The sequence below is a fragment of the Pseudomonas sp. BF-R-19 genome (assembly GCF_019956445.1).
Lineage (GTDB): Bacteria > Pseudomonadota > Gammaproteobacteria > Pseudomonadales > Pseudomonadaceae > Aquipseudomonas > Aquipseudomonas fluorescens_BH.
Genome location: NZ_JAHBDN010000057.1, coordinates 1 through 54858 on the forward strand (window position 1 = coordinate 1; position 54858 = coordinate 54858).

Sequence of the window (54858 nt, forward strand, 5' to 3'; positions counted from 1 at the left end):
TGGGCATCGATTCTCATCGAGGCGCGGGGCGACAACCCCAACTCAGACGCCGGATAGATGAAAGCAAGCCAAACACGACATCAACAACAGTATTGCAGAAAAGGGGGTAACCATAGATGTGGGAGCGAGCTTGCTCGCGATGGCGTCCGACCATTCAACATAGATGTTGGCTGTCAGATTGCTATCGCGAGCAAGCTCGCTCCTACAGGTTTTGTGGCGTTTTGGAGACCCAATCAGACCAGAATCGAAGTCCCGGTCATTTCCGCCGGTTGCTCAAGGCCCAGCAGCTTCAGCATGGTCGGCGCCACGTCCGCCAGCACGCCGCCTTCGCGGACCTTCAGGTCGCGCTTGCCGACATAGATGAACGGTACCGGCTCGGTGGTGTGCGCAGTGTGCGCCTGGCCAGTGGTTTCATCGGACATTTGCTCGACGTTGCCATGGTCAGCGGTGATCAAGGCTTCGCCGCCGACTTTTTCCAGGGCATCGACGATGCGACCCACGCACAGGTCCAGGCATTCAACGGCCTTGACCGCCGCTTCGAACACGCCGCTGTGGCCGACCATGTCGCCGTTGGCGTAGTTGACCACGATCACGTCGTAACGCTGGTTTTCGATGGCGTCGACGATGCGGTCGGTGACTTCCGGTGCGCTCATTTCCGGCTGCAAGTCATAGGTGGCGACTTTCGGCGACGGAATCAGGATGCGCTCTTCGCCCGGGAACGGTTCTTCGCGGCCGCCGGAGAAGAAGAAGGTCACGTGGGCATATTTTTCGGTTTCGGCGATGCGCAGCTGGGTCTTGCCGTTTTTCGCCAGGTAGTCGCCCAGCACGTTTTCCAGGCTGCCGGCAGCGAAAGCCGACGGCGCAGGGATGCTGGCGGCGTATTGGGTCAGCATGACGAAGCCGGCCAGTTTCGGCTGGCGGGCACGCTCGAACTCACTGAAGTTGTCTTCGACGAACACGCGGGTCAGCTCGCGGGCACGGTCGGCGCGGAAGTTCATGAATACCACGGCATCGCCGTCTTCGACTTTTACCGGCTCACCAATGGAGGTGGCCTTGACGAATTCGTCGCTCTCGCCACGCTCGTAGGCCGCTTGCAGGCCTTCCTGGGCGGTGGCGGCGTTGAATTCGCCCTGGCCATCGACAATCAGGTTGTAGGCCTGGGACACGCGGTCCCAACGGTTGTCGCGGTCCATGGCGTAGTAGCGGCCGATGATGCTGGCGATCCGGCCTTTGCCCAGGGCCTGGAAGGTCGCGTCGAGCAGTTCGATCGACGACTGCGCGCTTTTCGGCGGCGTGTCGCGGCCGTCGAGGAACGCGTGCAGGTAGATGTTTTGTGCGCCGCGCTTGAAGGCCAGTTCGGCCATGGCGACCAGGTGATCCTGGTGGCTATGCACGCCGCCATCGGACAGCAGGCCCATGAAATGCACGGCTTTGCCGGCGGCGACGGCTTTGTCTACGGCAGCGCAGATGGTCGGGTTCTCGAAGAACTCGCCGTCGCGGATCGATTTGGTCACGCGAGTGAAGTCCTGGTACACCACACGACCGGCGCCCAGGTTCATGTGGCCGACTTCGGAGTTGCCCATCTGGCCATCCGGCAGGCCGACGTCCATGCCGCTGCCCGAGATCAGGCCGTTCGGCACGGTGGCCCACAAACGGTCGAGTACCGGCTTCCTGGCCGCATAGATGGCATTGGATTCGGGGCTGTCACTGTGACCGAAGCCGTCGAGAATCATCAGGACCAAAGGTTTAGGCGTGGTAGTCATGGAATCCACTCGTGGCTGAGGTAAAAGGGGTAATGGAAAAGGGAGTCGCAGTTTAAAGCGAAGTTCCGGCCGCGTCACCGCCGGACGGGGTTTGGCCCACCATAGTGGCTGTGTATACTGGCCGACATTTTAACGCCCTGGAACCTCCTTCGATGGTTGCTCACCTGATTGAATTCGCCACTAACCACTACATTCTCGTCGGTATCTTCGTCGTTCTGCTGGCGTTGCTGATTGCCTATCAAATGCAGGGCGGCGGCCGCAGCCTGAGCACCGGCGAACTGACCGGCCTGGTCAACAAGGACGCAGGCGTAGTGATCGACATTCGTCCGACCAAGGATTTCGCCGCCGGTCACATTGTCGGCGCGCTGAACATTCCTCAGGACAAACTGACCGCCCGCGTTGGCGAGCTGGAAAAGCACAAGGCCAAGACCATCATCCTGGTCGATGCCATGGGCCAGACCGCTGGCACCCACGCCCGCGAATTGATGAAATCCGGCTTCACCGCCGCCAAGCTGTCCGGCGGTATCTCCAGCTGGAAAGCCGACAATCTGCCGTTGGTGAAGTGATATGAGTAGCGTCGTCGTCTATTCCAGCGATTACTGCCCTTACTGCTCGCGAGCCAAGTACCTGCTCGAGAACAAAGGCGTGGCCTTCGAAGAGATCAAGGTCGATGGCAAGCCGCAGGTGCGCGCTGCGATGGCCCAGAAGGCCGGACGTACGTCCGTGCCGCAAATCTGGATCGGCAGCACTCATGTGGGCGGTTGTGATGATTTGTTCGCCCTGGACCGCGCCGGCAAGCTCGACGCGCTGCTCAGGGCCTGACGGCAATACCCCAAACAAGCAAACCTAAATGAACACTGGATCAAGAAGGATCTGCGATGACTGACCAACAGAACACTGCTGCGAACGAAGAAGAAACTGCACCGCAATTCTCCTTGCAGCGCATTTATGTGCGTGACCTGTCCTTCGAAGCTCCAAAAAGCCCGGCGATCTTCCGCCAGCAGTGGGAGCCGAGCGTCGCTCTGGATCTGAACACCCGTCAGAAGACGCTGGAAGCTGACTTCCACGAAGTCGTGCTGACCCTGTCGGTTACCGTGAAAAACGGTGACGAAGTGGCGTTCATCGCTGAAGTGCAACAGGCCGGTATCTTCCTGATCAAGAACCTGGATGACGCTTCGATGAGCCACACCCTGGGTGCGTTCTGCCCGAACATCCTGTTCCCGTACGCTCGCGAAACCCTGGACAGCCTGGTGACCCGCGGTTCGTTCCCGGCACTGATGCTGGCTCCGGTGAACTTCGATGCGCTGTACGCGCAAGAGCTGCAACGCATGCAGGCTGCTGGCGAGACTCCGACCGTTCAGTAAGCATTTCTGAGCGTCGAAGCAAGTCCAATGTGGGAGCGGGCTTGCTCGCGAAAGCGGTTTTTCAGTCAACATTCATGTTGAAGCTGATGACCCCTTCGCGAGCAAGCCCGCTCCCACATTTATTATGCGGTGTTATTTGAAGTCGTTCTGACGCCAGGCTTCGTAAACGGCCACCGCCACGGTATTCGACAGATTCAGGCTGCGGCAGCCCTCGCGCATCGGCAGGCGCAGGCGTTGCTCGCCGGGCAGGGCGTCCAGCACTTCGGCGGGCAAGCCCCGGCTTTCCGGACCGAACAGGAACGCGTCGCCCGGAACGAAGCTGGCATCGTGGAACGGCCGCGAGCCCTTGGTGGTGAAGGCGAACAGTCGTGGATGGCCGAGGCTCTCCAGGCAGCTGGCGAGGTCCGCGTGGCGTTGCAGGGTGGCATACTCGTGGTAATCGAGGCCGGCCCGGCGCAGACGCTTGTCGTCCATCTCGAAGCCCAGCGGTTCGATCAAATGTAGGTGGCAGCCACTGTTGGCGCACAGCCTGATAACGTTGCCGGTATTCGGCGGAATTTCTGGTTGGAAAAGGATGACGTGAAACATGCACGGCTCCGAAGGTAAAGATGACGCGCATTCTACGCCGCAAGCCGGCGTGCGTTCGAAACTATTCCTGCGGGTAATGGGCTCGCTGGCGATTGTCGGGGTGATGGTCGGGATGATGATCGGTCGCCTGACCACGCCAGACCCCAGTCAGTTGCAGCAGGTGGAAGTGACGAACGACGGGCTGGTGGTGTGGTTCAACAACGAACCCAAGACCCACGGCGAGATGGTTGATGGCAGTGTCGCGCTGCTGTTTGGCGCCGAGGGCAAGGCGCACAAAGGTCAGCTCAAGCTCGGCGGCAAGGACGTGAACTGGCGGGTACGTTTGAGCGATGGGGGGTTGTTGCTGACACTGGTAGCGGCCCGGCCCCTGCAGGGTGAGTGGGCCGGTAGCGAGGTCGATGACCGCTGGCGGCTGGAGATCCATCTCCGAGAGCAATAAAAGAGGGAATCCCCGGCCTGCCTGTACCAAGGTTCCCGAAACGGGAGGCTCGTCGCGAGTGCGGTGTGAGCCTGGTGTAAAGAAGGAACCCCTGACCTGCCTGTATCAAGGGCCCCAAAACGGCTGGGCTCGTCGCGGGTGCGGTGTGAGCCCGATGTAAAGAGGGGAATCCCCGGCCTGCCTGTACCAAGGTCCCCGAAACCGGGTGGGTGAACTGATTCACTTGAAAGGGTTATTGCAGGGGGCGTGCCAGGTTTTAACAATGCGAAACAAAAAATTCCTTAAAACGCTGAAAGCCCCGTAGAACGGGGCTTTCGTGTTTTTGGGTGGCAGGTTGTGTCGAGTTTTGCGGCGAGGTTTCAGGACGGTTACCGTGCGCGATTGCGGTTCACGGTGCATTCAGTCGGTGCACGCAGCTCTGAATGTGGGAGCGGGCTTGCTCGCGAAGAGGCCATCAGATTCAACATCGATGTTGAATGACACACCGCTTTCGCGAGCAAGCCCGCTCCCACATTGTTTGGTGTGAACCACAAAGAGGTCCGTCACCAGCGATTGTTGAAGGGCTTAGCCCAACTTAACCCTCATCCCCCTCATCATCATCCCCGCCATCAACCTTCATCCCCAATTCCTTGATCTTGCGCGTCAGGGTGTTGCGGCCCCAACCCAGCAAGACGGCGGCATCGCGGCGGCGACCGGCGGTGTGTTTGAGGGCGGTCTCGATCATGATCCGCTCGAAGGCCGGCACGGCGCTGTCGAGCAGGCTCGACTGACCACGGGCCAGCGCCTGGTCAGCCCACTGGCGCAGGGCCTGTTCCCAGTTGGTCACGGGCGCCGAGTCCTGAGGCAGGCTCAGCAGCTCCGGCGGCAGATCGCCGATATGAACTTCGCGGCCCGAAGCCATCACCGTGATCCAGCGGCAGGTGTTCTCCAGCTGACGCACGTTGCCGGGCCACGGCAGGTTCTTCAGGTATTCCTCGGTTTCGCTTTTCAGCAGCTTCGGCTCGACTGCCAGCTCCTGGGCGGCGCGGCCGAGGAAGTGCTTGGCCAGGGTCGGGATGTCTTCGCGACGGTCCGACAGGCGCGGGATATGGATACGGATCACGTTGAGGCGATGGAACAAGTCCTCACGGAATTTCCCGGCATGCACCAGGGTTTCCAGATTTTGGTGAGTCGCAGCGATGATGCGCACATCGACCTTCACCGGCACATGACCGCCGACGCGGTAGAACTCGCCATCGGCCAGTACCCGCAGCAAGCGGGTCTGGGTGTCGGCGGGCATGTCACCGATTTCGTCGAGGAACAGCGTACCGCCATCGGCTTGTTCGAAACGCCCGCGACGCAGGTTGGCCGCGCCCGTGAATGCGCCTTTCTCGTGGCCGAACAGTTCGGATTCCATCAGGTCTTTGGGGATCGCCGCCATGTTCAGCGCGATGAACGGCGAAGCCGCCCGCGGACTGTGACGGTGCAGCGCATGGGCCACCAGTTCTTTACCGGTACCCGATTCACCATTGATCAGCACGGTGATGTTGGAGTGGCTCAAGCGTCCGATGGCGCGAAACACTTCCTGCATCGCCGGCGCTTCGCCGATGATTTCCGGGGTGCGGGTCAGGGTCGGGGCAACTTCCAGGCCTTGTTGCTCCTGAGCGTGCTGGTTTGCGCGCTTGACCAGGGAAACCGCCTCGTCGACATCGAACGGCTTGGGCAGGTACTCGAAAGCGCCGCCCTGATAGGACGCGACAGCGCTGTCCAGATCGGAGTGCGCGGTCATGATGATCACTGGTAGCCGTGGGTGCTGTTCGCGAATCCGCGCCAGAAGCTCCAGGCCGCTGGCACCGGGCATGCGGATGTCGGAGATGATCACGTCCGGCTGCTGGCGCGCCAGGCGGCTCATCACGCCATCGGCGCTGTCGAAGCTTTGCGTGGTCATGCCTTCCTGTTGCAAGGCTTTTTCCAGGACCCAACGGATAGAACGGTCGTCATCGACGATCCACACGGTTTCACTACGGCTCATGTCGATGTGGCTCCTTGTTCCAGTGGCAGAAAGATCGAGAAGGTGGTGTGGCCGGGGTGGCTGTCACATTCGATCAGGCCCTGGTGCTGGCTGATGATGTTCTGGGTAATGGCCAGGCCCAGCCCGGTACCGTCCGGACGACCGCTGACCATGGGGAAGAAAATGGTTTCCTGAAGTTCTGCAGGGATGCCCGGACCGTTGTCGATGATCTCGATCTTCGTCACCAGGCGATGGCGCACGTGGCCGATGGTGAACTGGCGCATGGCGCGGGTGCGCAGGCTTATGCGGCCCAGGCGCAGTTCGTTCTGGCTGCTGATGGCCTGCATGGCGTTGCGCACGATGTTCAGGACTGCCTGAATCATTTGTTCGCGATCGATCAGGACGTCGGGGATGCTTGGATCGTAGTCGCGCACCAAGGTGATGCAGCCCTGGCTTTCAGCCTCCACCAGATGGCAGACACGCTCAAGCACTTCGTGGACATTGCACATGGCCAGCGACGGCAGCTTGTTGGAGCCGAGCATGCGATCGACCAGGTTACGCAGGCGGTCGGCTTCTTCAATGATGACGTTGGTGTAGTCGCGCAGGCTTTCTTCCGGCAGTTCCCGGGCGAGCAATTGTGCCGCGCCGCGAATCCCGCCCAAGGGGTTCTTGATTTCATGGGCAAGGCCGCGCACCAGCATCTTGCTGGTTTCCTGTTTCGACAGCTGTGCTTCTTCCTTGGTGATCCGCAGCAGGCGGTCTCGGGGGTGGACTTCGAGCAGCAGCAGCGTGTCGCCGTTGCTCAGGATCGGCGTTACCGCGTAGTCGACGGTCAGGGTCTGGCCGGTGAGGGCGGTGAGCATGGCTTCGCGCTTGGTGAACGGGTGCGCCTGTTCGACGGCCTGGCGCAACGAGTTCAGCGCCTCGGTCGATTCGGTAAACAACTCACTGATGAACTGTCCATGGCTGCGCTGGCCGCTGATGGCCAGCAGCATCTCCGCCGCCGGGTTCATGTACTCGAGGCGCAGTTCGGCGTCGAGCAGGATGGTGGCAGTGGTGAGGTTGTCGAGTAGCAAACGGTGGAGTGCGTCGCTAATGGTCATCGGGACCTCTTTTAGGGCAGAGCATGCGCAAAAAAAAACGCTGGTACGGGCAAAATGCAAAAACCAAACCAAGGCTCCGAAAAGAAGCGTTCAGCGCCTGAAACGGACGTTTGACGCTCGTTTGCGTGGCGGTCTGCCAGCTTCTGCGGGTACTTTCGAACCAAAATGGGTTGGAATGTGAGTACGGTGCAAGCAATTGCACCAATATAGTGCGCAAAGCTGAACGAGGTTAGAAAAGTCGCAGGAAAGGATTTTTTTCTTCGCCGGGCTTGTCGCTGAGCGGGCATTCCGGCCGCTGGCCGTAGTCTTCGAGAGTGCAGGGTTTGATCCTGCGCTTCTGGGCGAGAGACGTGCGCTGCATGTGGAAAGGTTGGTTGGCGGTGCGTTCGAGGATGCGCCCCTGTTCGTCGAGGATTTCCACAGACAGGGTATGGCTGCCGCGATCGATGTTGCTCAAAGCGAACACCGGGCTCAGGTCGGGTTCGGCGGAGGGCTGACCGTCGAGCAGCAATCGGTAGCGGTGACCGGGTTGCAGGGCGGGTTCGTTGGTGGCGCTGACGATGACTTCGCCGGTGTTGCTGCGGATGGTTGCGTCGGGTTCCGGGATCAGGATGCGCAGCACCTCATAGTGGAACAGCGCTTGTACTTCAGGACTGCTCTGGGCAAGCAGCGACGCTGCACTGGTGGGGTTGGCCGCTATTCGATTGCTCGTTGTCAGCGGTACGCGCTTGGCGTTGCCGGGTTTGGGCTGGTCGGTGAAAACCCGATTGCCCTGGGCGTCGACATACATGAAGACCTCTGCCGACGCGGGCAGGGCGATCAGGCAGGCGATCAGTGCCCAGGCCTTCAAGGCTTGTGCACCCGCTGTACGGTGAATGTCACCGCAGGGCTTTGCTGCACAACGTTTTCGCCATCGATCACTTGCACGGCGAGGCGGTGTTCGCCGCGATCGATGTTCACCAGTTGCAGGGTCGGCACGTTGCCTGGCTGGCCGTAGGGCTGGCCGTCCAGCAGCAGGCGCAGCAGGTGGGGACCTTGCAGGCGCGGCTTGATCAGCACACTTACCGTGAAAGTACCGTTGTTTGCGCGCAGGGCTTCGGTGGTGGGCAGGCCGGTGAGTTCCAGTTTTTCGTAGGCACCGTGGATTGGCTCGGCGCCATTACCGGCCTGAGGTTGTGCAGGATCGCTGGGCGGTTGGCGTTCGATGCTGTTGAGCGGCGGCAAATCAACCGCCCGGGCGTCAGCACCAGCGGGCGGTTGATTGCTGTAGGCGGTATTACCGGCGGCATCGGTGTATTTGTAGATTTGGGCCATCACGGGAAAATTGAAGGACAGCAGTAGAAGTAATAACAGTGGCCGCATTCGGACTCCCTGTGTGAAGCAAAGACTACTCCGCCAATGGAATGCCTTCGCTGCCAGCATAGAACACAACAAGTTCTACCGGTTCATCGCCGGTGACGCCGCGATGAGTGATATTGACCATTTCGGCCAGCGCTTCGCCTTGTTTGATGCGCCGGGTCTGGCCGCTGTTCCTGTCTTCGACTGTCAGCTCGCCTGAGAGGATGTAAGCCGCGTTGGGAGTCGGATGGGTGTGCCAGGGGAGTTTGCTATTGGCAGGGATCGTGAGTTTGAGCACTGTCAGCTCGGGCGCGGCATCCGGGTAGCGAATGTAAGGTGTGCTATCCCACGACTTGCTGCTTTGAAGCAGGATTTCCCGTTTGATTTCTGTCGATGGGGGTTTTGTCGTGCAGCCTAGAAGGGCGAGGGCGGTGAGAGCGGCCAGTAGCGTCTTGAGTGGGAAGGTTTTCATCATTCCATCCGTTGATTGCAGGTAGTGAGCAGGCTACGAGTCATTCAAGCTGGTTGATGCCGGACGATGCTGTGTGTGCCCGAGGAGATGTCGGGTTTCATTGTCGGAAGTTGCCCACAAAAAAGGCCTCCCGAAGGAGGCCTCTTTTTGTCACGCCGCGTGTTGCGGCGCTACCGGATCAGCAGCTGTAGTACAGCTCGTATTCCAGTGGGTGTACGAAGGTACGTACCTTGATTTCTTCTTCGCTTTTCAGGGCGATGTAAGCGTCGATGAAGTCGTCGCTGAAAACGCCGCCTTTGGTCAGGAACGCACGACCTTTGTCCAGCTCTTCCAGGGCTTCTTTCAGGCTGCCGCAAACTTGTGGGATCTCTTTGGCCTCTTCAGGCGGCAGGTCATACAGGTTTTTGTCAGCGGCGTCGCCAGGGTGGATCTTGTTCTGGATGCCGTCCAGGCCAGCCATCAGCAGTGCGGCGAAGCACAGGTATGGGTTGGCAGCCGGATCCGGGAAGCGTGCTTCGATACGACGGGCTTTCGGGCTCGACACGTAAGGAATGCGGATCGAAGCGGAGCGGTTGCGAGCCGAGTAGGCCAGCATCACTGGAGCTTCGAAGCCTGGAACCAGACGCTTGTAGGAGTTGGTCGCCGGGTTGGTGAAGCCGTTCAGGGCCTTACCGTGCTTGATGATGCCGCCGATGAAGTACAGAGCGGTATCGGACAGACCGGCATAGCCTTCGCCTGCGAAGGTGTTCTTGCCATCTTTCCAGATGGACATGTGTACGTGCATACCCGAGCCGTTGTCGCCGTACAGAGGCTTAGGCATGAAGGTCGCGGTGCGGCCGTAGGCATCGGCTACGTTGTGTACGACATACTTCAGGGTTTGGGTTTCGTCGGCTTTCTTCACCAGGGTGTTGAACTTGACGCCGATTTCGTTCTGGCCGGCAGTCGCCACTTCGTGGTGGTGAACTTCAACGGTCAGGCCCATTTCTTCCAGTGCGTTGCACATGGAGGTACGGATTTCGTGATCGTGGTCGAACGGTGGAACCGGGAAGTAGCCGCCTTTGACGCCAGGACGGTGGCCTTTGTTGCCGCCTTCGATGTCCTGGTCGGACATCCACGAACCTTGTTCAGAGTAGATCTTGAACATGGAGCCGGAAATGTCGGACTTGAACTTCACCTGGTCGAAGATGAAGAACTCTGGCTCTGGACCGGCGTATACGGTGTCACCGATAGCGGTGGCTTTCAGGTGCTCTTCGGCGCGCTTGGCGATCGCACGTGGGTCGCGGTCGTAGCCTTGCATGCTCGAAGGTTCGATGATGTCGCAGACCAGGATCAGGGTCGGTTCTTCGGTGAACGGGTCCAGAACAGCGGTGGAGTCGTCCGGCATCAGGATCATGTCGGAGGCTTCGATGCCTTTCCAGCCAGCGATGGAGGAACCGTCGAACATTTTGCCGACTTCGAAGAAGTCGTCATCCAGCGCATCGCGAGCCGGCATGGTCACGTGGTGCTGAGTGCCTTTGGTGTCCGTGAAGCGCAGATCAATCCACTTGACGTCATGATCTTTGATGAGTTGAACCGACTTCGACATAGTGTCCTCCGGGTGGCTTCGGGCTAGTAATGGATGCCCTTAAATGTGGGTGATGCCGGCGCGAATACTCTGCCAAGGCAACCTGCCTCACAAGGGAGCAAATTGCATGCCAGTGCCCCACCATGGGTTTTTTGCCCCAATTTCACGCCTGTCAGGCGGAAAAGTACCTTAAAGCGGAAAATCCCGCCCTACAATGTGGCGTTCATTTCAATAAATGACCTGTTTTGGTGCGCGCAAAACCTTCTGCACATTAACTGGTTAAACCTTGAGCAATTTCCGCTATAATCCGCGCCCCCCTTTTTCGGCAGGCCATGCGCGCGCTGTTTCCATGAAATTAATCGTAAAAGTCTTCCCCGAGATCACCATCAAGAGCCGCCCGGTACGGATGCGTTTCATCCGTCAATTGGCCAAGAACATCCGTGCCGTGCTCCGCGATCTGGACCCGGCCGTGGTGGTGAACGGCGTGTGGGACAACCTCGAGCTGGAAACCCGTGTCAGCGACCCCAAGGCCTTGAAGGAGATGGGCGAGCGCCTGAGCTGCATGCCGGGCATCGCGCATTTCCTGCAGATCGATGAATACCCGCTGGGCGATTTCGACGACATCGTTGAAAAGTGCAAGCAGCACTACGGTGATGCACTGTCCGGCAAGATTTTCTCGGTGCGTTGCAAGCGTGCCGGCAAGCACCCATTTAGCTCCATCGATATCGAAAAATATGTCGGCAGCCAGTTGCGCCGTCAGTGTGGTGCCGCCGGGATCGACCTGAAAAAGCCGGAAATCGAAGTCCGGATCGAAGTTCGCGACCAACGGTTGTTCGTGATCCACAGCCAGCACAACGGCATCGGCGGATATCCGCTAGGCGCGCTGGAGCAGACCCTGGTGCTGATGTCCGGCGGCTTCGATTCCACCGTAGCGGCCTACCAGATCATGCGCCGCGGCCTGATGGCGCATTTCTGCTTCTTCAATCTGGGCGGACGTGCCCACGAACTGGGCGTCATGGAAGTCGCGCATTTCATCTGGAAGAAGTACGGCAGCTCCCAACGCGTGCTATTTGTCAGTGTGCCGTTCGAAGAAGTGCTGGGCGAAATTCTCGGCAAAGTCGATAACAGTCATATGGGCGTAGTATTGAAGCGTATGATGTTGCGCGCTTCCTCCCAAATTGCCGATCGACTGCACATCGAGGCGCTGGTCACTGGTGAGGCGATCTCCCAGGTATCGAGCCAGACGCTGCCGAACCTGTCAGTGATCGATTGCGTGACCGACAAGCTGGTGTTGCGTCCGCTGATCGCCAGCCACAAGCAGGACATCATCGACCTGGCCAACGAAATCGGTACCGCCGATTTCGCCCGGCACATGCCGGAATACTGCGGCGTCATCTCGGTCAATCCGAAGACCGCGGCCAAGCGCTATCGCGTCGAGCATGAAGAGAAAGAATTCGATATGGCGGTACTCGAGCGTGCGCTCGAAAACGCCAAACTGGTGCCGATCGATCGTGTGATCGATGAATTGGGCCAGGACTTGCAGATTGAAGAAGTCAGCGAAGCGCTGGCCGGTCAGATCGTCATCGACATCCGTCACCCGGATGCCGCTGAAGACGACCCGCTGGAACTCGCTGGCATCGAGGTACAAACGATGCCGTTTTATGCAGTGAACGCTCGTTTCAAGGAACTGGACCCTACTCGCCAGTACCTGCTGTATTGCGACAAAGGCGTGATGAGTCGCCTGCATGCCCACCATTTGCTCAGTGAGGGGCATGCCAATGTGCGCGTTTATCGACCGAGCTAAGTGCCCGGGGCTGTTTGCCTGTGGCCTGCGTCACCGGCCCCCCGATGCCACCGTCAAGCTGTAACGGCTTTCACGGACGCTACTGTTAATCGCTGCCAAGACTTGTCAGCACACCGAATCCTCTGATCGAGATACACAAGTGATCGAAAATCTACGCAACATCGCCATCATTGCCCACGTTGACCATGGTAAGACCACCCTGGTAGACAAACTCCTGCGTCAATCCGGCACCCTGGAGCGCAACGAGCTCAACGACGAGCGCGTGATGGACTCCAACGACCAGGAAAAAGAGCGCGGTATTACCATTCTGGCGAAAAACACCGCCATCAACTGGAACGGCTACCACATCAACATCGTGGACACCCCGGGCCACGCCGACTTCGGCGGCGAAGTTGAACGCGTAATGTCGATGGTCGACTCCGTTCTGCTGCTGGTTGACGCTCAAGACGGCCCTATGCCGCAAACCCGTTTCGTGACCAAGAAGGCTTTCGAAGCTGGCCTGCGTCCAATCGTGGTCATCAACAAGGTTGACCGTCCAGGCGCGCGTCCGGACTGGGTTCTGGACCAGATCTTCGACCTGTTCGACAACCTGGGTGCTACCGAAGAACAGCTGGACTTCAAAGTCGTCTACGCCTCGGCCCTGAACGGTATTGCCGGTCTGGACCACACTGAAATGGCTGAAGACATGACCCCGCTGTACCAGTCGATCGTCGACAACGTACCAGCGCCGAAAGTCGACCGTGACGGTCCGTTCCAGATGCAGATCTCCGCACTGGACTACAACAGCTTCCTGGGTGTGATCGGCGTTGGCCGTATCGCTCGCGGTCGCGTCAAGCCGAACACTCCGGTCGTCGCTATCGACGCTGACGGCAAGAAGCGCAACGGTCGTATCCTGAAGCTGATGGGTCACCACGGCCTGCACCGCATTGACGTTGAAGAAGCTTTGGCTGGCGACATCGTCTGCATCAGTGGCTTCGACCAGCTGTTCATCTCCGACACCCTGTGCGACCCACTGAACGTCGAAGCGATGAAGCCGCTGACCGTTGACGAACCAACCGTTTCCATGACCTTCCAGGTAAACGACTCGCCTTTCTGCGGTAAAGAAGGCAAGTTCGTGACCAGCCGTAACATCAAGGAACGTCTGGACAAGGAGCTGCTGTTCAACGTTGCTCTGCGCGTTGAAGAAGGCGACACCGCCGACAAGTTCAAAGTCTCCGGCCGTGGTGAGCTGCACCTCTCGGTACTGATCGAAACCATGCGTCGCGAAGGCTTCGAAATGGGTGTTGGTCGTCCGGAAGTGATCATCCGTATGGTTGATGGCGTCAAGCACGAACCGTACGAAAACGTGACCATCGACCTGCCGGAAGAATCCCAGGGCGCGATCATGGAACAGATCGGTATCCGTAAAGGCGACCTGACCAACATGGTTCCGGATGGCAAGGGCCGTGTGCGCCTTGAGTACAACATCCCGGCCCGTGGTCTGATCGGTTTCCGTAACGAGTTCCTGACCCTGACCTCCGGTGCAGGCATCCTGACCTCGATCTTCGACCGTTACGACACCATGAAGTCCGGTGACATGTCCGGCCGTCAGAACGGCGTGCTGGTATCGGTTGCTACCGGTAAGGCACTGACCTACTCGCTGGAAACCCTGCAGTCGCGTGGCAAGCTGTTCATCGAACACGGCCAGGACATCTATGAAGGTCAAATCGTTGGTCTGAACAGCCGCGACAACGACCTGGGTGTTAACCCAACCAAAGGCAAGAAGCTCGACAACATGCGTGCTTCGGGTAAAGACGAAACCATCGCTCTGGTTCCGCCTGTACGCTTCACTCTGGAGCAAGCTCTGGAATTCGTACAAGAAGACGAGTTGTGTGAAGTCACGCCTAAGTCCATCCGTCTTCGCAAGAAGATCCTGGGCGAAAGCGAGCGTACCCGCGCTGCCAAGAAGTCCGGTAACTAAGTCATTTAGTTAGCTGACAAAAAAACGCCCCCGACCGCAAGGCCGGGGGCGTTTTTGTTTGTCTGGGGTTTGTGTGGCGCTTGTACTGGCCTCATCGCGAGCAAGCTCGCTCCCACAGTGTTCGAGGTGAACCACAAATTGTGTGAACACCACAGAACCCCTGTGGGAGCGAGCTTGCTCGCGATGGCGGCCGATCAGCCGCCACTGGTTTCAGGAAATATCAGAACCGCTCGATACTCCGCGAACTCCGCTCGCGCTCCACTTCTTTCGGCTTGTACGCGCAATACCCCGGCCGCGGGCCGATTTTCGGGTGATTGCGGCAGGTATCCGGGCGCTTTTCATAAATAGTGCACAGACGGCTCTTACGATCCAGATACAGGCAATCGTTGTTGCTCATGCGCTGGAGGGTAAAGATTCCTGACTTCTGGTTGAAGCGCTCGACCAGACCTTCCTTTTGCAGGCGCTTGGCGATGTTCTTCGGCGGATCGCCCAGCTCGAACTCATCGACCACGCCGATGCGAATCAGATCCTTGATCTTGACCTCGACCGGCAGGGTGCAGCAGCTGGACATGCACGAGCCGCACATCGGGGCAGAGTACTTGGCCCAGGTATCGAGGCGGTCGATCTCCGCGGCGGCGATCAGGTTCGGCTTCATCATCGGTTGTTACCAGCGTGTGCATCAGGGCGCGCGATCATACCGGGACTGGTGGATTTTTGAACAACCTTTCGCCAGTTTTTTTCACAGACGGCGCAAACAACCGGAAAATAGGCACGAGCCCTGCATTGATTCAGGCACAAGACAACGCAATGTCGATCCAGCTCGCATTCAAAGGAAAAACTGCCGAACCAGAGCCTCTACCGCCTGTCAGACCGTCTAGGCTCAGACAATTCCAAGCTCGCTCGAGGTCCTATCGATGACTCAAGAACCACTTGTTCGCGAAGCAGAGGTGGCCGCATTCCGCGACGCCGTCTTGACCAAACTCACTTATGCAGTGGGTAAAGACCCGGATCACGCCTTCGACCACGACTGGTTCGAAGCCATTGCCCTGGCCGCGCGGGATCACATGGTCGAGCACTGGATGGACCACACGCGGCAGATCTACCGCAAAGGCCAGAAGCGCGTTTATTACCTCTCCCTGGAATTTCTCATCGGCCGGTTGCTCTTCGACAGCCTGAGCAACCTCGGCCTGCTCGACGTGGCCCGCGAAGCCCTGACCGAACTCGGCGTCGACCTTGAGCGCATTCGCTTGCTGGAGCCCGATGCGGCCCTGGGCAACGGCGGCCTCGGGCGTCTGGCAGCGTGTTTCCTGGAAAGCATGTCGACCCTCGGCATCGCCGGTCATGGCTACGGTATTCGTTACGAACATGGCTTGTTTCGCCAGGCCATCGTCGACGGCTGGCAACAGGAGCAGACCGAACACTGGCTGGATTTCGGCAACCCGTGGGAGTTCGAGCGCCCGGAGGTGGTTTACCCGATCGGTTTCGGTGGCAGTGTCGAGACCGTGACCGATGAAAACGGCAAGTCCAGGCAGGTCTGGCACCCGGTGGAAACCGTCCGGGCCATTGCGTATGACACGCCTGTGGTCGGTTGGCGCGGGGCAAGCGTCAACACGCTGCGTTTGTGGCGCGCACGGGCCATGGAAGATCTGCATCTGGAGCGTTTCAACGCCGGCGACCACCTGGGCGCCGTGGCCGAAGTGGCCCGGGCCGAAAGCATCTCTCGGGTACTGTACCCGGCGGACAGCACCGAGGCCGGCCAGGAATTGCGCCTGCGCCAGGAGTATTTCTTCGTCGCCGCCTCATTGCAGGATCTGCTGCGCCGCCATCGCAACATGCACACCTCGGTGCTGACCCTGGGCGATCACGCCTCTATCCAGCTCAACGACACCCATCCCTCGATTGCCGTGGCTGAACTGATGCGGCAACTGGTCGACGTCTATGACGTGGCGTGGGATGCGGCGTGGCAGGTCACCGTCGATACGCTGTCCTACACCAACCACACATTGCTCCCCGAAGCGCTGGAAACCTGGCCGGTCGGCTTGATGGAACGCATGCTGCCACGGCACATGCAGATCATTTACCTGATCAACGCCCAGCACATCGACTCCCTGCGGGCCAAAGGCATCCACGACTTCGACGTGCTGCGCGCGGTGTCGCTGATCGAGGAAGACAACGGACGCCGTGTGCGCATGGGCAACCTGGCGTTTCTCGGTTCCCACAGCATCAACGGTGTGTCCGGGCTGCACACGCAGCTGATGCGCCAAACGGTGTTCTCCGAACTGCACAAGCTCTACCCGGAGCGGATCAACAACAAAACCAACGGCATCACCTTCCGTCGCTGGCTGTATCAGGCCAACCCCGAGCTGACCTCGATGCTGGTCGATGCTCTCGGGCCCGAAGTGCTGGATAACCCGGAAAAGCGTTTGCTCGCCCTCGAACCGTTCGCCGAGAAAAGTGCATTCCGCAAGGCGTTTGCCGAGCAACGCCTGCACAGCAAGAAAGCCCTGGCGTACCTGATTCATGAGCGGCTGGGTGTGGCGGTCAACCCGGCGGCGATGTTCGACGTGCAGGTCAAGCGAATCCACGAATACAAACGCCAGTTGCTCAACCTGATGCACACCGTGGCCTTGTACCAGGCGATTCGCGCGGAACCTGAAATCGACTGGGTGCCACGGGTGAAGATCTTCGCTGGCAAGGCCGCCGCGAGTTATCACCAGGCCAAACTGATCATCAAGCTGACCAACGACATCGCCCGGGTGGTGAATAACGACCCGACCGTGCGCGGCTTGCTCAAAGTGGTGTTCCTGCCCAACTACAACGTCAGCCTGGCGGAGAGCATCATTCCGGCGGCGGATTTGTCCGAGCAGATCTCCACCGCCGGTTTCGAAGCGTCCGGCACCAGCAACATGAAATTCGGCCTGAACGGCGCGCTGACCATCGGCACCCTGGACGGGGCCAACGTGGAAATGTGCGACCGCATTGGCGCCGAGCACATGTTCATCTTCGGCCTCAGCGCGCAGCAGGTGGAGGCGCGCAAGCAGAACCATGAGTTCAACGCCACACCGGACATCGCTGCGTCCCATCGTCTGAACGATGTGCTGCAAGCGATTCGTGGCGGGGTGTTCTCGCCGGATGATCCGTCCCGTTATGCCGGGTTGATCGATTCGCTGGTGGACTACGACCGCTTCCTGGTCTGCGCCGACTTCGATTCCTACTGGCACGCCCAGATGCGCGTCGAAACCCATTGGCACGACTCGAAGGAGTGGTGGCGCTCAGCGGTGTTGAGCACGGCACGGATGGGCTGGTTCTCGTCGGACCGGACCATTCGCGAGTACGCCACGGAAATCTGGAAGGCGCTGGAGTAGTTTTCAGCCAGAACTGCGAGCAAGGCCCGGTTGTTGCCGGGCTGGATCGATATACTAGGCGACGGATTACCGAGCGGCAGGGTTCATCAGATTCCGAACACTCCACAATCCCTTGTGGGAGCGAGCCTGCTCGCGATAGCGCACTGACATTCAACATCAATGCTGAATGTCATGGCCTCATCGCGAGCAAGCTCGCTCCCACAGGGGTTGTGGTGTTTTCACACTAGACTGATCAGACACTGTACCGCTTGGACTTGCCCCACGATGGGGCCGCTTAGGGATATCGACCATGCAATGGATGTTCATGCTGATAGGGCTGGTGCTCGGCTGGATACTCGACGAGTCATTCAGCGATGCGCTGCTGGGCGCGTTACTCGGATTGGGTATCGGCCAGGCCCTTCGCATGGCTCGTATGGATTCGCAGTCAGTCGAGCAGCAGCGTTTGCTGGAGCAGGCGCAGGTAGCGCTGCACGCGGTCGAGCAACGGCTGGCGCTGCTCGAAGCATCGGGCGTCAAGGCGCCGGAAACCCGCGAACCGCTTGCCTCACCTGAAACCGTCCTCAATGAAGCACCTGCCGCAGCCCCGGAGTTGCTCTGGGAACTGCCGCCCGAGCTCGAGCCGATTGCCGTCGCGGCCTCCGAAACCGCTCGTGCACAGCCCGCCGATGCCTGGAAGTCCGAGACGATCGCTCGCCAGGCACAACCACCGGTCCCCCCGCGTGCCCCGAACCTCATCGATCGCGCCATCGGCCGCGCCCGCGCCTGGTTGTTCGGCGGCAATACAGTGCTGCGGGTCGGCGTGGTGCTGCTGTTCCTCGGCCTGGCCTTTCTGCTGCGCTATGCCACCGAAGGCGTGGTGGTGCCGGTTGAATTGCGTTACGCAGGCGTTGCAGCGGCAGCCTTGGGGTTGCTCGGGCTGGGTTGGTGGTTGCGAGCGCGCAACAGCAGTTACGCGTTGATCCTGCAAGGCGCCGGGATCGCCGTGTTGTACCTGACGGTGTTTGCCGCGATGCGCCTGCATCCGCTGCTCGATTCCTCGGCGGGGTTTGGCCTGCTGGTGGCGGTGACGGTCTGTTCAGCAATTCTCGCCATTACCCAGGACTCCCTGGGGCTGGCCGCCGCTGCCGCACTGGGTGGATTCGCCGCGCCGCTGCTGGCCTCCACCGGCGCCGGCAGCCACGTCGCGCTGTTCGGCTACTTTGCCCTGCTCAATGCCGGCATCTTCGCCATCGCCTGGTTCAAGGCCTGGCGGCTGTTGAATGTCATCGGGTTCAGCGGCACCTTCGGCATCGGTTTCGCCTGGGGCCTGCGCTCCTACTCGCCGGAGCAGTTGTGGAGTACCGAGCCGTTTCTGATTTTGTTTTTCCTGATGTACCTGGCCATTGGTTTGCTGTTCGCCCGGCGCAGGCTGCTGGAGATGGGCGATGCACCGGCAGAGGGCAGTCGCGAATCGCTGCTGCAGTGGTCGGTGCGCAAGGGCGACTATGTCGACGGCACGCTGCTGTTCGGTCCGCCGCTGGTGGGTTTCGGCTTGCAGTTCGCCTTGGTGCAGCATCTGGAGTTCGCAGCGGCGTTCAGTGCCTTGGCGCTGGGCATGATTTACATGGGGCTTGCCCGTTGGCTGATGGCCGGGCGCACGCTGTTGCTGGGGGAAACCTGCCTGGCCCTGGGCGTGATCTTCGCCAGCCTGGCGATTCCGCTTGGGCTCGATGCACGCTGGACGACAGCGGCATGGGCGGTGGAAGGCGCGGGGATTTACTGGCTCGGTCTGCGCCAGCAAAGGCCTTTGGGTCGGGCGTTTGCCTTGCTCTTGCAATTGGGTTCGGCGCTGGCGTTTCTCAGTGAGTTACATAACAGCGAGAGCAGCTTGCTCGGCGGCGAGCCGCTAGGTGCGCTGTTACTGGGCGTCGCGTTGCTGTTCAGCTTCTACCTGTTGCGTAAAGCCTTGCCGGAACAGATCAGGCCTTGGGAACTGAAAGGCCTGCCAGTCCTGGCGTGCCTCGGGCTGGCGTTTGTCTATTTGCTGGCGCCGTTGTTTTTCTTCGGCCACGGCACGGTGATCAGTTGGGCTCTGGCCGGGGCGCTGACGTTGTTGGTTGGCGTGCGCCTGCCATCGCGCACCTTCGTGTTCACCGCGCTCGCTGTGCAACTGTTGGGTGGCGCGCTGTTCCTGGCGACGGGGCCGCTGTTCAGTGAAGGGCTGAATCCCTTGGCTCATGCTGGATTCTGGGCGCCGTTGGTGCTGGGGCTGGCGGCGATGGTCGGGGCCTGGCGTATGCAGATTGGTCATGTGCGTGGAGCGTTGGAAGGGCTGAGTCTGTTGCGATTGTCCCAGGCGTTGCTGGTGTGGGGTGCAGGCTGGTGGGCATTGGCCTGGGTCATCGAAGTGCTGCATTTTGCGCCGCTGCCGACGCAGGCGACTTTGTTGTTGGGCATCGCTGCCGTGAGTGTGGCGCTGTGGACGGTGTTGGCGCTGCGCCTGAAATGGCCGTCACTGTGTGTGCTCTGCACGGCGTTGATTCCCGCTGCAGCGTTGGTGCTGCTGGCGGCCTGGCACTCGCGTTATCACCCGGCGGCCAACGTCGGCTGGCTGGCGTGGGCCGCCGTGTTCGTCGTGCATTTCATGTCCCTGCGACGCCTGGCACCCATGCTGCCGGCACGCGTGACGAGCGTCGCCCATGTGCTCGGCTGTTGGCTATTGATGGGTGTACTGGCTCTGGAGCTGCGTTACGCCTTGCTGGTGTTGTCCGAGCAATACAACGCCTGGCGCTGGTTGGGCTGGGCGATTCTGCCAGGTCTGTATCTGGTGTTGATGGCGGCACCTCGCGCGTGGCCGTGGCCAGTGTCGGAGTATCCGCGCGAATACCGTGTATACGCCGCCGCGCCGCTGGCGTTGTTGATGCTCGGCTGGTTCTGGCTGGCGAATATCGCCAGTGACGGCAACGCCGAGCCACTGCCCTACGTGCCATTGATCAACCCGCTGGAGCTGGGCCTGCTGTTTGCGTTGTTCGGCGTCTATGTCTGGTCCCGCAGCGCCATGACACAATTGGCGGTCCGCGAGGATTACGCCGTCATCGCCACGCAAGGGGGCGCGGGTGCCTCGCTGTTCGTGTTCTTTACGGCATTGGTGATGCGTACGGCGCACCATTGGAGCGGGGTGCCGTTCGAGCTGGACCTGTTGCTGGCGTCGATGCGGGTGCAGGCCGGCCTGTCCATCGTCTGGACCTTGATGGCCCTGAGCCTGATGATCGGCGGCCATTTGCGTCGCCGCCGCGAAGTCTGGCTGATCGGCGCCGCCTTGATTGGCGTGGTCGTGGCCAAGCTGATCTTTGTTGAATTGAGTAATCGCGGCGGGCTGGCGCGGATCGTGTCGTTTATCGGTGTCGGTGTGTTGCTGCTGGTGGTGGGCTATTTCGCCCCGTTGCCGCCCAAGCGCGCCGAAGCTGTGCCGGATATCGAGAAACCGGTCCCGGAATCCGAAGGAGTGTCGTCTTGAGTCAGAAGCTGAACCTGGGTTGGCTGGGCGCTGTTGCCATGGGCGTGGTGTTGTCGGCGGTTGCCCAGGAAAAACCGGCGGACTTCACCACCCAAGTACCCCTGTCGGTGACGGGAGAAGGCCCTTGGTATCGCCTTGAACTGCCCCTGAACGTACAACTGAATGCACGGCAGGCTGACCTGAGCGACGTGCGTGTGTTCAACGCCGTGGGCGAAGTTCAGGCTTACGCCTTGGCCCGGGAGTCGGCGCGGAACAATGAAACGCGGACGTTGACCGAGGTGAAATGGTTTCCGCTGTACAACTCGGTGGACGCCACTGAAACCGCGCCGAGCGTGCGGGTGCAATCGAACACCAACGGCACATTGGTCCAGGTGCAGCCCTCCAGTCAGCTGGAGGCGGGTGAGGAGGAGCTGCGCGGCTGGTTGCTCGACGCTTCCGCCATCAAGGCGCCGTTGCAGCAATTGATTCTCGACTGGACCAGCGAGCGCGACGGCTTCCAGCGTTTCACCGTCGAAGCCAGCGATGATTTGCAGCATTGGCAGTCCTGGGGCGAAGGGCAGGTGGCGCGCCTGACCTTTTCCGACGAGCGGGTCGAACAGCATGAAGTCAACCTGCCGGGCCAGTCGGCGCGCTACCTGCGGTTGCTGTGGATCACCCCGCATTCGGCACCGACACTGACTTCGGCGCAACTGCAAAGCTCCAATACCCGCAGCCTGCCGCTGCCGTTGGTCTGGTCCCAGGCATTGGCCGGCAGCAGCGTGAAGGCGGGTGAGTACACCTGGCAGTTGCCGATGGGGCTGAATGTCGAGCGGGTGCAGGTCGAGTTGAGCCAGCCCAACAGCCTGGCGCCAGTGAGCCTGGCCGGCCGGCGCGACAGCAGCCTGCCGTGGCAGTCGTTGGGCAGCGGTTTGCTCTATCGCCTGACCCAGAATGGTCAGGACGTGGTGCAAAACCAATTGCAGCTGTCAGGGCAAATCGTCCAGCAATTGAAACTGACCGTGGACGAGCGCGGCGGCGGCCTGGGTGATCAGGTGCCGACGCTGAAGTTTGCCGTGCGCGCCACGCAACTGGTGTTCCTGGCGCGCGGGCCGGGGCCTTACACGCTGGTCGTGGGCAATACGACGGCGAAGGCGGCGAACTTGCCGCTGTCGACGCTGATTCCGAATTACAGCCCGGCGAAGCTCGCGACTTTGGGCCGGGCCATGGTGGATGTCGGGGCGGTGGTCTCGAATGCATCGACAGAGAAAACGCTGGCGACGACGGACACCCAGTGGAAGAAGTTCGGCCTGTGGGCGGTGTTGTTGCTCAGTGTCTTGTTCCTGGCGGCGATGGCGTTCAGCTTGTTGCGCAAACCACCAGCCAAGTCCTGAAGAAAGCCGGCGCTGCGCGCCGTTCGCGGGCAAGCCCGCTCCCACAGGTATTGCGCTGTCCTTGTGGGAGCGGGCTTGCTCGCGAAAGCGTTCGCCCAGTCACTGAAAATGCCGAAATGACCGCAGTTCCCAAGCTCACATCCAGCCCATTTCCTACTACGCTCATCCCCGCGCATGAACTCTCTTCAGCCGATCACGTCTGATAGGAGGAAATGCGCCCCGACTCGCGTTAAACTGCGCGGGTTTTTAGCCCCCCCATTCCACCGGAGCCTTCCATGTCCCGCGTTACCTTGAGTCGCTATTTGATTGAGCAGACCCGCAGCAACAACACTCCTGCCGATCTGCGCTTCCTGATCGAAGTGGTGGCGCGTGCCTGCAAGGAGATCAGCCACGCCGTATCCAAAGGCGCCCTGGGTGGCGTTCTGGGCAGCATGGGCACTGAAAACGTCCAGGGCGAAGTGCAGAAGAAGCTCGACGTTATCTCCAACGAAATCCTGCTCGAAGCCAACGAATGGGGCGGTCACCTGGCCGGCATGGCGTCCGAAGAAATGGACAATGCCTACCAGATTCCTGGTAAATACCCGAAAGGCGCCTACCTGCTGGTATTCGACCCGCTGGACGGTTCGTCGAACATCGACATCAACGCCCCGGTCGGAACCATCTTCTCGGTACTGCGTTGCCCGAACGAATACCTGAGCCAGAACGAACCTTTGAATGAAAAGGCCTTCCTGCAGCCAGGCACTCAGCAAGTGGCCGCCGGTTACGCGATCTACGGTCCACAGACCATGCTGATCCTGACCCTGGGCGACGGCGTGAAAGGCTTCACCCTGGACCGTGAAATGGGCAGCTTCGTCCTGACCCACGAAGACATCACCATTCCTGAAAGCACCCAGGAATTCGCCATCAACGCGTCCAACCAGCGTCACTGGGAAGCCCCGGTACAGCGCTACGTCGACGAGTTGCTGGCAGGTGAGACCGGCCCGTTGAAAAAGAACTACAACATGCGCTGGGTCGCCGCGATGGTGGCCGACGTGCACCGCATCCTGACCCGCGGCGGTCTGTTCATGTACCCACGCGACAGCCGCGAGCCGTCGAAGCCGGGCAAACTGCGCCTGATGTACGAAGCCAACCCGATGTCGTTCCTGGTGGAACAAGCGGGCGGTGCGTCCACCGACGGCCACCAGCGCATCCTCGACATCCAGCCCGAAGGCCTGCACCAGCGTGTTGCGGTGTTCCTCGGTTCGAAAGAAGAAGTTGCCCGCGTCACGGCTTACCACAAGGAATAAACCATGACCGCGCCCTGGCAGCCGTTGCTTGATTGGTGGTTCGGAAGTTCCGGGTCAGCGAGCGAAGTGGCGGCGCAGAAGGGCAAGTTATGGTTTGGCAAGCGCGACAGCCAGGACCTCGAAGCGCGTGAGCGTTTCGGGGATCAGGTCGAGCAGGCACTGGCCGGCGGATTGACCGAGTGGATGCAACGTCCCGAAGGTTGGCTGGCCCTGGTGCTGTTGCTCGATCAAATCCCGCGAATGATCTTTCGCGATACTCCCAAAGCCTTTGCAGGCGATCTCCGGGCGCAAAAGCTGGTAGCCCAAGGCATTGCCGCGGATTTCGATCGGCAGTTGCAGCCGATTCAGCGGGTGTTCATCTATCTGGTATTCGAGCACAGCGAGAACCTCGCGGTGCAGAACGAAGGCGTCTCGCGCTATATCGAATTGGTGGCGCAGCAGCCTGAAGGTGACCGGGCGTTGTTCGCCGATTACCTGGACTATGCCGAGCGGCATCAGCGGGTGATTGCGCAGTTTGGGCGCTTTCCGCATCGCAATGCGGTGTTGGGAAGGGAGTCTACGGCTGAGGAGTTGGCGTTTCTCTCCAAGCCGGGGTCGAGGTTCTAGATCTTCATTGCTGCTGATGCCGTCTTCGCGAGCAAGCCCGCTCCCACAGGGATCTTTGTCGCACTGGAGATCCACTGTGGGAGCGGGCTTGCTCGCGAAGAGGCCCGCTAGTGCACCTCAGATCCTGAAGCTACCCACCAACTGCTTCAACCGCGCCGCCTGCCGTTCAAGATCGGCACACGCACGCAAGGTCGACTGCAGGTTCTCTACACCTTCCTGGTTCAGCGTGTTGATCTCGGTGATGTCGACGTTGATCGACTCCACCACCGCCGTTTGCTCTTCAGTGGCGGTGGCGACCGACTGGTTCATGCCATCGATCTCGCCGATGCGCTGGGTCACGCTGCCCAGGCGTTCGCCCGCCTGGTTGGCGATACCGACGCTGCTTTCGCTCTGGCGCTGGCTGTCGGTCATGATGCCCACCGCTGCCCGGGCGCCGACTTGCAGCTCTTCGATCATCGTCTGCACTTGCTGCGCCGAGTCCTGGGTGCGGTGAGCGAGGTTGCGCACCTCATCGGCCACCACGGCAAAACCACGGCCGGCCTCGCCGGCGCGGGCCGCTTCGATGGCGGCGTTCAATGCCAGCAAGTTGGTCTGCTGGGAGATGCTGGTGATCACTTCCAGAATCTGCCCGATGTTGACCGTGTTGCTGTTGAGGGTTTCGATGTTGCCGCATGAATCGCTGATCTTGGCCGACAGCTGTTGCATCGCCGCGATGGTTTTATCCACCACCTGTTGACCGTCTTCGGCCAGGCTGCGGGCATCGCTGGAATGTTGCGAGGCGAGGGCGGCGTTCTGGGCGATTTCCTGGGCGGCGGCACCGAGCTGGTTGATCGCCGCGGCCACGCTGCTGGTGCGCGAGGCTTGCTGGTCTGAGTTGAACATCGACGAGTTCGAGGCGGCGACTACCCGTAGCGCCACTTCGTTGACCTGGCCGGTGGCCGAAGACACTTCGATGATCGAGGTGTGAATGCGCTCGACGAAGCGGTTGAACGACAGTCCCAGCGCGCCGAATTCGTCGTGGCCGTGAATGGTCAGGCGTTTGGTCAGGTCCCCTTCGCCTTCGGCGATGTCGTGCATGGCGCGGCCCATGGTCAGCAGCGGCTGCATCAACAGGCTGATCAGCATGCCCAGCAGCACAATGATGATCACCACGGCAATCACCATGGCAATGATCGCCGAGGTGCGGAATTCGCTGAGCATCGAGAACGCGGTGTCCTGGTCGAGCACCAGCGCCACGTACCAGTCCGCCGATGGCACGCCGTTGACGTGGGTGAAGGAGATGAACTGGCGCTTGCCGTCGATCTCGACTTCCTTCATGCCCGGGCTGACTTTCGGCGCACCGTTGGGGTAGGCCTCGGTCAGGTTCTTGAGTACCAGCTTGCTGTCCGGGTGAATCAGGATCTTGCCGTCGGCACCGACGATGAACGCATGGCCGTGACCGCCGAAGTTCAGCGAATTGATGATCGCACTGACGCTGGACAGGTCGATGTCGGCACCGGCGACACCGATCATCTGGCCTTGGTGCTGCACCGGGGTGGCGACGGTGATCACCAGTTTGCCGGAGGAGGCGGCGATGTAGGGTTCGGTGACGATGGTCTGTTGCGCGCTATTGGCCGCCTTGTACCAGCCACGGGCGCGCGGATCGTAGTCCGCCGCGCGGTTGCCCGCCGGGACCGAGAACATCACGCCGTCGGCGCCACCGAAGTAACTCAGCTGGAAGTTGCCGGTGTAGGCGGGCAGGTCGATGATCCGTTTCAGGCTGGCGGGAACATTGCCATCGGCAGTGACCTGTTGGGCCATCGACTGCAGCAATTGCATACGGCTTTCCAGCCAGGTCTGGATGTTGCTGGTGGTCAGGCTGCCGAGCTCCTGCATCGAGGCTTCGGTACTGTTGCGCAAGGCTTCGCGCTGGCGATAGTCGTTGAACAGGATGAAACAAGCGAATGCGACGGCCACCACGAGGGCGGCAGCCAGCAATATCTTGTGGCTGAACTTCATGTTTCTGGTCATGGATGAGCTACCGCAGAGGGGCTGTTCTACAAAATGGGGAGCAAATGCCACCGACGTGGCTTTGCGTTGCATTTATGTCGACTGAACGGCGCCAAAGATTAGGCGGAATCTCTGAAAAACGACGAAATGCTCGGTAAACAAGCAAAGTGGCTGATTTTCGGCAAAAGGTAGACGAGTGGCCCGATAAATAGCCTGCCGGGCAGGGAACCTGACAGGGGTTTTCTCTTCTAAGCTTCAGCTTGGCAGCCATGCCAATCCCCTACGCCCCCGGAGTTTCACCATGTCGTTGCGTTCCATCGCCCTGCTTTCGTTCTGCGTATTGCTCGTTGCCTGCAGCAAGGTCAATCAGGAAAACTACTCGAAGCTCTCTGCCGGCATGGCCAAGGCCGAGGTGGAGACCCTGTTGGGCAAACCCGCCGATTGTTCAGGCGCGCTCGGCATGTCCAGTTGCACCTGGGGCGACAAGAACAGCTTTATCAGCGTGCAGTTCGCCGGTGACAAAGTGCTGATGTTTTCCGGCCAAGGCCTGAAGTAAACCGGGGCGATTGCCCACGGGAGAAAAATAATGAAGCGGTTATTGATCATCCTTTTTGCCGGCCTGGTGTTGGCCGGCTGTGCCACGTCTGGCCAGGACCCATTGGCCCCCAAGACTGTCAATAGCGTCAACCTCAAGCGCTACCAGGGCACCTGGTACGAGCTGGCTCGTATGCCGATGTACTTCCAGCGCGACTGCGCGCAGTCCGAAGCCCATTACACGCTCAAGCCTGACGGCAATGTCGCGGTGTTGAACCGCTGCCTGACGACGCAGTGGCAATGGGAAGAGGTCAAGGGCACGGCTTATCCACAGGCGCCCGGCAAGAACGACAAGCTGTGGGTCGAGTTCGATACCTGGTTCTCCAGGCTGATCCCGGGTTCGGCGAAGGGCGAATACTGGGTGCTGTACGTCAGCGATGACTACAAGACCGCCATTGTCGGTGATCCGAGCCGGAAGTATTTGTGGCTGTTGTCGCGCACGCCGACCGTGAACGGTGTGGTGCGTGAGGAGCTGCTGAGCAGGGCGCGCCAGCAGGGTTACGACACCACGCGGCTGATCTGGCGAGCGTCGGAACAGCAGATGGCCGAGACGTCCAACTGATACATGTAACCCTGTGGGAGCGAGCTTGCTCGCGATGAGGCCATCAAACTCAACAGAAATGTTGACTGACAGGCCGCCATCGCGAGCAAGCTCGCTCCCACAGGTTTTTGTATTAGCCTAAAAGTTCGCGCAGTACCTGGGTGAAGGCGCGATTGCTTTCTTCCTCGTCAGCATGCCGCCCGTCACGCACCACCCACTGACCATTCACCAGCACATCCCGCACCTGGCGATCGCCACCGGCAAACAACCAGCGGTTGAGAATCCCGTCGCCGCTGGCCGTTGCCAGATACGGATCGTTGCCGTCGAGCACCAGCCAGTCGGCGCGCTTGCCGACTTCCAGAGCGCCAATCGGCTGGCCCAGCGCCTGGGCACCGCCATCCAGCGCGGCATCAAACAGCGTGCGACCGACCATTGGCTGGTCCGCGCCATACAAACGATTTCGCCGCTGGTCGCGCAGACGCTGGCCGTATTCCAGCCAGCGCAATTCTTCCACCACGCTCAACGACACATGGCTATCGGAACCGATACCCATGCGCCCGCCCTGGGCGAGGAAATCCACCGCCGGGAAAATCCCGTCGCCCAGGTTGGCTTCGGTGGTCAGGCACAGGCCGGCAATGGCGCGACTCTTGGCCATCGACGTGACTTCTTCCGGGTTGGCGTGGGTCGCGTGGACCAGGCACCAGCGCTGATCGACGTCGATGTTTTCGTACAGCCATTGCAGCGGGCGACGACCGCTCCAGGTCAGGCAGTCGTCGACTTCTTTCTGCTGCTCGGCGATGTGGATGTGCACCGGGCATTGCTTGTCGCTGGCTGCCAGCACTTCGCTGATCTGCTGCGGCGTGACCGCGCGCAGCGAGTGGAAACACAGGCCCAGGGCTTGCGCCGGCTGCTGCGCCAGCACCGGTTGCAGGCGCGATTGCAGCTTGAGGTAGTTTTCTGTGCTGTTGATGAAGCGGCGCTGACCTTCGTTCGGAGCCTGGCCGCCGAAACCGGAGTGGCTGTAGAGCACCGGCAGCAGGGTCAGGCCGATACCGGCGGAGCCTGCGGCCTGGCTGATACGCAGGGCCAGTTCGGCCGGGTCCGCATAAGGCTGGCCATTGATGTCATGGTGTACGTAATGAAATTCCGCCACCGAGGTGTAACCGGCCTTGAGCATTTCGATGTACAGCTGACGAGCGATGACGCCGAGTTGTTCCGGGCTGATTTTTCCGACGAGGCGATACATCAGGTCGCGCCAGGTCCAGAAACTGTCGTTCGGATTGCCCGCCACTTCCGCCAGCCCGGCCATGGCCCGCTGGAAGGCGTGGGAGTGCAGGTTCGGCATGCCAGGCAGCAGCGGACCGCTTAACCGTTCGGCGCCATCTGCGTTGGAGTCGGCCTGGATATGGGTCAATACGCCGTCGGCGTTGACCTCAAGACGTACATTGTTGGCCCATCCACTAGGCAGCAGCGCGCGTTCGGCAAAGAAGGCGGACATGGTTCAGCACCCCATCGTGTGTTATTTGTATATACATATACAGACGTTTGCCTGCCCGGTAAACTCCGGCAAGCTAGCGACATTTACTAAACGACCAAGGATTAACCGTGCCGACTCCGCCTCCAGTCTCTCCGTTGGCCGCGAACATGGGCGACAGTCCGGCGCCCTTGTACGCCCGCGTCAAACAAATGATCACCCAGCAAATCGACAGTGGAAACTGGCCGCCGCACTACCGCGTTCCGTCGGAAAGCGAACTGGTCAGCCAGCTGGGCTTCAGCCGCATGACCATCAACCGCGCCCTGCGCGAGATGACTGCCGATGGCCTGCTGGTGCGCATGCAAGGCGTCGGCACGTTCGTCGCCGAGCCGAAAAGCCAGTCCGCCCTGTTCGAAGTGCACAACATCGCCGATGAAATCGCCTCTCGCGGCCATCGCCACACCTGCAAGGTCATCACTCTTGAAGAAGAGGCCGCCGGCTCCGAGCGCGCCCTGGCCCTGGACATGAGGGAAGGGCAGAAGGTGTTCCACTCGCTGATCGTGCATTTCGAAAACGACATTCCGGTGCAAATCGAAGACCGTTTCGTCAATGCGCTGGTGGCGCCGGACTACCTCAAACAGGACTTCACCCTGCAAACGCCCTATGCCTACCTGAACCAGGTCGCGCCGCTAACCGAAGGCGAGCACGTGGTCGAGGCGATCCTGGCCGAGTCGTCCGAATGCAAATTGCTACAGATTGAAAAGGGCGAGCCGTGCCTGCTGATTCGTCGCCGCACTTGGTCCGGTCGTCAGCCAGTGACGGCTGCTCGCTTGATCCACCCCGGTTCCCGTCATCGTCTGGAAGGTCGGTTTCATAAATAGAGAGCCATAAATGAGCAGTCTGAAAGTTTTACGTGCGGTCGATTACCCACGCATGCCGTGGAAAAACGGCGGCGGCAGCACCGAAGAAATCACCCGCGATGCCGGCACCGGCCTGGATGGCTTTGGCTGGCGCCTGTCGATTGCCGACATTGGCGAATCGGGTGGTTTTTCCACCTTCGCCGGTTACGAGCGAGTGATCACCGTTTTGCAGGGCGACGGTATGAGCCTGACGGTGGATGGCCAGGCCACTCGGCCACTGTTACCACTGGACCCGTTTGCCTTCAGCGGTGAAAGCAAGGTTTCCTGCACATTGCTCGGCGGTCCGATTCGCGATTTCAACCTGATTTACGCGCCGCAGCGTTACACTGCGCGATTGCAGTGGTTGTCGGGCGAGCAGCGGTTCTTCAGCTCGGCGGGTACGGTGTTGGTGTTCAGCATCAGCGAAGCACTGGAAGTGAAGGTCGGTAACAACGCTTCGCAACTGGCTCGGCATGATTGCCTGCAACTCGACGGTAACGCTGGTCTGCTGGAAATCTCCGTCAATAGCCCGTGCTGTGTGATCGAATTGACCGCACGCTGATTCCCAGGCCAATGAGCTTCTCTGTGGCGAGGGGGCTTGCCCCCGCTGGAGGCCGAAGGACTCCCAATTCCGGCGGATTTCGGTTTTGGGCCGCTTCGCAGCCCAGCGGGAGCAAGCTCCCTCGCCACAAAAGCATTCACACTTCTTGTTTCCAAATCCGCGCCAACTTGTTACCTAACGCCCCAGCATGGCGCAAAACCGCGCTCAAGTAACAAAACCCCCTCACCACAAAAATCCCCCAAAAAATATTTCATCTTCGCCATAACCCTTGTTCCAGGCGCTCTCCAGCCGTTTCAGAATTTTTCTTGAATGCCCATCCAAAAAGTTGGCCGCTTGATTGCATATGCTTGTATGTACAAGTAAAGACGTATGCGTATGAGTCACGAGGACTCAACCATCGTCCACTGATTCGCCGGTGTGCACTGATGCCCATTGGCTTGCTCGCCCACTGCCTGGGTTGGTTTGGATTGATTGCTGAGGAGTCTTTTTCGTGACTGACATTAAACCTACTAAGTTTCGTGACGTTGAAATCCGTGCCGCACGCGGTAACAAGCTGACCGCCAAGAGCTGGCTGACCGAAGCGCCGCTGCGCATGCTGATGAACAACCTCGACCCGGAAGTCGCCGAGAACCCTAAAGAACTGGTGGTTTACGGTGGTATCGGTCGCGCTGCACGTAACTGGGAATGCTACGACAAGATCGTCGAAAGCCTGACCAACCTGAACGACGACGAGACCCTGCTGGTGCAATCCGGCAAGCCAGTCGGCGTGTTCAAGACCCACAGCAATGCCCCGCGTGTACTGATTGCCAACTCCAACCTGGTTCCACACTGGGCGAGCTGGGAACACTTCAACGAACTGGACGCCAAAGGCCTGGCCATGTACGGCCAGATGACCGCCGGCAGCTGGATCTACATCGGCAGCCAGGGCATCGTCCAGGGCACCTACGAAACCTTCGTCGAAGCCGGTCGCCAACACTACAACGATGACCTGAAAGGTCGTTGGGTCCTGACTGCAGGCCTCGGTGGCATGGGCGGCGCCCAGCCTCTGGCTGCAACCCTGGCCGGCGCTTGCTCGCTGAACATCGAATGCCAGCAGGTCAGCATCGACTTCCGTTTGAAAAGCCGTTATGTCGACGAGCAGGCTACTGACCTCGACGACGCTCTGGCTCGCATCGCCAAATACACCAAGGAAGGCAAGGCGATTTCCATCGCGCTGCTGGGCAACGCGGCTGAAATCCTGCCGGAACTGGTCAAGCGTGGCGTGCGCCCGGACATGGTCACCGACCAGACCAGCGCCCACGACCCGCTCAACGGCTACCTGCCGGCCGGCTGGACCTGGGACCAGTACCGCGCTCGCGCCAAGACTGAACCTGCCGCTGTGATCAAGGCCGCCAAGCAATCGATGGCCGTGCACGTCAAAGCGATGTTGGACTTCCAGAAAATGGGCGTACCAACCTTCGACTACGGCAACAACATCCGTCAGATGGCGCAGGAAGAAGGCGTGGAAAACGCATTCGACTTCCCGGGCTTCGTACCGGCCTACATCCGTCCGCTGTTCTGCCGTGGCATCGGCCCGTTCCGTTGGGCTGCACTGTCGGGCAACGCTGAAGACATCTACAAGACCGACGCCAAGGTCAAGGAACTGATCCCGGACGACGCCCACCTGCACAACTGGCTGGACATGGCCCGCGAGCGCATCAGCTTCCAGGGTCTGCCGGCACGTATCTGCTGGGTTGGCCTGGGCCTGCGCGCCAAGCTGGGTCTGGCGTTCAACGAAATGGTCCGTAGCGGCGAGTTGTCCGCGCCAATCGTGATCGGCCGCGACCACCTGGACTCCGGTTCGGTATCGAGCCCGAACCGCGAAACTGAATCGATGCAGGACGGTTCCGACGCTGTTTCCGACTGGCCACTGCTCAACGCCTTGCTCAACACCGCGAGCGGCGCGACCTGGGTTTCCCTGCACCACGGCGGCGGCGTCGGCATGGGCTTCTCCCAGCACTCCGGCATGGTGATTGTCTGCGACGGCACTGACGAAGCGGCCGAGCGTATCGCTCGCGTGCTGCACAACGACCCGGCCACCGGCGTCATGCGTCACGCCGATGCGGGTTACCAGATCGCCATTGACTGCGCCAAGGAACAAGGGCTGAACCTGCCGATGATTACCGGCAAGTAACGCAGATTGCATTACCTGTGGGAGCGGGCTTGCTCGCGAAGAGGCCGGCACATTCAACATCTGTGCTGGCTGATCCACCGCTTTCGCGAGCAAGCCCGCTCCCACAAAAAAGCAGTTCCACAATGGCTTCCCATAACAATCCACAGAGGTTGAATCATGGCTGTTAACAGCGAACGTGCAGGCAGTAAACCGTTGATCGAGACGCGCTCGATCGACTACATCCCGGAAGCGGAAAGACACGGTCGTCTGTTAAGCCAGTTCACCCTGTGGATGGGTGCCAACCTGCAAATCACCGCGATTGTCACCGGTGCCTTGGCAGTGGTGCTTGGCGGTGATGTGTTCTGGTCATTGATCGGTCTGTTGATCGGTCAATTACTGGGTGGCGGCGTGATGGCGCTGCATGCCGCGCAAGGCCCCAAGCTGGGTCTGCCGCAGATGATCTCCAGTCGCGTGCAGTTCGGCGTTTATGGTGCGGCTATCCCGATCGTGCTGGTGTGCCTGATGTACCTGGGCTTCACCGCGACGGGCACCGTGCTGTCCGGTCAGGCGCTGGGTCAGTTGTTTGGCGTCAGCGACACCGTCGGTATCCTCCTTTTCGCCAGTGTCATCGTGCTGGTCACGGTGCTCGGTTACCGGGTGATCCATTGGATCGGCCGTGTTGCCAGTGTCATTGGCGTGATTGCCTTTGTTTATCTGTTCAGCCGCCTGATGAGCCAGGTTGACGTTGGCGCCCTGTTGGAAATCCGCCACTTCAGCTGGAGCAGTTTCCTGCTCGCGGTGTCGCTCGCGGCGTCCTGGCAGATCGCCTTCGGCCCGTATGTGGCTGACTATTCCCGTTACCTGCCGAGCAAGATTTCCTCGGTGAAGACCTTTTTTGCCGCAGGCGCAGGTTCGGTCATCGGTGCTCAAGTGGCGATGGTCCTTGGCGTGTTTGCTGCAGCTTCTGCCAATGGGCAATTCGCCGGGCACGAAGTGGCCTACATCGTTGGTTTGGGCGGTACCGGTGCCACCGCGGCATTGCTGTACTTCAGCATCGCGTTCGGCAAGGTCACCATCTCCACGCTGAACTCCTACGGCAGCTTCATGTGCATCGCGACCATCATCAGCGGTTTCCGTGGTGAGCTGAAGGTAACGCGCTTGCAGCGTCTGGTGTTCGTGCTGGTCATCGTCGGCGCTGCGACCCTGATGGCGTTGCTCGGCCAGCACTCGTTCCTCGGTGCATTCAAGTCCTTCATCCTGTTCTTGCTGGCGTTCTTCACACCATGGAGTGCGATCAACCTGGTGGATTACTACTGCATCACCCGCGAACGCTATGACGTGCCGGCGCTGGCCGATCCGAACGGTCGCTACGGCCGCTGGAACACTCTCGGGATCAGCGTCTATGTGTTCGGTGTGTTGGTGCAGCTGCCGTTCATCTCCTCCAAGTTCTATACCGGTCCGCTGGTGGATGCCCTGGGTGGTGTGGATATTTCCTGGATCATCGGCCTGGTGCTTCCTGCAGCCCTGTATTACCTGTGTGCGAAACGATGGCACGGCAGCGTGCCCGATCAATTGATTCTGCCGGTCGAGCAGGACAGCGTTGTACAACCTAAAACAAGCGAGGCTGGTCGCGCTGCGGCGCAGGCCTGAGTGGACGTGGACAGGGCTGGATGCCTCTTGACTGCCGTAAGCCAATTCATGATTAGGAGCGTCATTACAATGAAATCGAACAAGACCCTGCTGACCACTTTGCTTTCCATGGGCCTGCTGGCCAGTGCCGGCGCCACTCAGGCGGCGGGTTGGTGCGAATCGGGGAAACCTGTGAAATTCGCCGGCCTGAACTGGGAAAGCGCCATGCTCCTGACCGACGTGATGCAAGTCGTGTTGGAGAAAGGCTACGACTGCAAGACTGACAGCCTGCCGGGCAACTCCATCACCATGGAAAACGCCCTGAGCAGCAACGATATTCAAGTGTTTGCCGAAGAATGGGTCGGCCGTAGCGAAGTCTGGAACAAGGCCGAGAAAGCCGGCAAGGTCGTCGGTGTCGGCGCGCCGGTTGTTGGCGCAATTGAAGGCTGGTACGTGCCGCGCTACGTGATTGAAGGCGACGCCAAGCGCAAGCTGGAAGCCAAGGCCCCAGACCTGAAAAACATTGCTGACCTGGGCAAATACTCCGCGGTGTTCAAGGACGCCGAAGAGCCTTCCAAGGGCCGTTTCTACAACTGCCCGGCCGGTTGGACCTGTGAGCTCGACAACAGCGAAATGCTCAAAAGCTACGGTCTGGAAAGCACCTACACCAACTTCCGCCCAGGCACCGGCCCGGCGCTGGATGCCGCCGTGCTGTCGAGCTACAAGCGTGGCGAGCCGATCCTGTTCTACTACTGGTCGCCAACGCCGCTGATGGGCCAGATCGACGCGGTGAAACTCGAAGAGAAACCAGGCGTGAACAAGACCGTGACCATCAAGGTCGGCCTGTCCAAGACTTTCCACGACGAAGCGCCTGAACTGGTGGCCGTGCTGGAAAAGGTCAACGTGCCAATCGACCTGCTGAACCAGAACCTTGGGCGCATGAGCAAAGAGCGGATCGAATCACCAAAACTGGCCAAGATCTTCCTGAAGGAACATCCTGAAGTCTGGCACGCGTGGGTGAGCGAAGACGCAGCCAAGAAAATCGACGCGGCCTTGTAGGTTGAGCTTCTCCGGCTGTCGGCAACGGCAGTCGGATGCTTGATCGCAACCCCTTGATTGAGAGTCTCTTATGTTTCCCGAAAGCTTTACCTTTTCCATCGCCGACTGGGTCAACGGTTGGGTTGATTCGCTGGTCACCAACTACGGCGACGTGTTCCGCAGCATCTCCGACACCCTGTTGTGGGCCATCGTCAATCTCGAAGGCCTGCTGCGCGCTGCACCCTGGTGGCTGATGCTGGCGATCGTGGCCGGTGTGGCCTGGCACGCGACTCGCAAGGTCGTGACCACTGCCGTCATCGTCGGTTTGCTGTTCCTGGTGGGTGCGGTCGGCCTCTGGGACAAGCTGATGCAGACCCTGGCGCTGATGATGGTGGCGACGATCATCTCGGTGTTGATCGGCATTCCGCTGGGCATTCTCTCGGCCCGCAGCAACCGCCTGCGTTCGATACTGATGCCGTTGCTGGACATCATGCAGACCATGCCGAGCTTCGTGTACCTGATCCCGGTGCTGATGCTGTTTGGCCTGGGCAAGGTCCCGGCGATTTTCGCCACGGTGATCTACGCCGCGCCGCCGCTGATCCGCCTGACCGATCTGGGCATTCGCCAGGTCGACGGCGAAGTGATGGAAGCGATCAACGCCTTCGGTGCCAACCGCTGGCAGCAACTGTTCGGCGTGCAACTGCCGCTGGCCCTGCCGAGCATCATGGCCGGGATCAACCAGACCACCATGATGGCCCTGTCGATGGTGGTGATCGCCTCGATGATCGGTGCCCGTGGCCTGGGTGAAGACGTGCTGGTGGGGATTCAGACCCTCAACGTCGGACGCGGCCTTGAAGCCGGTCTGGCGATCGTGATTCTGGCTGTGGTGATCGACCGCATTACACAGGCGTACGGTCGCGCACGGCATGAGGTGAGCAAATGAACAACGCAACTGTGAGCAAGATCGAAGTCAAGAACGTCTTCAAGATTTTCGGCAACCGTGCCAAGGACGCGCTGGCCATGGTCGGCCAGGGCAAGACCAAGGACCAGGTGCTGGCCGAAACCGGCTGCGTGGTCGGCGTCAACGACCTGTCGCTGAGCATCGGCAGCGGCGAGATCTTCGTGATCATGGGCCTGTCGGGCTCCGGCAAGTCGACTCTGGTCCGCCACTTCAACCGCCTGATCGACCCGACCAGCGGCGCGATCCTGGTGGACGGCGTGGACATCCTGCAATACGACATGGAAGCGCTGCGCGAATTTCGTCGGCGCAAGATCAGCATGGTGTTCCAGAGCTTCGGCCTGTTGCCGCACAAGAGCGTGCTGGACAACGTCGCCTACGGCCTGAAAATCCGTGGCGAAAGCAAAGCCATGTGCGCCGAGCGTGCGCTGCACTGGATCAACACCGTGGGCCTCAAGGGCTACGAAAACAAATACCCGCACCAGCTCTCCGGTGGCATGCGTCAGCGTGTGGGCCTGGCCCGCGCCTTGGCGGCGGACACCGACATCATCCTGATGGACGAAGCGTTCAGCGCCCTCGACCCGCTGATCCGCGCGGAAATGCAGGACCAGTTGCTGGAACTGCAAAAGACCCTGCACAAGACCATCGTCTTCATCACCCACGACCTCGACGAGGCCGTGCGCATCGGCAACCGCATCGCGATCCTCAAGGATGGCCGCCTGATCCAGGTCGGCACGCCGAGAGAGATCCTGCATTCGCCGGCGGATGAGTATGTCGACCGCTTTGTGCAGCGTCGGGCGGCGGTGGTTTAAAAGGTTTGTGCCGGCTGTGCTGGCCCCATCGTCGGAACGCCGCCCGGAGCAAGCTCGCTCCCACAGGGATTTTGTGAACACCGGAGATCCATTGTGGGAGCGAGCTTGCTCGCGATGAGGCCGGAAAAGCTGCATCAAAATTCAAGTTTGTACGCAGAGGTTGAAGATGTCCCAGGCTGAAAAAATCGTTATCACCGAGGCGCAGGTCAGTTGGCAGGACGTGGTCGCCGTTGCTCGTCATGGCGCACAGCTTGAGCTGTCGGCGCCGATCTGGGCGCGCATCGAAAACGCGCAGGCCATCGTCCAGCGCATCGTCACCAGCGGCGAACGTGCCTACGGCATCAACACCGGCCTGGGCGCGCTGTGCAACGTCTCGCTGCAGGACGAACAACTCAGCCAGTTGTCGCGCAACACCTTGCTCAGCCACGCCTGTGGCGTTGGCGCGCCACTGACCAACGAGCAGACCCGCTCGATCATGTGCGCCGCCGTCGTCAACTACAGCCATGGTAATTCCGGCTTGCACCGTCAGGTCGTCGAAGCACTGCTGGCGCTGCTCAACCGTGGCATCACCCCGCAAGTACCGTCCCAGGGTTCCGTGGGCTACCTGACCCACATGGCGCACATTGGCATCGCGCTGCTGGGTGTCGGCAATGTCAGCTATCGCGGCCAGGTCGTTTCCGCGCAGCAAGCGCTGGCCGAAGAAGGCCTGCAACCGGTCAAGCTTGGTGCCAAGGACGGTTTGTGCCTGGTCAACGGTACGCCATGCATGACCGGCCTGAGCTGCCTGGCGATTGCCGATGCCACGCGCCTGCTGGAATGGGCTGACGTGATTGGTGCCATGAGCTTCGAAGCCCAGCGTGGGCAGATCGACGCGTTCGATGCCGAGATCATCGCGCTCAAGCCGCATCCGGGCATGCAACAGGTCGGGATCAACCTGCGGGCCCTGCTCGACGGCAGCGAAGTGATTGCCCAGAGCAAAGGCATACGTACCCAGGATGCCCTGAGCATTCGCTCGATCCCGCAGGTACACGGCGCCGCTCGCGACCAATTGGTACACGCGACCAGACAAATCGAAACCGAACTCAATGGCACCACCGATAACCCGATGGTGCTGGGCACCGCGGACAATTACCGCGTGGTGTCCCAGGCCAACCCCCACGGCCAGTCCGTGGCAATGGCGGCGGACCTGCTGGCGATTGCCATGGCGGAAATCGGCTCCATCGCCGAGCGTCGCCTGGACCGCTTGATCAACCCGCACGTCAGTGGCCTGCCGGCGTTCCTGGTGGCCAACCCGGGGGTGAACTCCGGGATGATGATCGTGCAATACGTCGCCGCTTCGCTGTGCGCGGAGAACCGTCAACTGGCACAACCGGCGGTGCTGGATAACTTCGTGACGTCGGGCCTGCAGGAAGATCACCTGAGCCTGGGCACCAACGCCGCGCTGAAGCTGCACCGCGCGCTGGAAAACTGCACGCAGATCCTCGCCATCGAGTATTTGCTGGCGGCCCAGGCGTTCGAGTTCCTCAAAGAACAACGCTTCGGCGCGGGCACCGATGCTGCCTGGCGTCTGCTGCGCGAGCACGTTGCCCCCTACGACCAGGATCGCTGGTTGGCACCGGACATCGCCGCCGCTGCCGCGGTATTGAAAGACCCGATTTTGCTGCACAACGCTTTTCCAGAACTGAACTGATTTCAATAACACCAGCGTGCCAAGGCGCGTCTCCCCAAAAGGCAGACGCGACGGACAACGGACATCTCCGGAGCGTCTGGTGAGTTAATAACAACTCTCAAAAGGAGCACAAAATGACTGCGCTAAACCTGATTCCCGGCCAACTGACCCTCGCCCAACTGCGTGACGTCTATCAGCAGCCGGTGAAACTGACCCTCGACCACAGCGCCTCGGCCCAGATCGAAGCCAGCGTTGCCTGCGTGGAACAGATCCTCGCCGAGAACCGCACCGCCTACGGTATCAACACCGGTTTCGGCCTGCTGGCCTCGACCCGCATCGCCAGCGAAGACCTGGAAAACCTGCAGCGCTCGCTGGTGCTGTCCCACGCCGCCGGTGTCGGCCAGCCGATCAGCGATGAGCTGGTGCGTCTGATCATGGTGCTCAAGGTCAACAGCCTGAGCCGTGGTTTCTCCGGCATCCGCCGTGTGGTGATCGACGCGCTGATCGCCCTGATCAACGCTGAGGTGTACCCGCACATTCCATTGAAAGGTTCGGTCGGTGCTTCCGGTGACCTGGCGCCTCTGGCCCACATGTCGCTGGTACTGCTGGGCGAAGGCAAGGCGCGCTACAAAGGCGAGTGGATGGAAGCCACCGAAGCGCTGAAAGTTGCCGGTCTGACCCCGCTGACCCTGGCCGCGAAAGAAGGCCTGGCGCTGCTCAACGGCACTCAGGTGTCCACTGCTTTTGCCCTGCGTGGCCTGTTCGAAGGTGAAGACCTGTTCGCCGGTGCCTTGGCACTGGGCGGCCTGACCGTTGAAGCGGTCCTGGGTTCGCGTTCGCCGTTCGATGCCCGCATCCACGCTGCCCGTGGCCAGAAAGGCCAGATCGACGCCGCCGCCGCTTACCGTGACCTGCTGGGCGAGCGCAGCGAAGTCTCCGACTCCCACGAAAACTGCGAGAAGGTACAAGACCCGTACTCCCTGCGCTGCCAGCCACAAGTCATGGGCGCCTGCCTGACCCAGTTCCGTCAAGCGGCCGAAGTGCTGGCGATCGAAGCCAACGCCGTTTCCGACAACCCGTTGGTTTTCGCCGCTGAAGGTGACGTGATCTCCGGTGGCAACTTCCACGCCGAACCGGTGGCCATGGCGGCTGACAACATGGCATTGGCCATCGCTGAAATCGGTTCCCTGAGCGAGCGCCGTATCTCGCTGATGATGGACAAGCACATGTCGCAACTGCCGCCGTTCCTGGTGGCCAATGGCGGCGTGAACTCCGGCTTCATGATCGCCCAGGTGACTGCGGCGGCACTGGCCAGCGAGAACAAGGCGTTGTCCCATCCGCATTCGGTGGACAGCCTGCCGACTTCCGCCAACCAGGAAGACCACGTTTCCATGGCGCCGGCGGCTGGCAAGCGTCTGTGGGAAATGGCCGAGAACACCCGTGGGATTCTCGCGGTGGAATGGCTGGCGGCCGTTCAGGGCCTGGATCTGCGCGACGGTCTGAAAACCTCGCCGAAACTGGAAAAGGCTCGGGCCATTCTGCGTAACGACGTGCCGTTCTATGAGAAGGACCGCTTCTTCGCGCCGGACATCAATGCGGCGACTGAATTGTTGGCCTCGCGCTGCCTGAACGAGCTGGTGACGGCGAAGTTGCTGCCTAGCCTGTAATGGCCCCTTCGCGAGCAAGCCCGCTCCCACATGGATCACGCTGACCCTGTAGGAGCTGGCTTGCCAGCGATTCGATTTTGCGTCGAATAACAATAATTAGGGACGAGAAATGCAACAGGCAGAAAAAGGTTTGAAACGCGGGCTCTCTGCCCGACATATTCGCTTCATGGCGCTGGGGTCGGCGATCGGCACCGGGCTGTTTTATGGATCTGCCTCGGCCATTCAAATGGCCGGGCCTGCGGTACTGCTCGCTTACCTGATCGGTGGCGCGGCGGTGTTCATGGTCATGCGCGCCCTCGGTGAGATGGCGGTGCACAACCCGGTGACCGGCTCTTTCGGCCAATACGCCAGCACCTACCTGGGGCCAATGGCGGGCTTCGTCCTCGGCTGGACCTACGCATTTGAAATGGTCATCGTCGGCATGGCCGACGTTACCGCGTTCGGGATTTACATGGGCTTCTGGTTCCCGGAGGTTTCCCGCTGGATCTGGGTGCTGGGTGTCGTTTCCATCGTTGGCGGCCTGAACCTGTGCAACGTCAAAGTCTTCGGTGAAATGGAGTTCTGGTTGTCGCTGCTCAAGGTCGCGGCCATCGTCGCGATGATCCTGGGTGGTTTCGGCATCATGTGGTTCGGCATCAGCTCGGCCCCCGGCCAAGCGACCGACATCAGCAACCTCTGGAGCCACGGCGGCTTCATGCCCAATGGCATGGGCGGTCTGATCGCTTCGTTCGCGGTGGTGATGTTTGCGTTTGGCGGTATTGAAATCATCGGCGTAACGGCAGGTGAAGCCAAGGACCCGCAGCACGTGCTGCCCCGGGCGATCAATGCTGTACCGTTGCGGATCCTGCTGTTCTACGTGCTGACGATGCTGGTGCTGATGTCGATCTTTCCATGGCAGCAGATCGGCAGCCAGGGCAGCCCGTTCGTGCAGATCTTCGACAAGCTGGGGATCAGCTCGGCAGCCACCATCCTCAATATCGTGGTGATCACGGCGGCGATTTCGGCGATCAACAGTGACATCTTCGGCGCTGGCCGCATGATGTTCGGTCTGGCCCAGCAAGGGCATGCACCCAAGGGCTTCGCCCGCCTGTCGCGCAATGGCGTGCCATGGATGACGGTCGTGGTGATGAGTGCCGCACTGTTGCTGGGCGTGTTGCTGAACTACCTGATCCCGGAAAACGTGTTCCTGTTGATCGCTTCCATCGCGACCTTTGCCACGGTATGGGTCTGGCTGATGATCCTGGTGACCCAAGTGGCCATGCGCCGGTCCATGAGCGCCGAGCAGGTTGCACAACTGAAATTCCCGGTACCGCTCTGGCCCTATGCGCCGGCCGCGGCGATTGCCTTCATGCTGTTCATTTTCGGCGTGCTGGGCTATTTCCCGGACACCCAGGCAGCGCTGATCGTCGGCGTGGTCTGGATCGTGTTGCTGGTGCTGGCCTACCTGACGTGGGTGAAACCGGCGGCGGGCCAGGCAGCCCTGGTGACGCCGGACCCGACTTTTTCTCATTGATAACCTAATGGAGGCCACGGATGAAAACTCTCTGGCAACACTGTCACGTCGCAACCATGGCACAAGGCGTCTACTCGATCATCGAGGATGCGGCCATCGTGACGTCAGGAGCGCACATTGAGTGGATCGGCCCGCGCGGTGAGTTGCCGGCGGGCGAGTACCCGGCCGTCAATGATTTGAACGGGGCCTGGGTCACACCGGGCCTGATCGACTGCCACACTCATACGGTGTTCGGCGGTAACCGCAGCGGTGAATTCGAACAGCGCCTGCAAGGTGTCAGCTACGCGGAAATCGCCGCCAGCGGCGGCGGCATCGCCAGCACCGTGCGCGCTACCCGCGCGGCCAGCGAAGACGAACTGTTCGCCAGTGCCGCCAAGCGTCTGGAAAGCCTGTTGCGTGATGGCGTCACCAGCGTCGAAATCAAGTCCGGCTACGGCCTGGACCTGGCCAACGAACGCAAGATGCTGCGTGTTGCCCGTCGCCTCGGCGCCGAACTGCCGGTCAGCGTGCGCAGCACCTGCCTGGCGGCTCATGCCCTGCCGCCGGAGTACAAGGACCGCGCTGACGACTATATCGATCACATCTGCGCCGACATGCTCCCGGCCTTGGCCGCCGAAGGTCTGGTGGACGCGGTGGATGCATTCTGCGAATACCTGGCGTTCTCGCCTGCGCAGGTTGAACGCGTATTCATCACCGCTCAGAAACTGGGCCTGCCAGTGAAGCTGCACGCCGAGCAGTTGTCGTCGCTGCATGGCTCGAGCCTGGCAGCGCGTTATCACGCGTTGTCCGCCGATCACCTGGAGTTCATGACCGAGGACGACGCCATCGCCATGGCCAAGTCCGGCACGGTTGCGGTGCTGTTGCCCGGCGCCTTCTACTTCTTGCGCGAAACCCAATTGCCGCCGATGGAAGCCCTGCGCAAGCACGGCGTGAAAATCGCCATCGCCAGCGACCTCAACCCGGGCACCTCGCCGGCACTGTCATTGCGCCTGATGCTGAACATGGCTTGCACCTGTTTCCGCATGACCCCGGAAGAAGCCCTGGCCGGCGCGACGATTCACGCCGCCACCGCGCTGGGCATGGCCGACACCCATGGTTCGCTGGAAGTCGGCAAGGTCGCGGATTTCGTCGCCTGGCAAATCGATCGTCCGGCCGACCTCTGTTACTGGCTGGGCGGCGACCTGGAAAAACGCGTCGTGCGCCACGGCGTCGAATCAAGTCTGTAGGAGATCTGTTGTGGATAAGGTTCTGAACTTCAAACAAGGCCGCGTGCCGCTGCTGATCAGCATGCCCCACGCGGGCGTGCGCCTGACCCCGGCAGTCGAAGCCGGATTGATCCCCGATGCGAAAAGCCTGCCGGACACCGACTGGCACATTCCGCAGTTGTACGATTTCGCCGCTGAACTGGGTGCCAGCACCTTGGCCGCCGAGTACTCGCGATTTGTCATCGACCTGAACCGGCCATCCGACGACAAGCCGTTGTACGTCGGCGCGACCACCGGTCTGTATCCGGCCACGTTGTTCGACGGCATACCGTTGTTCCGCGAAGGCCTGGAGCCTTCTGCCGATGAGCGCGCGACCTATCTTGAGCAGATCTGGACGCCGTACCACAGCACCTTGCAGCAGGAACTGGCGCGACTGAAGGCCGAGTTCGGCTACGCGCTGCTGTTCGATGCGCATTCGATCCGCTCGATCATCCCGCACCTGTTCGACGGCAAGTTGCCGGACTTCAACCTCGGCACCTTCAACGGCGCCAGTTGCGATCCACAACTTGCGACCCGACTGGAAGCGATCTGTGCGCTTCACGACAAATACACCCACGTGCTCAACGGGCGCTTCAAGGGCGGGCACATCACCCGCCATTACGGCAACCCGGCCGAGAACATCCACGCGGTGCAACTGGAGCTGGGGCAGTGCACCTACATGGAAGAGTTCGAGCCGTTCCGTTACCGCCAGGACCTGGCGGAGCCGACTCGGGTGGTGTTGAAGGAGTTGCTGCAAGGGTTGTTGGCGTGGGGTGAAAAACACTACCAGCGCTAAAGCCTGGCGCAAAACCCTGTGGGAGCGAGCTTGCTCGCGATAGCGGACTGGCAGGCAACATCAATGTTGAATGTCATGGCCTCATCGCGAGCAAGCTCGCTCCCACAGGTTTTCATATGCCTCAATATCTGCTCATGACAGTCGCCACTGTGCAAAACACGGTCGCCACAGGTCGCTTTCACCGCTCGTCTGCTGCGTAATGTTCTGGCCACGGTGCACAAAGACACCGCCCCGACAATAATCCGCTGCCGCACGAGAATGCTCTCCATGACAAGCCCCAAAGGTCTGTTCACCCGCTGTCTCTCAATCTTCTGCGGTACCGCTCTGTTGAGCGCCGGCGCCATGGCCGCGGACGACGCCTCCTGCAAAACCGTACGCATGGGCGTGGTCAACTGGACCGACGTGATCGCCACCAGTGGCATGGCCGATGTGCTGCTCAACGGTCTGGGCTACGAAAGCAAACAGACCAGCGCCGTGCAGCAAATCATCTTCGCCGGCATCCGCGACAAGCGCCTGGACATCTTCCTCGGTTACTGGAAACCGGCGATGGATAAAAACATCGCCCCCTTCGTGGCTGCCAATCAGGTCAAGGTCATGGACAAACCGAGCCTGGCCGATGCCCAGGCCACCCTCGCGGTCCCTGACTATGTGGCAGCGGCTGGTCTGAAAACCTTCTCCGACATCGCCAAATTCAAGGAACAGCTCGGCGGCAAGATCTATGGCATCGAGCCGGGCAGTGGCGCCAACACCACGATCAAGACCATGATTGAAACCAATCACTTTGGCCTGAAGGACTTCAAACTGATCGAGTCCGGTGAGGCCGGGATGCTGGCGGCCGTGCAGCGGGCAGTGAACCGCAAGGAGTTCGTGGTGTTCGTCGGCTGGACCCCGCACCCGATGAACATCAACATGAAGATCGACTACCTGACCGGCAGCGAAGACGTGTACGGACCGAATGAAGGCGCCGCGACCGTTTCCACCGTGACTGCGCCGGATTACGCCCAGCGTTGCCCGAACGTCAATCGGCTGCTGGAAAACCTGACGTTCACCGCCGCCCAGGAAAGCCAGTTGATGGTGCCGATCATGGAGCGCCAAACGGCTCAGGATGTCGCGAAAAAATGGCTGCGTGACCATCCCGAAGACTTGCAGCGCTGGCTGGCGGGTGTCAGCAGTTTCGATGGCAAGGATGGCGTGGCCACGGTTCAGGCCAGCCTGAAGAACTGACCCCCGTCTGCTCTGTGCAAGACCTGTGGGAGCGAGCTTGCTCGCGATAGCGGTAGGACATTCAGAATTGATGTCGACTGACACGCCGCCATCGCGAGCAAGCTCGCTCCCACAGGGTGGGTCCCACACATTTCCCTGAACGGGCACCCGGCTCATGGCTCAATACCCGCTTTCCAAGCAAATGACAGCTTTCGTCGACAAAACCCTGAGTTTCAACAGCACCGACAGCAGTATCACCGGGTTGCGCCAGGCCTACAGCGAGATGTGCCGGGCGTTTACCCCGGCACGCCCCGTCGGGTTGCATGTGGTCGATTTCGAGTTGGCCGGTGTTGCTGTTCGTTCCTATCAGCCACCGGCCAGCGGTGCGTCGTGCATCGTTTATCTGCATGGCGGCGGCTGGGTGGTGGGGGACCTGGACTCCCACGATTTCATCTGCGCCGAATGGGCATCGACACTCGGTGTACGGGTGATCGCCGTCGATTACCGCCGGGCACCGGAGCATCCGTTTCCCGCCGCGTTCGATGATTGCCTGAAGGTCTGGCGAGCACTGCGCACCGGGCCGTTTCAACTCGAACCTGCGCGTACGCTGGTGGCCGGCGACAGTGCCGGTGGCAACCTCGCGGCGGCGTTGTGCCTGGCGTTGCGCGATGCCGGCGAGCCGCTGCCGTGCGCGCAGGTGCTGATCTATCCGGGGTTGGGTGGCGATCACCGGCTGCCGTCGCGCAGCGAGTGCATCGACGCGCCGTTACTCAGCAGCAGTGACGTCGATTACTATCACGCGCTTTACCTGCAAGGCACCCGTCATCCGAACGCCTACGCCATGCCACTGCTCGCCACGGATTTCAGCGCACTGCCACCGGCATTGATCGCCGTGGCGCAATTCGACCCGTTGCGTGATGACGGCGTGCTGTATACCGAGCGACTCAATGCCGCGGGCGTTGCTGCCACGCTGTATGTCGGCGAGGGTTTGGTCCATGGCTGTTTGCGGGCCCGAGGGCAGGCGGCCGAGGTCGATGCGCTGTACGAAACCTTGTTCGGATATCTGTCGGCAAAACTCTGACTCTGCACGGGCATGCTCATTGACGTAATTCGGGTTTATGATGCCGGACGGCAGAATAATAGAAGTCCCCCCAGGGATGACCTCGACCCCTTACGGAGTGCGCAATGCAGACTTTGTACCCGCAGATCAAACCCCACGCCCGGCACGATCTGGCCGTCGACGAAACCCACACGCTGTATGTCGACGAAAGCGGTTCACCGGAAGGTTTGCCGGTGGTGTTCATCCACGGCGGCCCCGGTGCCGGATGTGATGCCCAGAGTCGTTGCTTCTTCGATCCCAACCTTTATCGCATTGTCACTTTCGATCAGCGCGGCTGCGGTCGCTCCACGCCCCATGCCAGCCTGGAAAACAACACCACCTGGGATCTGGTCGCCGACCTGGAGCGGATTCGACAGCACCTGGGCATCGACAAATGGGTGCTGTTTGGCGGCTCCTGGGGTTCGACCCTCGCGCTGGCTTACGCGCAAACCCATCCTGAGCGTGTGCACGGCCTGATCCTGCGCGGGATCTTTCTCTGCCGTCCGCAGGAAATCGAATGGTTTTACCAGGCCGGCGCCAGCCGTCTGTTCCCTGATTACTGGCAGGACTACATCGCGCCGATCCCGCTGGACGAGCGCGACGACTTGCTCACCGCGTTCCATAAGCGCCTGGTCGGCAACGACCAGATCGCCCAGATGCACGCGGCCAAGGCCTGGTCCACCTGGGAGGGCCGCACCGCGACCCTGCGTCCCAACCCGCTGGTAGTCGACCGTTTCTCCGAGCCACAACGTGCGTTGTCGATTGCCCGCATCGAATGCCACTACTTCAGCAACCACGCCTTCCTGGAGCAGAACCAGTTGATCCGCGACATGGGCAAGATCGCCCATTTGCCTGGTGTGATCATTCATGGCCGCTATGACGTGATCTGTCCGCTGGATAACGCCTGGGAATTGCATCAGGCCTGGCCGAACAGCGAACTGCAGGTCATCCGCGATGCCGGTCATGCCGCTTCCGAGCCTGGCATCACCGACGCGCTGGTACGCGCCGCCAATCAGATGGCCCGGCGTCTGCTCGACCTGCCGCCTGAAGAAGCATGAAGGGCTTGCTGCAGCGGGTGCGCGGCGCACGAGTCGAGGTCGCGGGCGAGATCGTGGGTGCCGTCGATCAGGGATTGCTGGTTCTGGTAGCCGTCGAGCCCGACGATACGCGGGCCAGCGCCGACAAACTTCTTAATAAACTGCTTAACTATCGGGTATTCAGTGACGCTGAGGGAAAGATGAATCTGTCCTTGGCGGATGTGGGCGGCGGGCTGCTGCTGGTCTCTCAGTTCACCCTGGCTGCCGATACCAAAAGCGGGCTGCGTCCGGGTTTCTCGACCGCGGCCCCTCCGGCGCTGGGCGAGGAACTGTTCGACTATCTATTGAACAAAGCGAAACAGGTGCATGGCACTGTGGCATCAGGTAGATTCGGCGCGGATATGCAGGTGCACCTGGTCAATGATGGCCCGGTAACCTTCCTGTTACAGACCTGAAAGCGTTTGAAACAAGTTTTTACGTTCATTTCGACTGAAAACAGGGCTTTTTCGCGATAAATACTTTGTTACCCCTGATGCGTTGTAACGCGGCCTACTAGATAATCCCGCGCTACGGGGATCAGCGTTCGTTGGTCCATTTTGACTTAGGTAGAGACTTGTCCGCATCCGATTGGGGAATCATTTCGCCCCAGCGGAGTCGGAACAATGCTCGCCAACTTGGCAAGAGTGGTTTGCAAGGGCGGTTTTTTCATACCGTACACCGTGCAGGCCCTTTAACTGGCCGTTGGTTTTTTGATCTGTTTTCGGCGAGGGTTGCTCGTGATTGTTAGTCCCTGTAACGCACCAAAATTGTCTGCCAAACGGTTACGCAGCGCCCTGGTAGCGGGCTCTGCACTGCTCTGCCTGCTCAGCGCCGGTCAGCTTTGGGCATTCAGTCTGGATGATGTATCGGCCAAGGCAAAAGAGCTGGCCGCGCAGAAATACGAAGCGCCGCGCAGTAACCTGCCGAACGAGTTCCGCGACATGAAATTCGCGGACTATCAGAAAATTCGTTTTCTGACGGAAAAAGCCGAGTGGGCTGATCAGAAGACGCCGTTCAAGCTGTCCTTCTATCACCAGGGCATGCATTTCGATACGCCGGTGAAAATCAATGAAATCACCGCGAACACCGTCGACGAGATCAAGTACGACCCGAGTCGTTTCGATTTCGGCGACATGCAGTTCGATCCCAAGGCCACTGAACAACTGGGTTATGCCGGTTTCCGTGTGCTGTACCCGATCAACAAGGCCGACAAGCAAGACGAAATCATGACCATGCTCGGCGCGAGCTACTTCCGCGTCGTCGGCAAGGGTCACGTCTATGGTTTGTCCGCTCGCGGCATGGCGCTGGATACCGCCTTGCCGTCCGGCGAAGAATTCCCGCGTTTCCGCGAGTTCTGGATTCAGCAGCCCAAGCCAGGCGACAAGCACCTGGTGATTTTCGCCCTGCTGGACTCTCCTCGTGCCACCGGCGCCTATCGCCTGACCCTGCGTCCGGGCAGCGACACCATCGTCGACGTCAAGGCGCAGATGTTCCTGCGTGACAAGGTCGGCAAACTGGGCATCGCTCCGTTGACCAGCATGTTCCTGTTCGGCGCCAACCAGCCGTCGAAAGTACTGAACTACCGTCGCGAGCTGCACGACTCCAGCGGTCTGGCGATCCATGCCGGCAACGGCGAGTGGATCTGGCGTCCGCTGAACAACCCGAAACACCTGGCCGTGAGCAACTTCAGCGTGGAAAACCCGCGCGGCTTTGGTCTGCTGCAACGTGGCCGCGACTTCAGCCACTACGAAGACCTCGACGACCGTTACGACAAGCGCCCAAGCGCCTGGATCGAGCCGAAGGGTGACTGGGGCAAGGGCACAGTCGACCTGGTCGAGATTCCGACCGCCGACGAAACCAACGACAACATCGTTGCCTTCTGGAACCCGGAAAAACTGCCGGAACCTGGCCAGCCGCTCGATGTCGCTTATCGTATGCACTGGACCATGGATGAAGCCTCGATTCACGCGCCGGACAGCGCCTGGGTCAAACAGACCCTGCGTTCCACCGGTGACGTGAAACAATCCAATCTGATTCGTCAGCCGGACGGCAGCGTTGCCTACCTGGTGGACTTCGAAGGCCCATCCCTGGCGGCATTGCCGGCCGATACGGAAGTTCGCAGCCAGGTCAGCGTCGGCGACAACGCCGAGCTGGTGGAAAACAGCGTGCGCTACAACCCTGAAACCAAGGGCTGGCGCCTGACCCTGCGGATGAAGATCAAGGATCCGAGCAAGTCCACCGAGATGCGTGCCGCGCTGGTGCAGAACATCGTGCCTGCGGACCTGTCCAAGACTTCGATTCCGTCGTCGAACTCGTCGGTTGCCAAGGCCGACAAGGTTGCCGCCAAGCAACAAGAGAAAGCGGACAAGGAAGCCAGGCAAGCGGAGGCCAAGCAGGCCGAAGCGAAGCCTGTTGCAGATGCCAAGGACAAGGCCAATCAAGACGCCAAGCAGCCTGCCGCTGCCGACGCGGCCCCAGCCACACCGGAATCGGCCCCGACTGAAGAAGTCCTGACCGAGACCTGGAGCTATCAGTTGCCTGCCGATGAGTAACTCACAAGTACGGCCAGAAACTCTTTCCGAGTATCTGGCGCATCTACCGATGACCGACCAGCAGCGCGCGGAACTCGCGGGCTGCCAGTCCTTCAGCGAATTGCATGAACGCCTGTCATCGTCGACGTTCGACGCCCCGACCGAAGCCGCCCAGGCTTCGGTGGGCAAACGCCTGACGCTGAGCACTGCCGAAGAGCTGCAGGACGCGGAAATGCTGGTGCTCGACGCCAACGGCCGGGTCTGCCTCAAGGCGACCCCACCGATCCGGCGGACCAAGGTCGTGCCGGAGCCGTGGCGCACCAACATTCTGGTGCGTGGCTGGCGCCGGATGACCGGTCGTACCAACCCGCCGAAGCCGCCGAAGGACGAACGTGTGCTGCCGGCCGCGCGCTGGCGTACCGTAGGTTCGATCCGTCGCTACATCCTGTTGCTGCTGATGCTCGGCCAGACCATCGTCGCCGGCTGGTACATGAAAGGCATCATGCCGTACCAGGGCTGGTCGTTCGTCGACCTCAACGAAGTGCTGCACCAGCCACTGCTGCAAACGGCCACGCAAGTGCTGCCGTATGCGTTGCAGACCAGCATCCTGATCCTGTTCGGGATTCTGTTCTGCTGGGTATCGGCCGGTTTCTGGACCGCGCTGATGGGCTTCCTGGAATTGCTGACCGGCCACGATAAATACCGTATCTCCGGTAAAAGTGCCGGCAACGAGCCGATTCCAAAGGATGCGCGCACCGCACTGGTGATGCCGATCTGCAACGAAGACGTGCCACGGGTATTCGCCGGCCTGCGGGCGACCTTCGAGTCGGTGGCGGCCACGGGCGACCTGGACCGCTTCGACTTCTTCGTCCTCAGCGACAGTAACGACGCCGATATCTGTGTCGCCGAGCAACAGGCCTGGCTGGACGTCTGCCGTGAAGCCGGGGGCTTCGGCAAGATCTTCTATCGCCGCCGTCGTCGTCGCGTAAAACGCAAAAGCGGCAACCTCGACGACTTCTGCCGTCGCTGGGGCGGTGACTACAAGTACATGGTCGTACTCGACGCCGACTCCGTGATGAGCGGTGAGTGCCTGACCAGTCTGGTGCGCCTGATGGAAGCCACGCCGGATGCCGGGATCATCCAGACCGCGCCACGGGCGTCGGGCATGGACACCCTGTATGCGCGCATGCAGCAGTTCGCCACTCGCGTGTATGGCCCGCTGTTCACCGCCGGCCTGCACTTCTGGCAGCTCGGCGAGTCGCACTACTGGGGCCACAACGCGATCATCCGCATGAAGCCGTTCATCGACCACTGCGCCCTGGCGCCGTTGCCCGGTAAAGGCGCGTTCTCCGGCTCGATCCTGTCCCACGACTTCGTTGAAGCCGCGTTGATGCGCCGTGCCGGCTGGGGTGTGTGGATTGCCTACGATTTGCCGGGCAGCTACGAAGAACTGCCGCCAAACCTGCTGGACGAACTCAAGCGTGACCGTCGCTGGTGCCACGGTAACCTGATGAACTTCCGCCTGTTCCTGGTCAAGGGCATGCACCCGGTGCACCGCGCGGTGTTCCTGACCGGCGTGATGTCCTACCTGTCGGCGCCGTTGTGGTTCTTCTTCCTGGTGCTGTCGACCGCGCTGCTGGCGGTCAACACGCTGATGGAGCCGCAGTACTTCCTTGAACCGCGCCAGCTCTATCCGCTGTGGCCGCAATGGCACCCGGACAAGGCGATTGCGCTGTTCTCGACCACCATCGTGCTGCTGTTCTTGCCGAAGCTGCTGAGCATCATCCTGATCTGGGCCAAGGGCGCGAAAGAGTTCGGCGGCAAGTTCAAGGTGACCCTGTCGATGCTGCTGGAGATGCTGTTCTCCATGCTGCTGGCGCCGGTGCGGATGATCTTCCACACCCGTTTCGTCCTCGCCGCGTTCCTCGGCTGGGCCGCGACCTGGAACTCGCCGCAACGTGACGACGACTCCACACCATGGAGCGAAGCGGTCAAGCGCCACGGCCCGCAAACCCTGCTGGGCTTCTTCTGGGCCATGCTGGTGATCTGGCTGAACCCGAGCTTCCTGTGGTGGCTGGTGCCGATCGTCGGTTCGTTGATGCTGTCGATCCCGGTGTCGGTGATTTCCAGCCGTGTCGGACTGGGCCTGAAGTCCCGTGACGAGAGCCTGTTCCTGATCCCTGAGGAATACAATCCGCCGCAGGCCTTGCTGGCCACCGACCAGTACACCCACGAAAACCGCTGGCATGCGCTGAACGACGGCTTCGTCCGTTCGGTGGTCGATCCACAGCAGAACGCCCTGGCGTGCTCGCTGGCGACTTCCCGGCACAATCAGGCCGAGCCGATTGAATGGCTGCGGATCGAGCGGGTTCGCCACGCGATGAAGGTTGGCCCGGAAGGGTTGACCAACAACGAGCGTGTGCAACTGTTGAGTGACCCGGTGGCATTGGCGCGCCTGCATGACCAGGTCTGGAGCGAAGGTCACCCAGAGTGGCTGGGTGCCTGGCGTAAGTCGGTCAAGGCCGACCCCCATGCACCGCTGCTGCCGCTTAAGCCGATGAGCGAACAGCCTCAGTTGGCATAATAAAAAAAACCCGCGAAAGCGGGTTTTTTATGGCTTGAAGTTTGTTCTTGAGCTTGCACCAGATGCTGTAACGGCAGCGTCTGGTCGGACGCTTTCGCGGGCAAGCCCGCTCCCACAAGGTTGTGTGTACAACGCAATTCCCTGTGGGAGCGGGCTTGCCCGCGAAGGCATCACCTCGGTCCTGAGTAGACCGAGGTATGCAGATCACCTCAAACCCTGAACTTGCCCACCAGCATCTGCAAATGCGTCCCCAACCGCGCCAGCTCAACGCTCGACGCCGCTGTCTCTTCACTCGCCGCAGAAGTCTGATCCGACACATCCCGCACATTCAACACACTACGGTTGATCTCTTCAGCCACAGCGCTCTGCTGTTCGGCGGCAGCGGCGATCTGCTGGTTCATCGCCTGAATCGCCGACACCGTGCGGGTAATGCTTTCCAGTGAACCACCGGCGCGGCGGGTCAGTTCGACGCTGCTGTCGGTCAGGGTGCGGCTGTTGTCCATGATGGTCGCCACTTGCTGGGTGCCGTTTTGCAGGCCGACGATCAGCTCTTCGATCTCTTCGGTGGACTTCTGGGTGCGCTGGGCCAGGCTGCGGACTTCGTCGGCGACCACGGCAAAACCGCGCCCGGCTTCACCGGCACGGGCGGCTTCAATCGCGGCGTTGAGGGCCAACAGGTTGGTTTGCTGGGCCACGGACTTGATGACGTCGAGCACGCTACCGATCTTGTCACTTTCGCGCTGGAGTTCGCTCATGGCTTCGGTGGAGTGGCCGACTTCCTTGGCCAGGCGTTCGATCTGGGCGATGGCCTCACTGACCACTTTGTCGCCTTCGCGGGCCTGCTGGTCGGCGGCAACGGCGGCTTCGGAGGCTTCTTCGGCGTTGCGCGCGACTTCCTGCACGGTGGCGGCCATTTCGTTCATGGCAGTGGCAACCTGATCGGTCTCGACCTTCTGGCTGTTGACTCCGGCGCTGGTCTGCTCGGTGACCGCGGACAGTTCTTCAGCGGCGCTGGCGATCTGCGTGACGCCATCGCTGATGCCGCCGATCAGTTCGCGCAAGCCCTGGGTCATGCTCTGCATGGCACGCTGCAACTGGCCGAGTTCGTCGCGGCGCTGCGACGTCAGGTTGTGGGTCAGGTCGCCACTGGCGACGCGCTGTGCCACGACCAGGGTCTGGTTCAATGGAATGATGATCTGCCGGGTGATCGCCCAGGCGGCCAGCAAGCCGAAGGCGATGGCCAGAGCGGTGGCGAGGGTCAGCATGTTCTTGGCATGGGCGGCGTCGGTGTCGCGCACGACGGTTTGCGAGACGGTGAGTTTCTGGCTCATGTCCACCAGGATGTCGCCTTGGGCAGACATGCGTACCAGGGCCTTGGCGCTGGCCACCTGGGAGTCGCGGAACTGGCTGACGGCGGCACGGTAGGCCTTCAGTGAATCAGTCGCCTGTTGCAGGTTGGCGATGTGTTCTTCAGGCAGTTTGGCCGGCAGGCTCTCGAGGTTCTTCAGGGCGTTGTCGATCGCGTCGAGGGCTGGCTGTTCGGCTTCGCTCTTGCCGCTGTAGGTGTAGCCGCGAACCTGGAAACGCGCCTGCTGGATCAGTTTGCTCAGGTCGATCACGCTCTTGAACGCCGCCACGCTGTCGCCTTGGAGTATGGATTTCTCCACTTCGGCGACGCGGGCCACGGCATTGTCGGCGGTGGCGCCGAGTTTGCTGCGGGCGTCTTCACGCTGGGCGCCGGCCTGGCCCATGTCGCTGAAGGCGCGACGGAATTCAGCGACCGCGGCCAGTTGTTGATCGACCATGGCCGTATCAGCCGGTTGCTCGATCAGGCCGCGGGCGGTCTGCAGGCCGCTTTCGAGTTTGCCCAACAGATCGTTGACGGCGCCGGGACCTTGTTCACCACGACGCATCTCGTAATCCAGGCGTGCAATGCGCAGGTCCTTGGTCAGGTCGTTGAGACTGGCGATGAACCCCAGTTTATCGCCACGGCTGGTCACGCCGCTCAGGCCGTTCCAGCCGGTGAAGGTGATCAGCAGGGTCAGCAGCAGCACCAGACCGAAGCCGATGCCCAGCTTGCGTTTGACGCTGACGTTTCCCAGATTCTCGGCTAGCCATTGATACATGCTGAAACTCCCCGGACCGCAATTTGGTTTTATGGGGGGTGTATCGGCAGGGGCGCGAGGTTCTGTAGGCGCTGCCCGATATACGGGCGGGTGATTATCTTGAGTAGAAGTTGGACCTGTGGGAGCGGGCTTGCTCGCGAAGGCGGAGTGTCAGTCACTTCAATGTCGACTGATACACCGCCTTCGCGAGCAAG

The 54858-nt window shown here is 60.6% G+C and carries 43 protein-coding genes and 2 pseudogenes; 31 read left to right on the forward strand and 14 right to left on the reverse strand.

Features of this window, described 5'->3' with window-relative positions:
- Positions 1 to 233: 233 nt before the first annotated feature.
- A complete protein-coding gene (gene gpmI / locus KGB28_RS15675) occupies positions 234 to 1763 on the reverse strand; it encodes a 2,3-bisphosphoglycerate-independent phosphoglycerate mutase (RefSeq protein ID WP_150755638.1) in 1530 nt (509 codons plus the stop codon).
- A gap of 152 nt (positions 1764 to 1915) precedes the next feature.
- Here gpmI and KGB28_RS15680 point away from each other — a divergent pair, with 152 nt between their 5' ends.
- From KGB28_RS15680 to secB, 3 genes are read left to right on the forward strand one after another with little or no spacing between them, the layout of a single operon-like run.
- Positions 1916 to 2329 carry a rhodanese-like domain-containing protein gene (locus tag KGB28_RS15680; RefSeq protein WP_053153177.1) on the forward strand — a complete coding sequence of 138 codons (414 nt, stop codon included), beginning with the start codon at positions 1916 to 1918 and terminating at the stop codon, positions 2327 to 2329.
- A 1-nt stretch (position 2330) separates the two neighbouring features.
- Positions 2331 to 2585, forward strand: coding sequence for a glutaredoxin 3 (gene grxC / locus KGB28_RS15685; protein ID WP_150726523.1), 255 nt, complete (start codon positions 2331 to 2333; stop codon positions 2583 to 2585).
- A gap of 56 nt (positions 2586 to 2641) precedes the next feature.
- The gene (gene secB, locus KGB28_RS15690; protein ID WP_057397192.1) at positions 2642 to 3127 is read left to right on the forward strand and encodes a protein-export chaperone SecB; all 486 of its coding nucleotides are present in this window, start codon (positions 2642 to 2644) and stop codon (positions 3125 to 3127) included.
- Between the two features lie 132 nt (positions 3128 to 3259).
- On the opposite strand, the gene KGB28_RS15695 is transcribed toward secB, so the two are convergent.
- Positions 3260 to 3715: a tRNA (cytidine(34)-2'-O)-methyltransferase gene (locus KGB28_RS15695; protein ID WP_150755639.1), complete on the reverse strand. Its 456-nt coding sequence runs from the start codon at positions 3713 to 3715 to the stop codon at positions 3260 to 3262.
- Here KGB28_RS15695 and KGB28_RS15700 point away from each other — a divergent pair.
- On the forward strand, positions 3714 to 4154 hold the full coding sequence (locus KGB28_RS15700; RefSeq protein ID WP_223446425.1) for a hypothetical protein: 441 nt from the start codon (positions 3714 to 3716) through the stop codon (positions 4152 to 4154). The genes KGB28_RS15695 and KGB28_RS15700 overlap by 2 nt on opposite strands.
- A gap of 574 nt (positions 4155 to 4728) precedes the next feature.
- On the opposite strand, the gene ntrC is transcribed toward KGB28_RS15700, so the two are convergent.
- From ntrC to glnA, 6 genes are all read right to left on the reverse strand, one after another.
- Positions 4729 to 6165, reverse strand: coding sequence for a nitrogen regulation protein NR(I) (gene ntrC / locus KGB28_RS15705; RefSeq protein WP_046040882.1), 1437 nt, complete (start codon positions 6163 to 6165; stop codon positions 4729 to 4731).
- Complete coding sequence (gene glnL / locus KGB28_RS15710; protein ID WP_150756808.1) at positions 6162 to 7247, reverse strand: nitrogen regulation protein NR(II); 1086 nt, start codon at positions 7245 to 7247, stop codon at positions 6162 to 6164. The genes ntrC and glnL overlap by 4 nt, the downstream gene beginning before the upstream one ends.
- Before the next feature lie 229 nt (positions 7248 to 7476).
- The gene (locus KGB28_RS15715) at positions 7477 to 8097 is read right to left on the reverse strand and encodes a DUF4124 domain-containing protein (protein WP_223446427.1); all 621 of its coding nucleotides are present in this window, start codon (positions 8095 to 8097) and stop codon (positions 7477 to 7479) included.
- Positions 8094 to 8609 carry a DUF4124 domain-containing protein gene (locus KGB28_RS15720; RefSeq protein ID WP_223446428.1) on the reverse strand — a complete coding sequence of 172 codons (516 nt, stop codon included), beginning with the start codon at positions 8607 to 8609 and terminating at the stop codon, positions 8094 to 8096. The genes KGB28_RS15715 and KGB28_RS15720 overlap by 4 nt, the downstream gene beginning before the upstream one ends.
- A 25-nt stretch (positions 8610 to 8634) precedes the next feature.
- The gene (locus KGB28_RS15725; RefSeq protein ID WP_223446430.1) at positions 8635 to 9057 is read right to left on the reverse strand and encodes a cupin domain-containing protein; all 423 of its coding nucleotides are present in this window, start codon (positions 9055 to 9057) and stop codon (positions 8635 to 8637) included.
- Positions 9058 to 9235: 178 nt separating this feature from the next.
- Positions 9236 to 10642: a type I glutamate--ammonia ligase gene (glnA, locus tag KGB28_RS15730; RefSeq protein WP_008002929.1), complete on the reverse strand. Its 1407-nt coding sequence runs from the start codon at positions 10640 to 10642 to the stop codon at positions 9236 to 9238.
- Between the two features lie 328 nt (positions 10643 to 10970).
- Between glnA and thiI the strand changes: the two genes are divergently transcribed.
- A complete protein-coding gene (gene thiI, locus KGB28_RS15735; RefSeq protein ID WP_223446431.1) occupies positions 10971 to 12425 on the forward strand; it encodes a tRNA uracil 4-sulfurtransferase ThiI in 1455 nt (484 codons plus the stop codon).
- A 139-nt stretch (positions 12426 to 12564) separates the two neighbouring features.
- A complete protein-coding gene (typA, locus tag KGB28_RS15740; RefSeq protein WP_046041316.1) occupies positions 12565 to 14385 on the forward strand; it encodes a translational GTPase TypA in 1821 nt (606 codons plus the stop codon).
- 220 nt (positions 14386 to 14605) lie between these two features.
- On the opposite strand, the gene KGB28_RS15745 is transcribed toward typA, so the two are convergent.
- The gene (locus KGB28_RS15745; RefSeq protein ID WP_108216195.1) at positions 14606 to 15043 is read right to left on the reverse strand and encodes a YkgJ family cysteine cluster protein; all 438 of its coding nucleotides are present in this window, start codon (positions 15041 to 15043) and stop codon (positions 14606 to 14608) included.
- A gap of 256 nt (positions 15044 to 15299) precedes the next feature.
- Here KGB28_RS15745 and KGB28_RS15750 point away from each other — a divergent pair, with 256 nt between their 5' ends.
- The 5 genes from KGB28_RS15750 to KGB28_RS15770 all read left to right on the forward strand — a co-directional run bounded on the left by KGB28_RS15750 (position 15300) and on the right by KGB28_RS15770 (position 24508).
- Complete coding sequence (locus tag KGB28_RS15750) at positions 15300 to 17750, forward strand: glycogen/starch/alpha-glucan phosphorylase (protein WP_223446433.1); 2451 nt, start codon at positions 15300 to 15302, stop codon at positions 17748 to 17750.
- A 289-nt stretch (positions 17751 to 18039) separates the two neighbouring features.
- Positions 18040 to 21246 (forward strand): DUF2339 domain-containing protein, encoded by a 3207-nt coding sequence (locus tag KGB28_RS15755; RefSeq protein ID WP_223446434.1) that lies wholly within the window; start codon positions 18040 to 18042, stop codon positions 21244 to 21246.
- On the forward strand, positions 21243 to 22616 hold the full coding sequence (locus KGB28_RS15760; RefSeq protein WP_223446436.1) for a DUF3999 domain-containing protein: 1374 nt from the start codon (positions 21243 to 21245) through the stop codon (positions 22614 to 22616). Before KGB28_RS15755 ends, KGB28_RS15760 begins: the two co-directional genes overlap by 4 nt.
- A gap of 275 nt (positions 22617 to 22891) precedes the next feature.
- Positions 22892 to 23902 (forward strand): class 1 fructose-bisphosphatase, encoded by a 1011-nt coding sequence (locus KGB28_RS15765; RefSeq protein WP_223446438.1) that lies wholly within the window; start codon positions 22892 to 22894, stop codon positions 23900 to 23902.
- Positions 23903 to 23905: 3 nt separating this feature from the next.
- Positions 23906 to 24508: a DUF924 family protein gene (locus KGB28_RS15770; protein WP_223446440.1), complete on the forward strand. Its 603-nt coding sequence runs from the start codon at positions 23906 to 23908 to the stop codon at positions 24506 to 24508.
- A 117-nt stretch (positions 24509 to 24625) separates the two neighbouring features.
- On the opposite strand, the gene KGB28_RS31795 is transcribed toward KGB28_RS15770, so the two are convergent.
- Together KGB28_RS31795 and KGB28_RS31800 are read right to left on the reverse strand one after the other, a co-directional pair.
- Positions 24626 to 25390, reverse strand: a complete 765-nt coding sequence (locus KGB28_RS31795; protein ID WP_411740587.1) for a methyl-accepting chemotaxis protein — start codon at positions 25388 to 25390, stop codon at positions 24626 to 24628.
- Between the two features lie 93 nt (positions 25391 to 25483).
- A pseudogene (locus KGB28_RS31800) lies at positions 25484 to 26590 on the reverse strand (cache domain-containing protein); the annotation flags it as partial.
- A 208-nt stretch (positions 26591 to 26798) separates the two neighbouring features.
- Between KGB28_RS31800 and KGB28_RS15780 the strand changes: the two are divergent.
- On the forward strand, positions 26799 to 27053 hold the full coding sequence (locus KGB28_RS15780; RefSeq protein ID WP_130903880.1) for a hypothetical protein: 255 nt from the start codon (positions 26799 to 26801) through the stop codon (positions 27051 to 27053).
- 30 nt (positions 27054 to 27083) lie between these two features.
- On the forward strand, positions 27084 to 27653 hold the full coding sequence (locus KGB28_RS15785; protein ID WP_223446444.1) for a lipocalin family protein: 570 nt from the start codon (positions 27084 to 27086) through the stop codon (positions 27651 to 27653).
- A 112-nt stretch (positions 27654 to 27765) separates the two neighbouring features.
- On the opposite strand, the gene KGB28_RS15790 is transcribed toward KGB28_RS15785, so the two are convergent.
- Entirely contained in the window at positions 27766 to 29130 is a 1365-nt protein-coding gene (locus KGB28_RS15790) for a formimidoylglutamate deiminase (protein WP_223446446.1), read from the reverse strand.
- A gap of 146 nt (positions 29131 to 29276) precedes the next feature.
- Between KGB28_RS15790 and hutC the strand changes: the two genes are divergently transcribed.
- The 18 genes from hutC (at position 29277) to mdoH (ending at position 52538) form a co-directional block, all read left to right on the forward strand.
- Positions 29277 to 29987 carry a histidine utilization repressor gene (hutC, locus tag KGB28_RS15795; RefSeq protein WP_173677901.1) on the forward strand — a complete coding sequence of 237 codons (711 nt, stop codon included), beginning with the start codon at positions 29277 to 29279 and terminating at the stop codon, positions 29985 to 29987.
- Between the two features lie 10 nt (positions 29988 to 29997).
- Positions 29998 to 30567: a HutD family protein gene (locus tag KGB28_RS15800; RefSeq protein WP_223446448.1), complete on the forward strand. Its 570-nt coding sequence runs from the start codon at positions 29998 to 30000 to the stop codon at positions 30565 to 30567.
- A gap of 490 nt (positions 30568 to 31057) precedes the next feature.
- A complete protein-coding gene (hutU, locus tag KGB28_RS15805) occupies positions 31058 to 32740 on the forward strand; it encodes a urocanate hydratase (protein ID WP_223446450.1) in 1683 nt (560 codons plus the stop codon).
- Positions 32741 to 32896: 156 nt separating this feature from the next.
- Entirely contained in the window at positions 32897 to 34369 is a 1473-nt protein-coding gene (locus KGB28_RS15810) for a purine-cytosine permease family protein (RefSeq protein ID WP_223446452.1), read from the forward strand.
- Positions 34370 to 34438: 69 nt separating this feature from the next.
- Complete coding sequence (locus tag KGB28_RS15815) at positions 34439 to 35407, forward strand: ABC transporter substrate-binding protein (protein ID WP_223446454.1); 969 nt, start codon at positions 34439 to 34441, stop codon at positions 35405 to 35407.
- A 70-nt stretch (positions 35408 to 35477) separates the two neighbouring features.
- Positions 35478 to 36329 carry an ABC transporter permease gene (locus tag KGB28_RS15820; protein ID WP_150726542.1) on the forward strand — a complete coding sequence of 284 codons (852 nt, stop codon included), beginning with the start codon at positions 35478 to 35480 and terminating at the stop codon, positions 36327 to 36329.
- Positions 36326 to 37156, forward strand: coding sequence for a glycine betaine/L-proline ABC transporter ATP-binding protein (locus KGB28_RS15825; protein WP_007975542.1), 831 nt, complete (start codon positions 36326 to 36328; stop codon positions 37154 to 37156). The genes KGB28_RS15820 and KGB28_RS15825 overlap by 4 nt, the downstream gene beginning before the upstream one ends.
- Positions 37157 to 37322: 166 nt before the next feature.
- Positions 37323 to 38846 carry a histidine ammonia-lyase gene (gene hutH, locus KGB28_RS15830; RefSeq protein ID WP_223446456.1) on the forward strand — a complete coding sequence of 508 codons (1524 nt, stop codon included), beginning with the start codon at positions 37323 to 37325 and terminating at the stop codon, positions 38844 to 38846.
- A 113-nt stretch (positions 38847 to 38959) separates the two neighbouring features.
- Positions 38960 to 40492 carry a histidine ammonia-lyase gene (hutH, locus tag KGB28_RS15835; RefSeq protein WP_223446458.1) on the forward strand — a complete coding sequence of 511 codons (1533 nt, stop codon included), beginning with the start codon at positions 38960 to 38962 and terminating at the stop codon, positions 40490 to 40492.
- 109 nt (positions 40493 to 40601) lie between these two features.
- Entirely contained in the window at positions 40602 to 42005 is a 1404-nt protein-coding gene (locus tag KGB28_RS15840; RefSeq protein WP_223446459.1) for an amino acid permease, read from the forward strand.
- A gap of 20 nt (positions 42006 to 42025) precedes the next feature.
- The gene (gene hutI / locus KGB28_RS15845; RefSeq protein ID WP_223446461.1) at positions 42026 to 43231 is read left to right on the forward strand and encodes an imidazolonepropionase; all 1206 of its coding nucleotides are present in this window, start codon (positions 42026 to 42028) and stop codon (positions 43229 to 43231) included.
- 10 nt (positions 43232 to 43241) lie between these two features.
- The gene (gene hutG, locus KGB28_RS15850; protein ID WP_223446463.1) at positions 43242 to 44045 is read left to right on the forward strand and encodes an N-formylglutamate deformylase; all 804 of its coding nucleotides are present in this window, start codon (positions 43242 to 43244) and stop codon (positions 44043 to 44045) included.
- A 267-nt stretch (positions 44046 to 44312) separates the two neighbouring features.
- On the forward strand, positions 44313 to 45269 hold the full coding sequence (locus tag KGB28_RS15855) for a choline ABC transporter substrate-binding protein (RefSeq protein ID WP_223446465.1): 957 nt from the start codon (positions 44313 to 44315) through the stop codon (positions 45267 to 45269).
- Positions 45270 to 45423: 154 nt separating this feature from the next.
- Positions 45424 to 46329, forward strand: coding sequence for an alpha/beta hydrolase (locus KGB28_RS15860; protein WP_223446467.1), 906 nt, complete (start codon positions 45424 to 45426; stop codon positions 46327 to 46329).
- Positions 46330 to 46433: 104 nt separating this feature from the next.
- A complete protein-coding gene (gene pip, locus KGB28_RS15865; RefSeq protein WP_150726550.1) occupies positions 46434 to 47405 on the forward strand; it encodes a prolyl aminopeptidase in 972 nt (323 codons plus the stop codon).
- Complete coding sequence (gene dtd, locus KGB28_RS15870; protein ID WP_223446469.1) at positions 47402 to 47839, forward strand: D-aminoacyl-tRNA deacylase; 438 nt, start codon at positions 47402 to 47404, stop codon at positions 47837 to 47839. The genes pip and dtd overlap by 4 nt, the downstream gene beginning before the upstream one ends.
- Positions 47840 to 48160: 321 nt before the next feature.
- Positions 48161 to 49975, forward strand: coding sequence for a glucan biosynthesis protein G (locus KGB28_RS15875; RefSeq protein ID WP_223446471.1), 1815 nt, complete (start codon positions 48161 to 48163; stop codon positions 49973 to 49975).
- Entirely contained in the window at positions 49968 to 52538 is a 2571-nt protein-coding gene (gene mdoH, locus KGB28_RS15880; RefSeq protein ID WP_223446473.1) for a glucans biosynthesis glucosyltransferase MdoH, read from the forward strand. The genes KGB28_RS15875 and mdoH overlap by 8 nt, the downstream gene beginning before the upstream one ends.
- Before the next feature lie 209 nt (positions 52539 to 52747).
- Here mdoH and KGB28_RS31805 read toward each other — a convergent pair whose 3' ends face one another.
- Entirely contained in the window at positions 52748 to 53620 is an 873-nt protein-coding gene (locus KGB28_RS31805; protein ID WP_411740588.1) for a methyl-accepting chemotaxis protein, read from the reverse strand.
- Positions 53603 to 54664, reverse strand: a pseudogene (locus KGB28_RS31810) (methyl-accepting chemotaxis protein); the annotation flags it as partial. The gene KGB28_RS31805 and the pseudogene KGB28_RS31810, both read right to left, overlap by 18 nt.
- Between the last annotated feature and the right edge of the window lie 194 nt (positions 54665 to 54858).

Excerpts from the sequence above, each read along its gene's own strand:
- KGB28_RS15810 (WP_223446452.1), top strand. The coding sequence starts at position 32,897 with ATGGCTGTTAACAGCGAACGTGCAGGCAGTAAACCGTTGATCGAGACG.
- pip (WP_150726550.1), top strand. The coding sequence starts at position 46,434 with ATGCAGACTTTGTACCCGCAGATCAAACCCCACGCCCGGCACGATCTG.
- KGB28_RS15725 (WP_223446430.1), bottom strand. The coding sequence starts at position 9,057 with ATGAAAACCTTCCCACTCAAGACGCTACTGGCCGCTCTCACCGCCCTC.
- glnL (WP_150756808.1), bottom strand. The coding sequence starts at position 7,247 with ATGACCATTAGCGACGCACTCCACCGTTTGCTACTCGACAACCTCACC.
- KGB28_RS31805 (WP_411740588.1), bottom strand. The coding sequence starts at position 53,620 with ATGCAGAGCATGACCCAGGGCTTGCGCGAACTGATCGGCGGCATCAGC.
- grxC (WP_150726523.1), top strand. The coding sequence starts at position 2,331 with ATGAGTAGCGTCGTCGTCTATTCCAGCGATTACTGCCCTTACTGCTCG.
- KGB28_RS15800 (WP_223446448.1), top strand. The coding sequence starts at position 29,998 with ATGAGCAGTCTGAAAGTTTTACGTGCGGTCGATTACCCACGCATGCCG.
- KGB28_RS15750 (WP_223446433.1), top strand. The coding sequence starts at position 15,300 with ATGACTCAAGAACCACTTGTTCGCGAAGCAGAGGTGGCCGCATTCCGC.
- ntrC (WP_046040882.1), bottom strand. The coding sequence starts at position 6,165 with ATGAGCCGTAGTGAAACCGTGTGGATCGTCGATGACGACCGTTCTATC.
- KGB28_RS15815 (WP_223446454.1), top strand. The coding sequence starts at position 34,439 with ATGAAATCGAACAAGACCCTGCTGACCACTTTGCTTTCCATGGGCCTG.
- KGB28_RS15790 (WP_223446446.1), bottom strand. The coding sequence starts at position 29,130 with ATGTCCGCCTTCTTTGCCGAACGCGCGCTGCTGCCTAGTGGATGGGCC.
- hutH (WP_223446458.1), top strand. The coding sequence starts at position 38,960 with ATGACTGCGCTAAACCTGATTCCCGGCCAACTGACCCTCGCCCAACTG.
- KGB28_RS15770 (WP_223446440.1), top strand. The coding sequence starts at position 23,906 with ATGACCGCGCCCTGGCAGCCGTTGCTTGATTGGTGGTTCGGAAGTTCC.
- hutC (WP_173677901.1), top strand. The coding sequence starts at position 29,277 with ATGGGCGACAGTCCGGCGCCCTTGTACGCCCGCGTCAAACAAATGATC.
- hutI (WP_223446461.1), top strand. The coding sequence starts at position 42,026 with ATGAAAACTCTCTGGCAACACTGTCACGTCGCAACCATGGCACAAGGC.
- mdoH (WP_223446473.1), top strand. The coding sequence starts at position 49,968 with ATGAGTAACTCACAAGTACGGCCAGAAACTCTTTCCGAGTATCTGGCG.
- KGB28_RS15855 (WP_223446465.1), top strand. The coding sequence starts at position 44,313 with ATGACAAGCCCCAAAGGTCTGTTCACCCGCTGTCTCTCAATCTTCTGC.
- KGB28_RS15765 (WP_223446438.1), top strand. The coding sequence starts at position 22,892 with ATGTCCCGCGTTACCTTGAGTCGCTATTTGATTGAGCAGACCCGCAGC.
- KGB28_RS15745 (WP_108216195.1), bottom strand. The coding sequence starts at position 15,043 with ATGATGAAGCCGAACCTGATCGCCGCCGCGGAGATCGACCGCCTCGAT.
- gpmI (WP_150755638.1), bottom strand. The coding sequence starts at position 1,763 with ATGACTACCACGCCTAAACCTTTGGTCCTGATGATTCTCGACGGCTTC.
- KGB28_RS15700 (WP_223446425.1), top strand. The coding sequence starts at position 3,714 with ATGCACGGCTCCGAAGGTAAAGATGACGCGCATTCTACGCCGCAAGCC.
- KGB28_RS15780 (WP_130903880.1), top strand. The coding sequence starts at position 26,799 with ATGTCGTTGCGTTCCATCGCCCTGCTTTCGTTCTGCGTATTGCTCGTT.
- KGB28_RS31795 (WP_411740587.1), bottom strand. The coding sequence starts at position 25,390 with ATGTTCAACTCAGACCAGCAAGCCTCGCGCACCAGCAGCGTGGCCGCG.
- KGB28_RS15695 (WP_150755639.1), bottom strand. The coding sequence starts at position 3,715 with ATGTTTCACGTCATCCTTTTCCAACCAGAAATTCCGCCGAATACCGGC.
- KGB28_RS15840 (WP_223446459.1), top strand. The coding sequence starts at position 40,602 with ATGCAACAGGCAGAAAAAGGTTTGAAACGCGGGCTCTCTGCCCGACAT.
- KGB28_RS15755 (WP_223446434.1), top strand. The coding sequence starts at position 18,040 with ATGCAATGGATGTTCATGCTGATAGGGCTGGTGCTCGGCTGGATACTC.
- KGB28_RS15860 (WP_223446467.1), top strand. The coding sequence starts at position 45,424 with ATGGCTCAATACCCGCTTTCCAAGCAAATGACAGCTTTCGTCGACAAA.
- KGB28_RS15785 (WP_223446444.1), top strand. The coding sequence starts at position 27,084 with ATGAAGCGGTTATTGATCATCCTTTTTGCCGGCCTGGTGTTGGCCGGC.
- KGB28_RS15680 (WP_053153177.1), top strand. The coding sequence starts at position 1,916 with ATGGTTGCTCACCTGATTGAATTCGCCACTAACCACTACATTCTCGTC.
- dtd (WP_223446469.1), top strand. The coding sequence starts at position 47,402 with ATGAAGGGCTTGCTGCAGCGGGTGCGCGGCGCACGAGTCGAGGTCGCG.
- KGB28_RS15720 (WP_223446428.1), bottom strand. The coding sequence starts at position 8,609 with ATGCGGCCACTGTTATTACTTCTACTGCTGTCCTTCAATTTTCCCGTG.
- glnA (WP_008002929.1), bottom strand. The coding sequence starts at position 10,642 with ATGTCGAAGTCGGTTCAACTCATCAAAGATCATGACGTCAAGTGGATT.
- KGB28_RS15820 (WP_150726542.1), top strand. The coding sequence starts at position 35,478 with ATGTTTCCCGAAAGCTTTACCTTTTCCATCGCCGACTGGGTCAACGGT.
- thiI (WP_223446431.1), top strand. The coding sequence starts at position 10,971 with ATGAAATTAATCGTAAAAGTCTTCCCCGAGATCACCATCAAGAGCCGC.
- KGB28_RS15825 (WP_007975542.1), top strand. The coding sequence starts at position 36,326 with ATGAACAACGCAACTGTGAGCAAGATCGAAGTCAAGAACGTCTTCAAG.
- hutH (WP_223446456.1), top strand. The coding sequence starts at position 37,323 with ATGTCCCAGGCTGAAAAAATCGTTATCACCGAGGCGCAGGTCAGTTGG.
- secB (WP_057397192.1), top strand. The coding sequence starts at position 2,642 with ATGACTGACCAACAGAACACTGCTGCGAACGAAGAAGAAACTGCACCG.